The 51,260-nt window shown below is 57.4% G+C and carries 62 protein-coding genes, 1 tRNA gene and 1 pseudogene; 15 read left to right on the forward strand and 49 right to left on the reverse strand.

Features of this window, described 5'->3' with window-relative positions; genetic code table 11:
- Positions 1-382 precede the first annotated feature (382 nt).
- The 4 genes from ABWV79_RS20250 to ABWV79_RS20265 form a co-directional block, all read right to left on the reverse strand.
- Positions 383-459: transfer RNA gene (locus ABWV79_RS20250), tRNA-Arg, on the reverse strand.
- A gap of 64 nt (positions 460-523) precedes the next feature.
- Entirely contained in the window at positions 524-1,906 is a 1,383-nt protein-coding gene (locus ABWV79_RS20255; protein ID WP_353394355.1) for a sensor histidine kinase, read from the reverse strand.
- An 18-nt stretch (positions 1,907-1,924) separates the two neighbouring features.
- Positions 1,925-3,343 (reverse strand): dihydrolipoyl dehydrogenase family protein, encoded by a 1,419-nt coding sequence (locus ABWV79_RS20260; protein ID WP_353394357.1) that lies wholly within the window; start codon positions 3,341-3,343, stop codon positions 1,925-1,927.
- A gap of 4 nt (positions 3,344-3,347) precedes the next feature.
- Positions 3,348-4,079, reverse strand: coding sequence for a TVP38/TMEM64 family protein (locus ABWV79_RS20265; RefSeq protein WP_170356702.1), 732 nt, complete (start codon positions 4,077-4,079; stop codon positions 3,348-3,350).
- 296 nt (positions 4,080-4,375) lie between these two features.
- Here ABWV79_RS20265 and rpmH point away from each other — a divergent pair, with 296 nt between their 5' ends.
- From rpmH to ABWV79_RS20325, 12 genes are all read left to right on the forward strand, one after another.
- A complete protein-coding gene (gene rpmH, locus ABWV79_RS20270) occupies positions 4,376-4,510 on the forward strand; it encodes a 50S ribosomal protein L34 (protein ID WP_005980833.1) in 135 nt (44 codons plus the stop codon).
- Between the two features lie 26 nt (positions 4,511-4,536).
- Complete coding sequence (rnpA, locus tag ABWV79_RS20275) at positions 4,537-4,959, forward strand: ribonuclease P protein component (RefSeq protein WP_353394359.1); 423 nt, start codon at positions 4,537-4,539, stop codon at positions 4,957-4,959.
- Entirely contained in the window at positions 4,956-5,192 is a 237-nt protein-coding gene (gene yidD / locus ABWV79_RS20280) for a membrane protein insertion efficiency factor YidD (RefSeq protein WP_170773663.1), read from the forward strand. Before rnpA ends, yidD begins: the two co-directional genes overlap by 4 nt.
- A 42-nt stretch (positions 5,193-5,234) precedes the next feature.
- Complete coding sequence (locus ABWV79_RS20285; protein ID WP_353394361.1) at positions 5,235-6,851, forward strand: acyl-CoA dehydrogenase family protein; 1,617 nt, start codon at positions 5,235-5,237, stop codon at positions 6,849-6,851.
- Positions 6,852-6,895: 44 nt separating this feature from the next.
- Positions 6,896-7,789, forward strand: a complete 894-nt coding sequence (ttcA, locus tag ABWV79_RS20290; RefSeq protein ID WP_353394363.1) for a tRNA 2-thiocytidine(32) synthetase TtcA — start codon at positions 6,896-6,898, stop codon at positions 7,787-7,789.
- A gap of 70 nt (positions 7,790-7,859) precedes the next feature.
- Positions 7,860-9,401 (forward strand): putative bifunctional diguanylate cyclase/phosphodiesterase, encoded by a 1,542-nt coding sequence (locus ABWV79_RS20295; RefSeq protein ID WP_353394365.1) that lies wholly within the window; start codon positions 7,860-7,862, stop codon positions 9,399-9,401.
- Positions 9,402-9,524: 123 nt separating this feature from the next.
- Complete coding sequence (gene yidC / locus ABWV79_RS20300; protein ID WP_170356655.1) at positions 9,525-11,354, forward strand: membrane protein insertase YidC; 1,830 nt, start codon at positions 9,525-9,527, stop codon at positions 11,352-11,354.
- Positions 11,351-12,088 (forward strand): MOSC domain-containing protein, encoded by a 738-nt coding sequence (locus ABWV79_RS20305; RefSeq protein WP_353394367.1) that lies wholly within the window; start codon positions 11,351-11,353, stop codon positions 12,086-12,088. Before yidC ends, ABWV79_RS20305 begins: the two co-directional genes overlap by 4 nt.
- Positions 12,085-12,738, forward strand: a complete 654-nt coding sequence (yihA, locus tag ABWV79_RS20310) for a ribosome biogenesis GTP-binding protein YihA/YsxC (protein ID WP_170356657.1) — start codon at positions 12,085-12,087, stop codon at positions 12,736-12,738. The genes ABWV79_RS20305 and yihA overlap by 4 nt, the downstream gene beginning before the upstream one ends.
- Positions 12,739-12,798: 60 nt before the next feature.
- Positions 12,799-13,662 (forward strand): acetylglutamate kinase, encoded by an 864-nt coding sequence (gene argB / locus ABWV79_RS20315; RefSeq protein WP_353394370.1) that lies wholly within the window; start codon positions 12,799-12,801, stop codon positions 13,660-13,662.
- A 21-nt stretch (positions 13,663-13,683) separates the two neighbouring features.
- On the forward strand, positions 13,684-14,370 hold the full coding sequence (locus tag ABWV79_RS20320; protein WP_353394373.1) for a ferredoxin: 687 nt from the start codon (positions 13,684-13,686) through the stop codon (positions 14,368-14,370).
- A complete protein-coding gene (locus ABWV79_RS20325; protein ID WP_353394376.1) occupies positions 14,367-14,864 on the forward strand; it encodes a SixA phosphatase family protein in 498 nt (165 codons plus the stop codon). The genes ABWV79_RS20320 and ABWV79_RS20325 overlap by 4 nt, the downstream gene beginning before the upstream one ends.
- A gap of 46 nt (positions 14,865-14,910) precedes the next feature.
- Here ABWV79_RS20325 and ABWV79_RS20330 read toward each other — a convergent pair whose 3' ends face one another.
- The 32 genes from ABWV79_RS20330 to rpmC all read right to left on the reverse strand — a co-directional run bounded on the left by ABWV79_RS20330 (position 14,911) and on the right by rpmC (position 39,115).
- Entirely contained in the window at positions 14,911-15,702 is a 792-nt protein-coding gene (locus ABWV79_RS20330) for an amino acid ABC transporter ATP-binding protein (protein WP_353394379.1), read from the reverse strand.
- Positions 15,703-15,714: 12 nt separating this feature from the next.
- Positions 15,715-17,013, reverse strand: coding sequence for an amino acid ABC transporter permease (locus ABWV79_RS20335; protein ID WP_353394382.1), 1,299 nt, complete (start codon positions 17,011-17,013; stop codon positions 15,715-15,717).
- A 2-nt stretch (positions 17,014-17,015) separates the two neighbouring features.
- The gene (locus ABWV79_RS20340) at positions 17,016-18,248 is read right to left on the reverse strand and encodes an amino acid ABC transporter permease (RefSeq protein ID WP_170356662.1); all 1,233 of its coding nucleotides are present in this window, start codon (positions 18,246-18,248) and stop codon (positions 17,016-17,018) included.
- Between the two features lie 126 nt (positions 18,249-18,374).
- Complete coding sequence (locus ABWV79_RS20345; protein WP_170356663.1) at positions 18,375-19,391, reverse strand: amino acid ABC transporter substrate-binding protein; 1,017 nt, start codon at positions 19,389-19,391, stop codon at positions 18,375-18,377.
- A gap of 207 nt (positions 19,392-19,598) precedes the next feature.
- Positions 19,599-20,306 carry an ATP12 family chaperone protein gene (locus ABWV79_RS20350; protein ID WP_353394386.1) on the reverse strand — a complete coding sequence of 236 codons (708 nt, stop codon included), beginning with the start codon at positions 20,304-20,306 and terminating at the stop codon, positions 19,599-19,601.
- 4 nt (positions 20,307-20,310) lie between these two features.
- Complete coding sequence (locus ABWV79_RS20355) at positions 20,311-20,982, reverse strand: HAD-IA family hydrolase (protein WP_353394388.1); 672 nt, start codon at positions 20,980-20,982, stop codon at positions 20,311-20,313.
- Complete coding sequence (locus ABWV79_RS20360) at positions 20,979-22,022, reverse strand: RluA family pseudouridine synthase (RefSeq protein ID WP_170755586.1); 1,044 nt, start codon at positions 22,020-22,022, stop codon at positions 20,979-20,981. Before ABWV79_RS20360 ends, ABWV79_RS20355 begins: the two co-directional genes overlap by 4 nt.
- A gap of 104 nt (positions 22,023-22,126) precedes the next feature.
- Positions 22,127-22,933, reverse strand: coding sequence for a crotonase/enoyl-CoA hydratase family protein (locus ABWV79_RS20365; protein WP_353394390.1), 807 nt, complete (start codon positions 22,931-22,933; stop codon positions 22,127-22,129).
- A gap of 74 nt (positions 22,934-23,007) precedes the next feature.
- Positions 23,008-24,318 carry a replication-associated recombination protein A gene (locus ABWV79_RS20370; protein ID WP_353394392.1) on the reverse strand — a complete coding sequence of 437 codons (1,311 nt, stop codon included), beginning with the start codon at positions 24,316-24,318 and terminating at the stop codon, positions 23,008-23,010.
- The gene (locus tag ABWV79_RS20375) at positions 24,315-25,703 is read right to left on the reverse strand and encodes a trypsin-like peptidase domain-containing protein (RefSeq protein WP_353394394.1); all 1,389 of its coding nucleotides are present in this window, start codon (positions 25,701-25,703) and stop codon (positions 24,315-24,317) included. The genes ABWV79_RS20370 and ABWV79_RS20375 overlap by 4 nt, the downstream gene beginning before the upstream one ends.
- Before the next feature lie 60 nt (positions 25,704-25,763).
- On the reverse strand, positions 25,764-26,387 hold the full coding sequence (locus ABWV79_RS20380) for a YitT family protein (RefSeq protein ID WP_353394396.1): 624 nt from the start codon (positions 26,385-26,387) through the stop codon (positions 25,764-25,766).
- 112 nt (positions 26,388-26,499) lie between these two features.
- Positions 26,500-26,922, reverse strand: a complete 423-nt coding sequence (gene rplQ, locus ABWV79_RS20385; protein WP_170356670.1) for a 50S ribosomal protein L17 — start codon at positions 26,920-26,922, stop codon at positions 26,500-26,502.
- Between the two features lie 118 nt (positions 26,923-27,040).
- Positions 27,041-28,057, reverse strand: a complete 1,017-nt coding sequence (locus ABWV79_RS20390; RefSeq protein ID WP_170356671.1) for a DNA-directed RNA polymerase subunit alpha — start codon at positions 28,055-28,057, stop codon at positions 27,041-27,043.
- Positions 28,058-28,171: 114 nt separating this feature from the next.
- Complete coding sequence (gene rpsK / locus ABWV79_RS20395) at positions 28,172-28,561, reverse strand: 30S ribosomal protein S11 (protein ID WP_008757289.1); 390 nt, start codon at positions 28,559-28,561, stop codon at positions 28,172-28,174.
- A 15-nt stretch (positions 28,562-28,576) separates the two neighbouring features.
- Positions 28,577-28,945: a 30S ribosomal protein S13 gene (rpsM, locus tag ABWV79_RS20400; RefSeq protein ID WP_170332212.1), complete on the reverse strand. Its 369-nt coding sequence runs from the start codon at positions 28,943-28,945 to the stop codon at positions 28,577-28,579.
- 211 nt (positions 28,946-29,156) lie between these two features.
- Positions 29,157-29,804, reverse strand: coding sequence for an adenylate kinase (locus tag ABWV79_RS20405; protein WP_170755581.1), 648 nt, complete (start codon positions 29,802-29,804; stop codon positions 29,157-29,159).
- Entirely contained in the window at positions 29,801-31,165 is a 1,365-nt protein-coding gene (gene secY / locus ABWV79_RS20410) for a preprotein translocase subunit SecY (RefSeq protein ID WP_170356673.1), read from the reverse strand. Before secY ends, ABWV79_RS20405 begins: the two co-directional genes overlap by 4 nt.
- Positions 31,166-31,274: 109 nt before the next feature.
- Positions 31,275-31,748, reverse strand: coding sequence for a 50S ribosomal protein L15 (gene rplO / locus ABWV79_RS20415; RefSeq protein ID WP_170356674.1), 474 nt, complete (start codon positions 31,746-31,748; stop codon positions 31,275-31,277).
- A gap of 150 nt (positions 31,749-31,898) precedes the next feature.
- Complete coding sequence (locus ABWV79_RS20420) at positions 31,899-32,771, reverse strand: hypothetical protein (protein WP_353394400.1); 873 nt, start codon at positions 32,769-32,771, stop codon at positions 31,899-31,901.
- A gap of 120 nt (positions 32,772-32,891) precedes the next feature.
- Complete coding sequence (locus tag ABWV79_RS20425; protein ID WP_170356675.1) at positions 32,892-33,107, reverse strand: DUF1127 domain-containing protein; 216 nt, start codon at positions 33,105-33,107, stop codon at positions 32,892-32,894.
- Between the two features lie 238 nt (positions 33,108-33,345).
- Complete coding sequence (gntH, locus tag ABWV79_RS20430; protein WP_353394402.1) at positions 33,346-34,605, reverse strand: guanitoxin biosynthesis MBL fold metallo-hydrolase GntH; 1,260 nt, start codon at positions 34,603-34,605, stop codon at positions 33,346-33,348.
- Between the two features lie 227 nt (positions 34,606-34,832).
- The gene (gene rpmD / locus ABWV79_RS20435; RefSeq protein ID WP_074736195.1) at positions 34,833-35,021 is read right to left on the reverse strand and encodes a 50S ribosomal protein L30; all 189 of its coding nucleotides are present in this window, start codon (positions 35,019-35,021) and stop codon (positions 34,833-34,835) included.
- 13 nt (positions 35,022-35,034) lie between these two features.
- Positions 35,035-35,598 carry a 30S ribosomal protein S5 gene (gene rpsE / locus ABWV79_RS20440; protein WP_170356677.1) on the reverse strand — a complete coding sequence of 188 codons (564 nt, stop codon included), beginning with the start codon at positions 35,596-35,598 and terminating at the stop codon, positions 35,035-35,037.
- Between the two features lie 116 nt (positions 35,599-35,714).
- Positions 35,715-36,074, reverse strand: a complete 360-nt coding sequence (gene rplR, locus ABWV79_RS20445) for a 50S ribosomal protein L18 (protein WP_170356678.1) — start codon at positions 36,072-36,074, stop codon at positions 35,715-35,717.
- 11 nt (positions 36,075-36,085) lie between these two features.
- On the reverse strand, positions 36,086-36,619 hold the full coding sequence (gene rplF / locus ABWV79_RS20450) for a 50S ribosomal protein L6 (RefSeq protein WP_170531622.1): 534 nt from the start codon (positions 36,617-36,619) through the stop codon (positions 36,086-36,088).
- A gap of 11 nt (positions 36,620-36,630) precedes the next feature.
- Positions 36,631-37,023, reverse strand: a complete 393-nt coding sequence (gene rpsH / locus ABWV79_RS20455) for a 30S ribosomal protein S8 (protein ID WP_068340741.1) — start codon at positions 37,021-37,023, stop codon at positions 36,631-36,633.
- 13 nt (positions 37,024-37,036) lie between these two features.
- Positions 37,037-37,342 (reverse strand): 30S ribosomal protein S14, encoded by a 306-nt coding sequence (gene rpsN, locus ABWV79_RS20460; protein WP_068340744.1) that lies wholly within the window; start codon positions 37,340-37,342, stop codon positions 37,037-37,039.
- Between the two features lie 19 nt (positions 37,343-37,361).
- Positions 37,362-37,922: a 50S ribosomal protein L5 gene (gene rplE / locus ABWV79_RS20465; RefSeq protein ID WP_353394406.1), complete on the reverse strand. Its 561-nt coding sequence runs from the start codon at positions 37,920-37,922 to the stop codon at positions 37,362-37,364.
- Positions 37,915-38,226 carry a 50S ribosomal protein L24 gene (rplX, locus tag ABWV79_RS20470; protein ID WP_170356681.1) on the reverse strand — a complete coding sequence of 104 codons (312 nt, stop codon included), beginning with the start codon at positions 38,224-38,226 and terminating at the stop codon, positions 37,915-37,917. The genes rplE and rplX overlap by 8 nt, the downstream gene beginning before the upstream one ends.
- Before the next feature lie 2 nt (positions 38,227-38,228).
- Positions 38,229-38,597 carry a 50S ribosomal protein L14 gene (gene rplN / locus ABWV79_RS20475; protein WP_008757934.1) on the reverse strand — a complete coding sequence of 123 codons (369 nt, stop codon included), beginning with the start codon at positions 38,595-38,597 and terminating at the stop codon, positions 38,229-38,231.
- Between the two features lie 76 nt (positions 38,598-38,673).
- A complete protein-coding gene (gene rpsQ, locus ABWV79_RS20480) occupies positions 38,674-38,904 on the reverse strand; it encodes a 30S ribosomal protein S17 (RefSeq protein WP_170356682.1) in 231 nt (76 codons plus the stop codon).
- Positions 38,905-38,908: 4 nt separating this feature from the next.
- Entirely contained in the window at positions 38,909-39,115 is a 207-nt protein-coding gene (gene rpmC / locus ABWV79_RS20485; RefSeq protein ID WP_010437082.1) for a 50S ribosomal protein L29, read from the reverse strand.
- A gap of 428 nt (positions 39,116-39,543) precedes the next feature.
- On the opposite strand from rpmC, the pseudogene ABWV79_RS20490 reads away from it, so the two are divergent.
- Positions 39,544-40,560 (forward strand): annotated as a pseudogene (locus ABWV79_RS20490) (cytochrome-c peroxidase).
- Between the two features lie 377 nt (positions 40,561-40,937).
- A complete protein-coding gene (locus ABWV79_RS20495) occupies positions 40,938-41,903 on the forward strand; it encodes a response regulator (protein ID WP_353394409.1) in 966 nt (321 codons plus the stop codon).
- 24 nt (positions 41,904-41,927) lie between these two features.
- On the opposite strand, the gene ABWV79_RS20500 is transcribed toward ABWV79_RS20495, so the two are convergent.
- From ABWV79_RS20500 to rplB, 7 genes are all read right to left on the reverse strand, one after another.
- Entirely contained in the window at positions 41,928-42,548 is a 621-nt protein-coding gene (locus tag ABWV79_RS20500; RefSeq protein ID WP_353394411.1) for a 2OG-Fe(II) oxygenase family protein, read from the reverse strand.
- Positions 42,549-42,588: 40 nt separating this feature from the next.
- Positions 42,589-43,137, reverse strand: a complete 549-nt coding sequence (locus tag ABWV79_RS20505) for an amino acid synthesis family protein (RefSeq protein WP_353394413.1) — start codon at positions 43,135-43,137, stop codon at positions 42,589-42,591.
- 153 nt (positions 43,138-43,290) lie between these two features.
- The gene (gene rplP / locus ABWV79_RS20510) at positions 43,291-43,704 is read right to left on the reverse strand and encodes a 50S ribosomal protein L16 (RefSeq protein WP_058283513.1); all 414 of its coding nucleotides are present in this window, start codon (positions 43,702-43,704) and stop codon (positions 43,291-43,293) included.
- Between the two features lie 12 nt (positions 43,705-43,716).
- On the reverse strand, positions 43,717-44,427 hold the full coding sequence (rpsC, locus tag ABWV79_RS20515; protein ID WP_170356687.1) for a 30S ribosomal protein S3: 711 nt from the start codon (positions 44,425-44,427) through the stop codon (positions 43,717-43,719).
- On the reverse strand, positions 44,427-44,807 hold the full coding sequence (rplV, locus tag ABWV79_RS20520) for a 50S ribosomal protein L22 (protein ID WP_039538267.1): 381 nt from the start codon (positions 44,805-44,807) through the stop codon (positions 44,427-44,429). The genes rpsC and rplV overlap by 1 nt, the downstream gene beginning before the upstream one ends.
- Positions 44,808-44,810: 3 nt before the next feature.
- Positions 44,811-45,089 carry a 30S ribosomal protein S19 gene (gene rpsS / locus ABWV79_RS20525; protein WP_005980699.1) on the reverse strand — a complete coding sequence of 93 codons (279 nt, stop codon included), beginning with the start codon at positions 45,087-45,089 and terminating at the stop codon, positions 44,811-44,813.
- 3 nt (positions 45,090-45,092) lie between these two features.
- On the reverse strand, positions 45,093-45,935 hold the full coding sequence (gene rplB / locus ABWV79_RS20530) for a 50S ribosomal protein L2 (protein ID WP_170356688.1): 843 nt from the start codon (positions 45,933-45,935) through the stop codon (positions 45,093-45,095).
- A 364-nt stretch (positions 45,936-46,299) separates the two neighbouring features.
- On the opposite strand from rplB, the gene ABWV79_RS20535 reads away from it, so the two are divergent.
- Positions 46,300-47,040, forward strand: coding sequence for a heparin lyase I family protein (locus tag ABWV79_RS20535; RefSeq protein ID WP_170755573.1), 741 nt, complete (start codon positions 46,300-46,302; stop codon positions 47,038-47,040).
- A 300-nt stretch (positions 47,041-47,340) separates the two neighbouring features.
- On the opposite strand, the gene ABWV79_RS20540 is transcribed toward ABWV79_RS20535, so the two are convergent.
- The 6 genes from ABWV79_RS20540 to ABWV79_RS20565 all read right to left on the reverse strand — a co-directional run bounded on the left by ABWV79_RS20540 (position 47,341) and on the right by ABWV79_RS20565 (position 51,067).
- Positions 47,341-48,375, reverse strand: a complete 1,035-nt coding sequence (locus tag ABWV79_RS20540; RefSeq protein ID WP_170356690.1) for a fatty acid desaturase — start codon at positions 48,373-48,375, stop codon at positions 47,341-47,343.
- A 166-nt stretch (positions 48,376-48,541) separates the two neighbouring features.
- Positions 48,542-48,838, reverse strand: a complete 297-nt coding sequence (locus ABWV79_RS20545; protein ID WP_008757532.1) for a 50S ribosomal protein L23 — start codon at positions 48,836-48,838, stop codon at positions 48,542-48,544.
- On the reverse strand, positions 48,835-49,452 hold the full coding sequence (gene rplD / locus ABWV79_RS20550) for a 50S ribosomal protein L4 (RefSeq protein WP_008756644.1): 618 nt from the start codon (positions 49,450-49,452) through the stop codon (positions 48,835-48,837). Before rplD ends, ABWV79_RS20545 begins: the two co-directional genes overlap by 4 nt.
- A complete protein-coding gene (rplC, locus tag ABWV79_RS20555) occupies positions 49,449-50,174 on the reverse strand; it encodes a 50S ribosomal protein L3 (protein ID WP_170356691.1) in 726 nt (241 codons plus the stop codon). The genes rplD and rplC overlap by 4 nt, the downstream gene beginning before the upstream one ends.
- Before the next feature lie 18 nt (positions 50,175-50,192).
- Positions 50,193-50,507, reverse strand: coding sequence for a 30S ribosomal protein S10 (gene rpsJ / locus ABWV79_RS20560; protein ID WP_008756422.1), 315 nt, complete (start codon positions 50,505-50,507; stop codon positions 50,193-50,195).
- Between the two features lie 380 nt (positions 50,508-50,887).
- Positions 50,888-51,067, reverse strand: coding sequence for a hypothetical protein (locus tag ABWV79_RS20565; RefSeq protein WP_353394420.1), 180 nt, complete (start codon positions 51,065-51,067; stop codon positions 50,888-50,890).
- Positions 51,068-51,260 lie beyond the last annotated feature (193 nt).

Raw genomic sequence — 51,260 nt, forward strand, 5'->3', positions numbered from 1 at the left:
GTCGGACACATTGGTGTCCATTTAGGGGCGGAAGCGTTCCTCATACGCCGGTCTGGTCAAGGTCGGCTTCGTCCGCAAAGCGGTCGTTCAGACACAACGCAGCGGACGGCTGCTCTGAGCCCAAACGCGCATCCGTATGCAGCGGGCGCTGGAGCGACATGCAAACGGGCAAAGACTTGGTTCACCCTGAGTTTTCCAGCCCCACTTCGTCGAGGCATTTTTTGTGGGTAAAATCGATGCTGCGCAGGAGCAGATTGATTGCCTGTAAGAAGGGATTAAGAACTTGAGGTATTAATGTAATTTGAGATTGGCGGGTAGGTTGGCAGGCGAGTCGCGCCCCCAAAAATTTTCTTACTGCAAATCAATGATTTAATGCACCAAGTGGCGGACCGAGGAGGATTCGAACCCCCGACCCCTTGATTCGTAGTCAAGTACTCTATCCAGCTGAGCTATCGGTCCGCGTTGGTGAGGCGGTGTTTAGACCCGGCGTTAGATACGTGCAAGCCGATTCTGTAAAAAAAAATCAAAAAGTCACGTCGCCCCGCGGGAGACGGATTTCAAAGGTCGTTCCCATCGGTCCGGTTTCGGATAACAGCAGATCTCCACCGTGTCCGCGCACCAGCTCCTGCGAAATCGCCAGACCAAGCCCCGATCCTCCTTTGCGCACGCCCCCCTGAAATGGTGTAAACAGGTTTTCACGGGCCTTGGGCGGAAGACCGGGACCGGTATCTTTGACCTCGACGCACCAGCTGTTCTCATACTCACAGCCCGAAATCGTGATTTTCCCCGGCTTGCCCGACGCCACAAGTGCCTGACGGGCATTTCGGACTAGGTTCATGATAACTCGGAAAATCTGTTCTGGGTCTGCTCGCGCAACCAAATCTTCAGGCAAATCGTTTCGGATCTCAACGCAGGCGTCCGCCACAGCTAACTGTTCGCTGGCTACGACGTCATCGGCGATAGTATGCAGGGGGACCACCGTCAAAGTCGGCGCAGGTTCCTCAGCCCGGCCAAACGCGAGCGTCCCTTCACAGAGAGAGACAGCACGCGTAATCGAATTTACCAGTTTAGGAGCCATACGGCGCACAAGTGGGTCATCACTGGATTCGATCCTGTCCGTGAACAGCTGAGCCGACGTCAGGATATTCCGCAGGTCGTGGCTGACCTTGGCCACCGCACCACCAAGTTGAGCAAGGCGCTCGCGTTGCTTCAGAGCCTGGGTCAGTTCGGTCTGCAACTGTTGCAGCGCCTCTTCCGCCTCGCGCAGCTCGGTTACCTTAGAGTTGGGGGAAATGATTCCCCGCGCGTCTTCGGGCGCACCCGCGTAGCGCTGCATGTATCCGACGACGCCCTTAATCGGACGAACCAGAACCACCCGCACGGCAAGGAACAAGAAAAACGCAGTAATGATTGAGATTACAAAGGACAGGCCAAGTATCCGCAGGCCGTAATCTGTCATCGCCATGTGTAACGGCTTGCTGTCAGTGGTCACCTCGATCAACAAACCCGCCCCTTTGACAGGTTCTCCGATCACTCGGATGATCTCGTTTTCCGGCGTGAACAGGCGCGCCACGGCGTCGCGGATCAAAACCCAGGGGGTCGCGTCTCGCAGATCAAATGTCTTGATAATCTGTTGAGGGATTGGCGAGGACAGCATCAGTTGCCGCACCTCGTCGCGCCGCAATACCACGTTGTAAACACCCGCATTGGCCAACAATTCGGCCTCAAGATCATCGGCTAGCATGTCATCTGCCAGCAGCGCCAGCGACGCAATTTGGGCGCGTTCAAGCCGGTTGAGCAGAAAGTCCTCGCGAAACCGAGCAATCGAGGGGACAAAGATCAGGATCTCGGCCAACATGACGAAGACCGTGGTCAGGATCAGAAATCGGCCCGACAGCGAGTTCACTTTGCACTCTCCTCCCGGTCAGGGCATCCAGCGCTGGACGAACCTGACCACTCGTTTAACTGTCTGATTCTCAAACAGCCTTGGCGAGAAATAGGCACCTGCCACGCGTTTGTTAAGCTCTCCGATCGTCGGATAGGGCGAAACCATCGCGGCTATCTGTCCCATCTTTAGGTTATTGGCCAATGCCAGAGACCACAAGTTGATCAACTCACCCGCCTGATGGCCCACGATTGTCGCACCCACCGGGCGCCCTTTTACGACCATGACCTTAATGAAGCCTTTCGTCTTGCGCTCAGATATGGCGCGGTCGTTGTGGTGATAATCAAAGCGCGCGAATTCCACCTTGTCACCGTGCTGCGCGCGTGCCTGCGCCTCGGTCAGACCAACCTGCGCCAATTCGGGATCGGTATAGGTGGCCCATGGTATATGCGCGGTTTTCGCCTTGGAGGGCAGACTAAACAGCGCAGACCGGATGATGATGCCCGCGTGATAGCCCGCGACATGAGTGAATTGCAGCCCACCCGCGACATCGCCGATGGCATAGACTTTCTTATTTGTGGTGCGCAGCGAGTCATCCACCTTGATACCGGTGCGCGTAGGTTCGATCCCCGCCGCCTCAAGGTTCAACCGGTCAGTATTGGCTTTGCGCCCCGCGGCCAACAACAGGTGCGAGCCCGAGTAGATCTGGCCGGTCTCGGTCACAACCTCGACCTTGCCGTCCGCGCCGCGAATCTGTGCGACCATGGCTTGCTCGTGAATCTCGACACCTTCGGCGCGCAACGAGTCCAGCACGATCTCTGCCGCCTCGGGGTCGTCCTTGCCCAGCGCCTGCATCCCCTCGATCACGGTGACTTTGCAGCCCAGACGGATATGGGCCTGCGCCATCTCCATTCCGATCGGGCCGCCGCCGATGATCAGCAGATGCTCGGGTTTGTCGCGCAGATCGAAGATCGTCTCGTTGGTACAATACGGCACCTGATCCAGACCGGGGATCGGCGGCACCAACGGCGACGAGCCGGTCGCAATCACCACCCGGCGCGCGGTGATCAGATGATCGCCCGCCTGCACCTGCGTGGGCGACACGAAGTGACCATATTCGCGGATCACTTTGACGCCGAAACCTTCGAACCGTTCCTGACTGTCCATCGGCTCAATCTGCGCGATCACATCATGCACGTGATCCTTGGCGGCGGCATAGTCCACCTGCGGCACCACATCGGCCACGCCCAGCGCGGATGAATGCGCCTGCCCATAAGCCGCCTTACCGCTGGCGATCAGCGCCTTCGAAGGCACGCAACCAAAGTTCAGGCAGTCTCCACCCATCTTGTGACCCTCCAGCAGGATCACATCCGCGCCCATCTGGCTGGCCCCGGCCGCAACCGACAGGCCACCCGACCCGGCGCCGATCACCAGGATATCCGTCTTCAATTCTTGCATAAGATCAGGCGTCCTTTTTGCCGCGCACAGCTTTGATCACGATGGGCAATGCCGCCAGTACACACAAGCCAATGATAGGCCCAATCACGAACGGCTCCCACAACAAGGACACATCCGGTGTTTCGCCCCGGTCAAACACACCCCCCAGGCCAACGCCAATCCAAGTATAGACGATGCCGCCCGGAATAATGCCCAGCGCGGTAGTGAACAGGAAATTGCGGAACTTCACTCCCACCAGCGCAGGCACCAGATTTGCAACAAAGAAAGGCACCACCGGTACAAGGCGCAACAGGAACAGGACCGAGATTTCGTTCTCGCGCAGCCCGTCCTTCAGCTTTTTGACCGTTCCTTCCGAGGATTCCAGTTTCGCTGTCAGAGACTCTCCTAACCCCCAGCGCGCCGCCAGAAAGATCGCCGATGCGCCGATGGTGGCCGCGAAAACGTTGAACACGGTGCCCGCAAACAGGCCAAACAGGAACCCGCCTGTCATCGAAGCCACGGCGGCACCGGGCAATGAGAATGCGACGATCACAATATAGATTGCCACGAATGCACCTGCCATGGCCCAATAATTCGCATCCCGCCACGCCAGCAGGGATTCGCGATTGTCGCGCAGGGTCTCAAAGGTCAGGTAATCGCCCAAAGTGAAGAACCCCGCCACGGCTACGGCAAGAATCACCAACAATGGAATATGGCGCGCAAGCCCGCTGCGGGGGGCCTGAGTTGTATCGCTCATGTCTATGTCCGGTTTTGTGCGTTTCATCTACGCTCAACATGCGACGTCGCGCAGCGCTGCAACAGGGGCCTCACGCCGCCTTGATGTTTACGGTAGGGAATGTGAGGGTTTCAGGCGGCAAAACCGTCAAATTGAAACTTTTCAACTGTGGCGGTTACAGAATTGTTGCAAAAGGCAGCAAAACCCCCACCTAGGGGTTTGACTTACCCCCCGCCACCCAGTAGAGGACGGGCTTCGAACACTAGGGCAAGGCGAATCTGCGCCGCACCCGACCGCTATAGATTGGAGACGGAGCGATGAAACGCACCTATCAGCCTTCGAACCTGGTTCGCAAACGCCGCCACGGTTTCCGCGCGCGCATGGCCACCAAGGCCGGCCGCAAAATCCTGAACGCACGTCGCGCACGCGGCCGCAAGTCGTTGAGCGCGTAAGCCGCTCGACCTTTCAGGTTATGAACATGACGCCGCCGGAGGCCCCTGAGGATGGTTCACACCAACCCAGAAAGCCTCCGGCGGCGTCCGTTTGTGTGTCTGAACCTTTGATCATCCTCAAAAAGCGATCCGATTTCCTGAAGGCCGCCCGCGCGCGGCGGCAGGGGACGTCGTCGATGATGGTGCAGGCCCGCAAACGCGCCCCGGACGAAGGATCTGGGATTCGCGTCGGTTTCACCTGCTCCAAGAAGGTGGGCAATGCCGTCGCCCGCAACCGCGCCAAGCGTCGCCTGCGCGAAGCCGCACGGGCCGTTCTGCGGGTGCATGGCCACGACGGCTGGGACTATGTCCTGATTGGCCGCGCCGAGGTGACGGCGAACCGCCCCCATGACGCGCTATTGGGCGATCTGCGCTATGCCCTGCGCAAAATCCATAGTGACCGGAAATGACCCCGCTGGCGCGCGTCTTTGCCCTGCCCGTCAAGGCCTATCGCCTGATCTTCAGCCCATGGGTCGGGCACAATTGCCGCTATCAACCCACCTGCTCGGCCTATGCGCTCGAAGCGCTGGAAAAGCATGGGGCCATCAAAGGTGCATGGCTGACCGCGCGCCGTATTGGTCGATGCCATCCGTGGGGAGGCACCGGATATGACCCGGTGCCGGATGAGTCCGACCACCGCTAGGTCAGGCTTGACCAAGTGCAAACCCGGCCCGACACTCGGCCCATGACGACACGCGCCCGCGATACCCTGCCAACCCATGACGTTCTGAACCAACCGCCCGAGCTTGGCGATAGCGACCTCTGGGCCTCGGACCCGGTGCTGCAAGTCTGTATGAGCCGCGCGAACGGGCGCTATGAGCCACTGTCTGCCTATGGGCGCAGGTTGGGTGCCGCTCAAACCCAAGAGGCCGCGCGCGACGCGAACCGGAACGCTCCGGAACTGCGTCTGTTTGACCGGGGTGGGCGACGGCTGGACGAAGTTCATTTTCACCCGACCTATCACCAGATGATGCAGATCAGTCAATCTGCCGGATATGCTGCCTTGCCCTGGGATGGCGACCCCGGCGGCCATGCGACCCACGCCGCAATGGTCTATATGGCCAGCCAGATCGAGCCCGGTCATTGCTGTCCGCTGACCATGACCTATGCGGCGGTGCCTGTGTTAAAAGCCGACGCCAATATTGCCCAACGCTGGATGCCCAAACTGAGCGCGCATACTTACGATCCCACAATCCAGCCGATAGCGCAGAAACACAGCGCCACGCTGGGCATGGCGATGACCGAAAAACAGGGAGGCTCGGATGTCCGCGCCAATACCACCACCGCCACGCGGGACGGTGATCATTGGCGGTTGCGCGGGCACAAATGGTTCTGCTCGGCCCCGATGTCGGACGGGTTCCTGACGCTGGCGCAGACCCCGGGCGGGCTGACTTGTTTCCTTGTGCCACGCTGGCTGGAGGGCGAGCGCAACGCCATCCATCTGATGCGCCTGAAAGACAAGCTGGGCAATCGCGCCAACGCCTCGGCCGAGATCGAATATCACGACTCCCTAGCATATCAGTTGGGCGACGAGGGCGCGGGCATTCGCACGATCCTTGAGATGGTGCATCACACTCGGCTTGATACCGCAATGGCCCCCGCCGGGCTGATGCGCGCTGCTCTGTCTTCGGCGCATCACTGGGTCAGCCACCGCAACGCCTTTCAGCGCCGCCTGATCGACCAACCCCTGATGCGCGCCGTTCTAAGTGATCTGGTGCTGGATTGGGAGGGCGCGCTGACCCTCGGGATGCGCGTTGCGCAGGCGTTTGACGGGCAAACCTCCGAAGACCGCGCCTTTGCCCGTTTCGGTGTTGCGCTGGCCAAGTTCCTCAACAACAAACGCTGCCCCGTGGTCGTAGTCGAAGCGATGGAGGTTCTGGGCGGCATGGGGTATGTCGAGGACACGCCCCTTCCCCTACTCTACCGCGAGGCACCCCTGAATGGCATTTGGGAGGGATCGGGCAATGTGATCTGCCTTGATATCCTGCGAACGCTGGCGCGTGAGCCTTTGGCCGCCGAGGTTTTGCAGGCCGAACTGGAGACCGCGCGCGGCGCAGACCGCGCCTATGACGCGGCCTTGCAAACCTATCGTGACCAATGGCCTGGCCTGCCCTCTGAACCCGAGGCGCGCTGGTTTGCTGAACGCACCACTCTGTTGCTGACGGCTTCGCTACTGTTGCGCAACGCCCCATCCGCCGTGGCCGACGGGTTCATCGCGACGCGCCTGACAGGTGACAGCGGGCGGGTGTCCGGATCAGTACGGGGGCTGGACACAGATGCCTTGCTCGCACGGCTGGGCTAAGCGTCACCCTTGCCCGGTTGCGCCAACTATTGTAGGGGCTGCGCATGTTTGACGAAGCTGACGATATCCACCCGCTCTTTGCCGGCGCGCCCTCGACCACCGAGTTCAAGAAGCTGCGCAAGCGCATCGTGCGCCAAACCCGCGAAGCCATCGAGCAATACGGGATGGTGGACCCGTCGGCCCATGACAAAGATGGCAAACCTCCGCGTTGGTTGGTCTGCCTGTCAGGCGGCAAGGACAGTTATACCCTGCTGGCAGTGCTGTATGAGCTGAAATGGCGCGGTCTTCTGCCCGTCGATCTGCTGGCCTGCAATCTGGATCAGGGGCAACCCGGTTTTCCCGCCACTGTCCTGCCCGAGTTTCTGGAACGGATGGGCGTACCCCACCGGATCGAATATCAAGACACCTATTCTGTCGTGATGGACAAGGTTCCCCAGGGCCGCACCTATTGTGCACTTTGCTCGCGCCTGCGCCGTGGCAATCTCTATCGTATTGCGCGTGAGGAAGGCTGTTCCGCCGTCGTATTGGGGCACCACCGCGACGACATCCTCGAGACGTTCTTCATGAACCTGTTCCACGGCGGACGTCTGGCGACAATGCCGCCGAAACTGGTGAATGAAGAAGGCGACCTGTTCGTGTTCCGCCCGCTGGCCCATGTGGCCGAAGCCGATTGCGAGAAATTCGCCAACGCAATGAGCTACCCAATCATCCCCTGCGATCTGTGCGGCAGTCAGGACGGGTTGCAGCGTCAGCAGGTGAAACAGATTCTCGACCAGTGGGAAAAGAACAGCCCCGGTCGGCGACAAGTGATGTTCCGCGCTTTGACAAACGCGCGGCCGTCTCATCTTTTGGACCCAAAATTGTTTGATTTCGCAGGGCTTTCTTTAGAACCCGGCGAAAAAGGCAAAATTGCTGACGAAATTCCACATCTGCGTTAACGTCTGACTCAGATTGCTTTTCTAGGGTTGACCACAGCGTGCGACGCCCAAGAAAAAGGCCCGTAATCTGATGTGGAAAAATATCTCTGTCAGCAGAGTTCTGAATGTCCTGACAACCGTACTCAGCGGCCCTCAGGCCTTGGCTTTCATCCCTGCGATCAGCCTCGCTGCCTTCTGGATCGGCGGGGAACGCGCCCTGGTCATCGTGGCCCTGTCCCTACCGGTTCTAGTAGCAATCATCCTGACGGCTGCAGATACTGCTAAGTCACACGCAGACCGAAGCGAAGCCAACGGCCTTAAATCTATCGGCAGTTTCGCCTCGGAAATCGAGGGGTTCTATCAAACGGCGCGCAATATCCGCGAAGAATCCGCCTGCCTGATCGTCGCTTTGGACAACTTTGACGAATTTATTGATCTGCACGGGAATGCGGCGGCCAACCATATGGCAGAACAATTCTGTGCCCGCGTTTTATCTGCCATCCGTGCGCAGGATATTGCCACGCAGCTGGACCCGCACAAGATTGCCATTGGCTTGCGGCCATCAAAGCACCTTGACCTTGAGGCTTGCATTCAGATGTCCGGTCGTATCCAATCTGCCATTGAAGAGCCCTTGACCCTCAATGGTTCTGGAATCTACGTCTCATGCTCGATCGGGTTCAGCTTGCTAACCTCTTTACGCGACGGCGGATTCGAAATTTGGATCGATGCAGCCTCATCCGCGCTGGAAGAGGCGCAAAGAAATGGGCCCTCGACCATACGCGCTTATTCCAACGAAACGCGTCGTCGATCGCGCATTCGTGCAAATTTACGTAAAGAGTTCGACGCGGCTCTGGACAGCGGAGAAATCCGTCCATGGTTCCAACCGCAAGTCTCGACCGATACCGGACGCGTGACCGGATTCGAGGCGCTGGCCCGGTGGGAGCATCCGCAAAAGGGCGTGCTGGGTCCGAATATCTTCTTGCCCTTCGCTGAGCAGGCCGAGCTGATGGAGCGGTTTGGTCAGGCCATGCGCTACCACGCGTTCACAGCGATGCAAAAATGGGATCGCGCCGGGGTTATAGTGCCGCGGATCGGGATCAACTTTTCATCGGACGAGTTACGGGATCCCACACTCATTGATCGGCTAAAATGGGAATTGGATCAGAATGATCTGACCCCGGACAGATTGGCCGTAGAAGTGCTTGAGACAGTGTTTTCTCGCAGACAGGATGACGTGATCACCCGCAACGTGACAAGTATGTCAAAGCTGGGCTGTTGCATTGACCTTGACGATTTCGGTACAGGTCATGCCTCGATCGCGTCGATCAAACGTTTTGACGTCTCGCGCATCAAGATTGATCGTTCTTTTGTGACAAAGGCGGACAAGGACGCCAGCCAGCAGCAAATGGTCAGTGCCATTCTCACAATGGCGGAACGGCTGAATTTGGAAACTCTGGCTGAAGGTGTGGAAACTCCGGGAGAGCATGCATTGATGGCCCAGTTGGGATGCGATCACGTTCAGGGTTTTGGGATCGGAAAACCCATGCCATTCGAAAAAACGCTGGACTGGATCGCAGCGCATCAGAACAAGGTGAATGGAGTTCCCAAGATAGGGCGGCAAACTGGCTCTTGATCGGCCAATTCCGCATGAAAAACCCAATCCGCGACGGTTTGACGGGCGAATCCGCTTGACCTTTGGGGCTGCACTCTGTTGAACCCACCGGGTGTGTTTCACTGCTTAAGGTGGCTGTCCCAGATGGACGATCAGAATAAGAATCTCATCCTCGCAACCGCGCTCAGCTTTCTCGTGATCCTTGTTTGGTTCGTGCTGTTCCCACCGCCGGAACAAACCGCGCTGCCCGATCAGGCTGAAATCAGCGCCACCGACGCGACCGAGGTTCAGACGCCCAGCGCCACAAACGCGGGCACGACTGGTGAGGCGACAGCTGCTGCAGAAGAAACGCTGCCCGATGCCGAAGCACCACGCATTGTGATCGACACACCTCGTCTGGAGGGCAGCCTCTCCCTGTCAGGTGGCCGCATCGATGAGCTATTCCTGAAGGACTACAAAGTCTCGATCGAAGAAGGCGCGCCGATTGTGGAACTGCTGTCCCCGGTCGGATCGGAATCGGCCTATTATGCGCTGTACGGCTGGGCACCTGGCGCAGGTGTTGCGGGCACCGATGTCCCGGGCCCTAACACGTTGTGGACTTTGGAAAGCGGTGAGACGTTGGGCGTCGACACGCCGGTCACGCTGAAATGGGACAATGGCAACGGCCTGACCTTCCGCCGCACAATCTCGGTGGACGAAAACTATATGTTCGACGTCACCCAATCGGTGGAAAACAACACGCAGGCCGAGGTGGGCATGGCCCCCTATGGCATTCTGGCCCGCCACGGCATCGGTGAAGACGGTGACCTGCCCGACCTGAAGAATTTCTTCATCCTCCACGAAGGGGTCATGGTTATGGCCGACGGCGTGCTGGACGAGATCGACTATGGCGACGTCCGCGACTTTGACATCGACCCGAACGAGCGCGCGCAAGCCGAGGTCTTCCAGGTCAAGGAAGGCGGCTGGGTCGGCTTCACTGATCATTACTGGATGACCACTCTGATCCCCGAAGAAGGTGCGACCTTCAAGGCTGCTGCGAAATACGACGCCCGCCGCAAGATTTATCAGACCGAGACAGTCCTGCCCACACTGACCGTCGCCCCCGGCGCGACAGAAGAAGTGACCACCCAACTGTTCGCAGGCGCGAAGGAATGGGAAACCATCCGTGAGTATCAAGCCGAAGGCGTACAGAAGTTTATCGACAGCATCGACTGGGGCTGGTTCTATTTTCTGACCAAGCCGATCTTCTGGCTGCTGCACAACATCAACGTTCTGATCGGCAACATGGGCTGGTCTATTATCGGCCTGACCCTGATCATCAAGGCGATCCTCTTCCCGCTGGCATTCAAATCCTACGTCTCGATGGCGAAGATGAAGGAACTGCAGCCGCAGATGGAAGCCCTGAAGGAGGCCGCAGGCGACGACCGCCAGAAGATGCAGCAAGGCATGATGGAGCTGTACAAGAAGGAAAAGGTGAACCCCGCCGCAGGTTGTTTGCCGATCCTGATGCAGATTCCGATCTTCTTCTCGCTGTACAAGGTGATCTTTGTCACGATCGAACTGCGTCAGGCCCCATGGTTTGGACCATTCCAGGACCTCAGCGCGCCAGACCCAACCTCGATACTGAACTTCTTTGGCTGGCTACCGTGGGCCGGTCCGCAGCCCGATACACTGATGGCGCTGATCTTCATCGGTATTCTGCCGCTGTTGCTGGGTGTTTCAATGTGGCTGCAGCAAAAGCTGAACCCGGCACCAACTGACGCGACTCAGGCGATGATCTTTGCGTGGATGCCGTGGGTCTTTATGTTCATGCTTGGCAGCTTTGCCAGTGGCCTGGTGGTCTACTGGATTGCGAACAACACGATTACATTTACCCAGCAATACCTGATCATGCGTAGCCAAGGCTACAAGCCGGACGTGTTCGGAAACATCAAATCAAGCTTCAAACGAACACCGAAGACGGATGACAAATGACAGGTGAAGTAACCAACCTCTGGCGACATCCGATCAAAAGCCATGGCCGCGAGGCCGTGCAGACCGTCACTTTGAGCCCCGGGCAAACCATGCCCGGGGATCGTGTTTGGGCCGTCGCGCATGAAGCGTCGAAAACGGATGGAACCGAATGGGCACCTTGTGCCAATTTCAGCCGCGGTGCCAAAGCACCGTCGCTGATGGCAATCTCGGCCCGTACCGAAGGTGATACCGTCACACTGACCCATCCCGAACGACCCGAGCTGCACTTTCAGCCCGACACGCAACAAGATGCCTTTCTGGATTGGGTCAAGCCGCTGATGCCTGCGGATCGTGCGGCCTCGGCCCGAATCGTCCGAGTGCCTGGACGAGGGATGACGGACAGCGATTTCCCGTCGATTAGCCTGTGCAACTTGGCCACACATCGCGCGGTCGAGCAGAAGTTGGGGCAAGAACTTTCCCCGATACGCTGGCGCGGTAATATCTGGTTCGACGGGCTGCCCCTGTGGGAAGAATTCGAATGGCTCGGCCGCGAAGTACAGATCGGGCAGGCTGTGTTGCATGTCCGCGAGCGTATCACCCGATGCCTTGCGACGACTGCCAACCCCGATACAGGTGCACGTGATGCCGATACTTTGGCGGCGCTCAATACCTGGGATCATCAGGATTTCGGTGTTTACGCCGAGGTGATAAGGGGTGGCGAGGTCAAAACCGGTGACAAGGTTCAACTGCTATGACCACCCTGCCCTTTCCCTTAGCCGAAACACCGGATGAGTTCGCGCAAGAGCGTGGCCGCAAACTGTTTGCCGGCGAGTCCGAGTTTGTCAAAGGCGTGGTCGCCATGAACGGCTTGCCCGCGCCAGACCGGCTAGAGGTGTGTTTTGCCGGGCGTTCGAATGTGGGCAAGTCCAGCCTGATCAACGCGCTGACCGGCACCAAGGGATTGGCGCGTGCCTCGAACACGCCAGGCCGCACACAAGAGATCAACTTTTTCACCCAAGGCCCCGAGCTGTATCTGGTCGACCTGCCCGGCTATGGCTATGCCAATGCGCCGGTCAAGGTTGTCGAAAAATGGCAGCGTCTGCTGAAACAATACCTGAGCGGACGTCAAACGCTGCGCAGGGCCTTTGTTCTGATCGACTCGCGCCATGGGGTGAAACCGGTGGATGCCGAGATCATGAAGCTGCTGGATACCAGCGCCGTGACCTTTCAATGCGTGATGACCAAGGCCGACAAGGTCAAAGCCAACGAGCGCGAAAAGGTTCTGGATCAGGTACGCGGAGCGCTGTCGAAACACCCTGCCGCCTTCCCTGAAATCGTGCTGACCTCGTCCGAAAAGGGCGACGGGATTCCCACGCTGCGCTCTATCATTGCGCATCTGGAATAGCTTGCCCCTTGGCAGCACCGGGCAAAGGCCCTAACACGGAATGCCAGAGGGACAGCAGCCATGAAGACAAGAGATATGAACCGGGACTGGATCGCCACCGCCGCCACTTTGAACAGCGCTTTGCCGTATCTGCAGCGTTATGACGATGCCATTGTCGTCATCAAGCTGGGCGGACACGCCATGGGCAGCGACGAGGCGATGGAAAGCTTTGCCCGCGACGTCGTACTGATGCGTCAGGTCGGTGTGAACCCGGTGGTCGTCCACGGTGGCGGCCCGATGATCAACGCAATGCTAGGCAAGTTGGACATCCAGTCCGAATTTGTAGGCGGCAAACGCGTGACCGATAAAGCCACCGTCGAAGTGGTCGAGATGGTCCTGTCTGGCCTTGTGAACAAGCGCATCGTCCAGGCGATCAACGATCAGGGCGGCTCGGCTGTGGGCCTGTCGGGCAAAGATGCCAACCTGATGGTCTGCGATCAAGCCGATCCGGCCCTTGGCTTTGTCGGCTCTCCGGCGGACATGAACCCGAAAATCCTGCACGACTTGTTTTCGCATGATGTGATCCCGGTGATCGCGCCACTGGGTGCAGGCCGGAACGGAGAGACGCTGAACATCAATGGCGATACCGCCGCAGGCGCGATTGCCTCGGCACTGAAAGCGGATCGCCTGTTGCTGCTGACCGATGTTTCGGGCGTCAAGAACGCTGCGGGCGAAGTCGTAACCGAACTGAAGGCCGGTCAGATCCGCGAGATGACCATGGAAGGTACGATCGCAGGCGGTATGATCCCCAAGACTGAAACGGCGCTGGATGCTTTGCACAGCGGCGTAAGGGCGGTGGTCATTCTCGACGGTCGCGCGCCCAACGCGGTGCTTTTGGAACTGTTTACCGAACACGGCGCAGGGTCACTGATCCGCCCCGACTGACCCCCCCACAGCGGAGAAGAGATGACGCGACAAGCCCCCGCCTCAGCCTATAAAGCGGCTATCAGCTATGGCTGGGTGGGACGTGTCGCGCATCAGGCCGGGTTAATCACCATGGGCGCGACCCATCCCCGTACCAGCGGAGCCAAGGGGCTGGACGGTGGCACTCTGGTTCTGTTGGGCGCGGGGCCAGGCTTTTGGCCGGTCCTGAAAGCGGCCCCGGAATGGAACGGCCCCGATCCTGTCGACCGCTGGTCAACCCGCGTGATTGGACAAATGGCGCTTGATCTGGGGGCTGATGCGCATTTCCCTTTCGGCGGCCCACCTTATGCACCTTTCATCGACTGGGCGCTGAAATCCGGGCGAACCTTCAGCAGCCCGGTGGGCGCGCTGGTGCATGACACCGTGGGTATGATGATCTCATACCGGGGTGCGCTGCATTTCGCGCAGGAGTTCGAGATACCCGAGGCGGTAGCACCCTCGCCGTGCACCACCTGTGCCGCGCCCTGCACCTCGACCTGCCCCGTGGGCGCGTTGAACGATCAGGAATTCTATGACGTGGGCGCATGCCATGCGCACCTCTCCACAGACGAGGGCCAAACCTGCATGACCGGAGGCTGCCTTGCACGTCTGTCCTGCCCTGTCAGCGCCGGCGCCAATCGCGACCCCGAGCAGTCCGCCCATCATATGAAAGCGTTCCACCCATCATGAGCCTGACTCTGATCCTTACCCGCCACGCAAAATCCAGTTGGGGCGATACAACGCTCGAGGATCATGACCGCCCCCTGAACAAACGCGGCCGGAAATCTGCACGCGCCATTGGCAGGTGGTTGAATGAACACGGATGGACGCCGGACGAAGTACTCAGCTCTACGGCAATCCGGACGCGTGAAACATGGGATCGCATGGGGCTGAATGCCGACAGGATTTGCTTTCACCGCGCGCTATATTTGGCCGAACCCGAAGACATGCTGATTGAACTGTCGGGCGCGACGCAGCCAACGGTCATGATGCTAGGCCACAACTCGGGCATATGCGAGTTCGCCCGCCGGATCGTTCGTCGTCCCCCAGATCACCCACGTTTCTTGGATTATCCGACATGTGCGACTACCGTGATCCAGTTTAGCATCAAGGATTGGGCAGATATCGACTGGCGAAGTGGGGATGTTATGGGCTTCACCACACCGCGCGAATTGCTGGAATAGAAAAAGGCGAGGCCGAAGCCCCGCCCTTTCCTGGATTTTCGCCGGATCAGTGACCCAAAATCTGACTGAGGAACAGCTTGGTCCGTTCGCTCTGCGGGTTGTTGAAGAACTCTTCGGGTTCGTTCTGTTCCACGATCTGACCGGCATCCATAAAGATCACACGGTTGGCGACCTGACGGGCAAACCCCATCTCGTGCGTGACGCACAGCATGGTCATGCCTTCCTCGGCCAGTTCGATCATGGTGTCGAGCACCTCTTTGATCATCTCGGGGTCCAGCGCCGATGTGGGCTCATCGAACAACATGATCCGCGGCATCATGCAAAGCGATCGCGCAATCGCCACACGCTGCTGCTGACCACCCGACAACTGGCCGGGGTATTTCAGCGCCTGATCGGGGATTTTCACCTTTTCAAGGAAATGCATCGCGCGCTCTTCGGCTTCTTTCTTGGGCGTCTTGCGCACCCAGATCGGGGCCAGCGTGCAGTTTTCCAGAATGGTCAGGTGCGGGAACAGGTTGAAGTGCTGGAACACCATACCAACCTCGGACCGGATCTTGTCGATGTTTTTCAGGTCATTCGACAGCTCGGTCCCGTCCACGATGATCGTGCCCTGCTGATGTTCCTCCAGCGCGTTCAGGCAGCGGATCAGCGTGGATTTGCCCGACCCTGATGGCCCCGCGATCACGATCCGCTCGCCCTGATTGACGGTCAGATTGATGTCGCGCAGCACGTGGAAAGACCCGTACCACTTGTTCATGCCGTTGATTTCGATGGCGACCTCGTCGCTCACCTGCATCTTCGAGCGGTCGATTTCGCGTTCAATTGCAAGTTCAGACATGTGTTGAACTCCTTAACGATGGTCCGTGGCAAGGCGACGCTCGAGCCACTGGGAATATTGAGAAATGCCGTAGCAGACGACGAAGAACAGAAGCGCGGCAAAGCCCAGAAGCTCCCAATAGACGCCGTTCCATTCGGTTGACGCTAGGATGGGTCCCCGGATCATGCCCACCAGATCGAACATCGAAATGACCGAAACCAGTGTGGTATCTTTAAACAGGCCCACGGCCACGTTCACGATACCAGGGATCGAGATCTTCAGAGCCTGCGGCAGGATGATCAGGCGCATCGCCTGCGGGTAATCCAAACCAAGGCTATCTGCTGCCTCGTACTGCCCACGTGGAAGCGCTGCCAGACCGCCCCGGATCACCTCGGCGATATAGGCGGCCGAGAACATGGTGATCATGATCACAACACGCAGGAACAGGTCGACCGTGCTGTCAGGCGGGAAGAAGTAGGCCAGCATCACCGAAGCCACGAACAGCAGCGTGATCAAAGGCACGCCACGGATGAATTCGATGAAGATGACACAGACCCATTTGATCAGCGGCATCGACGACTGACGACCCAGCGCCAGAGCGATCCCAAGCGGCACTGAAAGCGATACGCAGGTCAAACCCAGCATCATGTTCAGCATAAAGCCACCCAGATCACGGCTTGGAACGGCGGTGAGCATAGCACCTTCGTTTGCACCTTCCGGGATCAGAGCCCCACCGATATTCCAAACGATCAGAGCCACCACTATCGCGCCAAAGAACCCAGCGGCAAAGCTGTTACGGCCAAGTTTCTGGAAAACGACACCCGCGGCAACAAAACCAAGCAGCGCCACGATTGGAACCAGAATGCTGCCACCCCATATCAGCCAGAAGGCGATGAAGGGATACAGCGCCGTGAACACCAGAAGTTTGCGCGGTAGGTCAAAAAACAGAACCGGCGCCAGCGCCACCAACATAAGCACAAAGGCCAGATTTGGACGCCAATAAGCTTCTGCAGGGTATTTGAACCCATAGATCAACTGATGCCAGCGTTCGGTCAGAACTGCAAAGCACGCACCGGTTTTTCCATCCAGAATCTCGCGGCATTGAGCAAGCGAGTCCGCGTTCCACACGCCGTTCAAAATCCATGGCAACGTGTTCTTGAGAAGCACATAGATTAGCAAGATGGATAGAACTGTCAGTATCGTGTTTGTGACACCCGAGAACAAGTTCTCGCGCAGCCATTTGACAATACCCGTCTGGTTTGCCGGCGGTGGAGAAGGAGGAATAGTTCCTTCAGCCACAAAGGCGATCGGGTTTGTTGTTTGATCAGCCATGCTCAGCGCTCCTTCAACTTGACGGATGCGTTGTAGATATTCATCACCATCGAGATCATCAGAGAGGCTGTCAGATAGAACAGCATCAGCAGCAAGACGCATTCAATCGCACGACCCGTTTGGTTCAACGTGATACCGCCCAGCGTCGCAGTGATGTCCGCGTAACCCACCGCAATCGCCAGAGACGAGTTTTTGGTGATGTTGAGATACTGCGAAATCAGCGGCGGGATGATGACCCGCAAAGCCTGAGGCAAGATGACCAGATTCATGATCCGACCCTGACGCAGACCCAATGCGGCGGCTGCCTCTGTCTGACCTTTCGATATCGCTTGGATACCCGCCCGGACGTTTTCCGCGATGAAGGCACCGGTGTAGATCGACAATGCGAACCAAAGCGCAATGAGCGGACCACCGACCTTAATTCCACCGCTGAAGTTAAAGCCTTTCAGCGCCGGGACATCCCAAGTCAATCCCATCAAAACCATCAACAGAGCAAACGGTACCAGCCAAACTGCCAGCTTGACGACCAGAGTTTTGGGCCGTTCGCCGGTTTGCTCTTGCTTCAAAGTGGCACGTTTCTCGATTTCACGAGATCCGAACCAGGATCCGATCAGAACCACGACAACCAGCAGCCAATTCAAGACCGTCGCGCCAAACAAGCCGTTTGTAAATTCTGGGCGGGGAATATAGACGCCACGGTTGGTGAAGGCGAACAAATCAAACAGCATGCTTGAAGTCGGGTTGTCGCCTCGGAAAGCCCGCGGCCCCGGCAAAACTGCCGTCATGATGGTGAAAATGATGATGATCCAGATGAGAACCGGAATATTCCGGAAAATCTCAACATACACAGCCATCAGCTTGGAAACGAGCCAGTTGTTCGACAAACGCAGCACACCTGCGATTACGCCAAACACTGTGGCCGTAATACATGCCAAAAACGCAACCAAAAGGGTGTTCAGAATACCGACAACAGCCGCTCTTCCGTGCGAAGACTGGCTGTCATACTCGATCAGTCGCTGGTTGATGTCATACCCGGCAGGGTCGCCCAGGAATGTGTAGGAGATATTGAGCCCCGCGGCCCGAAGGTTCTGGATCAGGTTATTACCCAGATACCAAATACAAAGCGCAATGACGATTGCCGCAATCACCTGGAAAGTAAGTGAGCGATAGCGGGTATCGTTTATGAGCATAGACAACCGAAAGTCAGCTTTCGGTGGGTCAGTCATAGTCGACATATTATGGGATCCCCGTGCTTTTCGGACGCTTCCTTCCCGGCAGGGTTTTCCCCGCTCCCGAGCAGTCCGTAGCATTCTGTTTTGGAAAAAGGGCGCAGGTTAACCCCGCGCCCTTTTCAATGGATTTTAGCGGAACGGCGGCGAGTACAGCAGGCCGCCATCGGTCCACTGTGCGTTCAGACCGCGTGCCAGACCGATTGGAGTTTCTTCGCCGATGTTCTGCGCGAAGACTTCGCCATAGTTGCCGCCCGATTTGATCGCTTTCATAGCCCAGTCAGCATCCAGACCCAGCATCTCGCCCAGAGTACCTTCGGTACCCAGCAGACGGTTCACTTCCGGGTTGTTGGTGCCAGCGGCCATCTCGTCGATGTTGGCTGAGGTCACGCCCAGCTCTTCAGCCGAGATCAGCGCGTTCAGAGTCCAGCGGACAACGTCGCCCCACTCGTGATCGCCGTGACGGACCAGCGGGCCCAGCGGCTCTTTCGAGATGATTTCGGGCAGCAGGACGTGCGCCGACGGATCTTCGAATGTGGCGCGGGTTGCGGCCAGACCAGATGCGTCGGTGGTGTAAACGTCACATGCGCCAGCCAGATACTGCTGCTGCGCTTCAGCGTTGGTTTCGATCGGAACCGGCTCGTAGCTGATGTTGTTCGAGCGGAAGAAGTCCGCCAGGTTCAGCTCGGTGGTGGTGCCGGTCTGGATGCAGACGGTTGCGCCGTCCAGTTCCTTGGCCGAGCTGACGCCCAGCGCCTTGGGAACCATGAAGCCCTGACCGTCGTAGTAGTTTACGCCTACGAATTCGAACTTCAGGTCCACGTCGCGGCTGAACGTCCACGTGGTGTTACGGGCCAGCATGTCGATCTCACCCGAGGCCAGCGCAGTAAAGCGGGTTTTACCAGTTGTCGGAACAAACTCGACGGCGCTTGCATCGCCCAGAACGGCTGCTGCGACAGCACGGCAGACCGCAACGTCAAAGCCTTTCCATTCACCATTTGCATCGGGTGCAGCAAAGCCAACCAGACCGGTGGTCACACCGCAGTTCAGCTTACCGCGCGCTTTGACATCATCGACAGTCCCCGCTGTCGCTGCGCCTGCAGCCAGGCCGGCAACTGTCGCCACGCCCAAAATTACGGATTTTTTCATTTTTACCTCTTCCTGATTTTCCGCCCCTGTCCAGAGACGGTTCTGTCCGGCACCTTTGGCACCGGAAAGGTTTCCCCAAAGGTGTCTCCCCTTTAGTGGGCTTGAGTTTGGTCGCATTCATAAACAAACGTCAAGGGTCGGATCAGCGAAAACGATGGATCACCTTGCAGATGTCCGCGTCTTTGGCGGAATTTCAGGCGTCAGGGCTCAAACCGAGAGATCAAAGAACCGTTTGGCGTGTAGGAACGCGGCGCGTTTGACTTCGGACGCAGCATGCGCTTCGTCGTCATGGCCCCATTGTTCAATTTGCCAAAGTTCGTCCAGCCGCGAAATTTCCCAGATGTCTTCCACCGCGCGCCAATTGGCCGAAACGGCGAACCCAAGGATCAGCGACCCGGACAGGCTGACCAGATCGTGGAAGGCTGCAAGCTGGAAGTCATTGAAATCATGGACACGCTGCCTCAAGCTCTGCAGGGTCGACGTGTCCTGAGGTCTGTGCAACACACCAGCAACGGGGACCAAACGCGCAGCGAGTGTCTCTGCCGCCCAATCCAGCGCCGGGTCCCATTGCTCGGCTTGCCGCTGCTGCAACTCTTGCGGGTGCGTCGCACGGTAACATAACAAGTCCGAATCGCCGTAATCAGCCAACATGTCTGCAACTTCGGCGTGCTGATAGTGCACCTTGTCGATGGCCGCATTGGCAGAGCGGGTGAAGGGCATGGTGGTCGGGTCGACTTCTTTTTCCTGCGCGTCCCACTCGGCGGCAATTTCCTGCGCCATGGTCTGCGTAGGCACGATCAAACCCGCCTTGGCGGGCGTTTTCACCCGGCGGCCATCCAGCTCGACGGTAAAGCCGCCTTCAGCCTCGACCACTGCGCTTTGGGTCCAGAATCGTTTGGGTTTCCAGTCGCTCATCGTCTCAGGTCCAGATTTGTTCCAGCGCATTGGGCAACTGGTCAAAGGTTTCAATGATGGTTGTCGCGGCCTCTAGCGCGGGGCGCGCGTGATAACCCCAGGTGACGCCAACGCTGGGCACGCCCGCAGCGGTGGCCATGTCCATGTCAAACCGGGTGTCGCCGATCATTACGGTATCGATTGCCTCAACCCCAGTCTCGGCCCGCGCGGTGTCAATCATCGACGGGTGCGGTTTCGAGGGGTGATGATCCGCCACCTGCCGCGTGACAAAATAACCCTGCAGCCCGTGCCCTTCGATCAACGCATCCAATCCGCGCTGAGACTTCCCGGTGGCCACGCCCAGCAGAACTTCGGGGATGGCGTGCAACGCCTCAATCACCTCGCGGGCACCGGGATAGAGCGGCGATCCCGCCATACCCTGTTCCAGCCGATGTGCGTGGTACGCCTGTTTATACCCCTCGACCAGCCGCACCTGATCCGCATCCGAATGCTGCGGCGCAAGCTGCGCCATCGCCTTGGGCAGCGACAGGCCAACAATGGACAGGATCGCCGAGCGATCCGGCACCGGCAAGGACAGCGCGTCGAAACTGGCCGTCATCGCGGCAACGATGCTGCCCTGACTGTCAACCAGAGTGCCATCCACGTCGAACAGCACCAGACGCAGCGGTGTGCTCATTGCAGTTCCTCGAACGGGTCGTCAGCGGCCAGGTCCTCGGTCCAGCCGAAGGTATCCCAGCTGTGTTTCATGTGATCCGGCAAGGGGGCTTTCACGGTAATCGTCTTGCGCGTCACCGGATGTTCGAACGAGGCCTGCCGCGCGTGTAGGTGCAGCTTTTTGCTGATGATCCCGCCCAGCTGCGCGCCCCAGCCATCGCCGAGGTTTTCCTGACCCGAGCCGCCATATTTGCCGTCCCCGATGATCGGATGACCAATCGCCGCCATATGCGCCCGTAGTTGATGGGTACGGCCGGTGATCGGCTCCATCGCGACCCAGGCAGCGCGCCCGGCCACACGGTAGAGCGTGGCATAATGCGTATGCGCCCGTTTCGCGCCGGGGGTGTCATTCACCTCGTTCAGATGGACGGGGATCATTTTCTCACCCTCGCCGTGCTTGCCGTGACCAGCAGCCTTGACCAGTCCAGTCTTGATCTCACCCAGATAAGGGGTCGGCACACCGGCGACCAAAGCCCAGTAAATCTTGCGCGTATCGCGATGCCGGAAGGCCGCCGTCAGCCCCTTGGCCGCCTCGCGCGTGCGGGCCAGCAGCAGCACCCCGGAGGTGTCCTTGTCCAACCGATGCACAAGACGCGGGTTCTCGTCATAGCCAAAGCGCAGCGCCTCGGACAGGCTGTCCACATGGCGCGTCTGGCCGCTGCCGCCCTGCACCGGCAGGCCATGCGGTTTGTTAAGCGCCAGCACGTGATCGTCGCGGTAGATGACACAGGACTGGATCATTTTGGCATCCGCATCCGAAATGCGTCGCTTGACCTCGGCCGGTTTGTGATCGGCATCGGGCAGCGGCGGCACCCGCACGACCTGTCCGACCTCAAGCCGGGTCGCAGCTTTCACCCGCCCGCCGTCCACGCGGAGCTCACCCTTGCGGCACATCTTTTCGATGCGGCCCTGGCTGACATGTGGAAACAGGCGGCGCAGCCACCGATCGACCCGCTGGTCGCCATCGCCTTCTGCCACGGTGATCATCTGTACGCCGCTCATGCCGATATCCCTTTCGCGCGCCGGATCCGCGCGGGTTGTGTGCCATTCAGTGCCATTGAAAACATGCGCGTCTGTGGCGTGACTTACCGGCAGAGTCAACCCGGTCAGATATTGGTAAAGTCACCCCCGCGCCCGGCCCCATCCCGGAACCTGCCCGCCCCGGTGGTGCCTTCGCGGCGGATCGCTTCCAGCCCGTTGGCCCATTCGACCTTAAGCGCTTCGCGCACCGGCATCCCCCGCGTTTCGATGATCGAGCGGCGATCGGCTCGCACCGCCTCTTGCGGAAAGCGGGCGATTTCATGCGCTATGGCCTCGGCTGCGGCACGGGCCTGTCCATGGGGCACGATCTTTTCGGCCAATCCGATATTGTAGCACTCCTGCGCCTCAACCTTGCGACCGGTCAGAGCGATTTCCAAAGCTTTGCCCTGCCCGACTAGGCGCGGCAACCGGACTGAACCCCCATCCATGAGCGTGATCCCCCAGCGGCGGCAATAGACACCCAGGTATGCGGTTTCCGCCATCACGCGGATATCGCACCACAGCGCCAGCTCCATCCCGCCAGCCACAGCCGCGCCCTCAACCGCGCCAATCACGGGTTTGGACAACTCCAGCCTTGATGGCCCCAATGGCCCGACCATCGAGGGCGCCGAGCCGATGGGAAAGGACAGACGGTCAAAATATGCCTCACGCAATTCCGGGTCAGAGAGCGTAGCTGCCAGTTTCAGATCCCATCCAGCGCAGAAATTTCCGCCCTTGCCCCAAAACACAGCCACCTTGGCCGGGCTGCCTTCAAATTCCAGAAACGCATCGACCAGCGCCTCGGCATGGATAGTGTCCACGGCATTCCGGGCCTCGGGGCGGTCGTGGATGATAGTCCAGACGTCATCGGTTTTGTCTATGGATACGGTCATGAGCTTCCTCCCTGAACTCTCATGACCCAAGCCAAGCGCGATTTTACCGCCCTGTCGCCCTTGACGCAGCGGCACTAACGATTGCGTTGGGCCCGTAGCTTGGCGAAATACTCCAGACGTTTCTTCAACTCTCGCTCGAACCCGCGCTCGACCGGCTGGTACAGGTCCGGGCGGTCCATGCCATCGGGAAAATAGTTCTGGCCCGAAAATCCATCCTCGGCGTCGTGATCATAGGCATAGCCCGCACCATAGCCCTGATCTTTCATCAACGAAGTAGGTGCGTTCAGGATATGTTTGGGTGGAGGTTCGCTACCCGATTTTCGCGCCAGTTCGCGAGCAGCCTTGTAGCCCGCATAGGCCCCGTTCGATTTGGGTGCCAAGGCCAAATAGACCACCGCCTGCGCCAGCGCCAATTCGCCTTCGGGACTGCCAATCCGTTCATAGACTTCCCACGCATGAAGCGCCAAAGCCTGTGCCTGCGGATCGGCCAGGCTGATATCCTCGACCGCCATGATGGTCAGACGCCGCGCGATATAGCGAGGGTCTTCACCCCCTTCCAGCATTCGGGCAAACCAATACAACGCCGCATCCGGGTCTGAGCCACGCACCGATTTGTGCAGAGCCGAGATCAGGTTGTAGTGCTCGTCCCCCGACTTGTCGTATTTCGTCGCGCGCCGCATCAGGCGGGTTGCCAGCACCTCGCGATCCAGCGGAGTATCGACTTTCCACGCCGCAATCTGTTCGATCAGGTTCAACAACGCCCGCCCGTCGCCATCAGCCATCTCGTGCAACGCCTCACGTGCAGAGCCGGTCAAAGGTAGAGCCTTGCCCAGCTCCTTTTCAGCGCGCTGGGTCAGACGTTCCAGGTCGGCCAAATCAAGGCGTTCCAGCACCAACACTTGCGCGCGGCTCAACACAGCGGCGTTCAACTCGAACGAGGGGTTCTCGGTTGTCGCCCCCACCAGTAGGATCGTGCCGTCCTCCATATGGGGCAGGAAGCCATCCTGCTGGGCCTTGTTGAAACGATGAATCTCATCCACGAACAGCAGCGTGCCCCGCCCGTTCTGATGCCGGATTTTCGCGGCCTCGAACACCTTTCGCAGATCGGGAACGCCCGTAAAAATAGCACTGATCTGAACGAAATGCAGATCGGTTTCCTGCGCCAAAAGCCGCGCGATGGTGGTCTTGCCCACCCCCGGCGGCCCCCAGAACACCAGACTGGACAAGCTGCCCGAGGCCAGCATCACCCCCAAAGGCGCATCAGGGCCCAACACATGTTCCTGCCCGATCACCTCGGCCAGTGTCTGCGGGCGCAGCCGGTCGGCAAGAGGGCGATGCGCGGGCGGCGCAGACCGGTCGCCCCCGGTGTTGAACAGATCGCTCATAGCCGGAACCGCAGCGAGACCGATCGCCCACCGCGCAGCAATTCAAACTGAACCCGGCGGCCCGGATCGGTCAGCGCGCGGGTAACGTCATTGGGATGCGCAATCGCGTTGCCGTTGATGCTGTTAAGAACATCCCCAACGCGCAACCCCGAGCGCCCGCCATACCGCCCAGCATCCAACACAACCACGCCGGTTTCCGTCAACCGCAGGCCCATCTTGGCGATCACCGCCGGGTTGATACGCGAGATCACCAGCCCCGGCATCACCGTCCGATCATCCAGCGTGGTTTCATCCGCCGAGGGCGTATCAGGGGCCGGGATCAGGGCAACCTCGACCTCATCCTGCGTCCCACCACGCAACAAGGTCAAAACCGACGTGCCACCGACGCCGGCAACAGACATGCGGAAATTCATCTCGGCGGGGGAATTGACTTCATCCCCGTCCACATGCGTCACCACATCGCCTACACGCAACCCGCCCTCAGCCAAGGGGCTGAGCGGGTGGAGGTTGGAAATCACCACGCCCTGTGGGATCGCCATACCCAGAGATTCCGCGATATCTGCGCTCATGTGTTGACCCGAGATCCCAGCCCAAGGGCTGACGAACTGGTCATTACCTGCCTGCGCCTGCCGCAGGAATTCGGCCACCAGATTGGCCGGGATCGCAAAGCCGACGCCGTTCGATCCGCCCGAACGCGTCAGGATCGAGGTATTGATCCCGATCAGATCGCCATTCACATCAATCAGCGCCCCACCTGAATTGCCCGGATTGATCGCCGCATCGGTCTGAATGAAATAACCCCGCGCGTTACCGGTGGCCGTGCCCGTCCGCGCCAGACCCGAGATGATGCCCGAAGACACCGTCTGCCCCACACCAAACGGGTTGCCGATGGCGAGCGCAAGCTCACCCACCTCAACCTGATCGGAATCGCGCAGCGGCAAGTAAGGCAGCCGCTCAGCGTCCTCCAACCGCAAAATGGCGATGTCGCTTTCCTTATCGCCCAGCACCACCTGCGCCGAGAACTCGCGCCGGTCGGTGGTGACAACACGGATTTCTGTCGCCGTGCCGACCACGTGGTAATTTGACACCACATAGCCGTCGTCAGACAGGATCACCCCCGATCCCAGCGAGTTCTGTACCCGCTGTCGCGGCTCATTGAACCCGCCGCCAAAAAAATCCTGAAAGAACGGGTCCGAGAAAAACGGGTTCGCCCGCCCCTGCCGCACGATCTTGGCATAGATATTGACCACCGCGGGCGCGGCCTCTTTGACTACAGGCGCAAAGCCTAAGCTGATCTCGGCCTGCGATTGCGGCACCTTGGTTTCAGCATGGGCGGGGGTTTGCAACAGGGCAAAAGGCAGACAAAGCAAAAGCGCGCGGAGCATGTGACCCTCATGGATGTTTACGGATTGATATGTCCGCAACACCGACCGTTTGCAAGATCGCTATGAGTTTGCAGACCGACCATAACCGGGACGCCCGGTGCCGCTTTGGGCCACGTCGAAGTTCCATACGATTGCCATATTGGTGATCACAGCCCCAAGGAAGGAATACAGCAGTTGCGACGGGCTAAGCACAAAGGCCGAGGCCAAAAATACCATGACATCGACCGAAAGTTGGAACCACCCAGCCTTCAGGCCGGTCTTATGTTCCAGAATGATCCCCAGAATAGTCATCCCGCCCGCCGAGGCATTGTGGCGGAAGATAGCAATCAATCCCATGCCGCTACACGCACCCCCAAGAACAGCGGCGACCAGCGGGTCAAGCCGTTCGAAGATGACTATCTTTCCCAACAGTTGTGAAAGCGTCGAAATCCCGATCACCACGACAATCGTCCGAATAGCAAAAACTGGGCCGCGTTTTACCCAAGCCAGTATCAGAAACGGGATACCGATTAAGAAGAACAAAGGGCCAAATCCAATCGGCAAGACATAGGAAAGCAAAAGCGCAAGACCCGCAGTTTGCCCTGTCACCAAACCAGCCGCTTTAAGAAAAACGACGCTAAGGCTTGTCATGACGATACCAAAGGCAAGGCCCTGAACATCAAATACGGACATGCGAACGGACACGAAAAGCTCCGGTTTTAGCGCAGGAAGCAAACCTGCTAGGTTTATCGCACAATTAAAAAGAAAAACCCCCGCGTCTGGGACGCAGGGGCCAAAGTCAGAAAGCGAAGCTTTCTTATTCTTCGTCTGCGGCCTCTTCGGCGGCAACGCGAGCCTTGTCGGCTGCGCCTTTGGCGTCGACGTCGCGATCCACGAATTCGATGATCGCCATCGGAGCCATGTCACCATAGCGGAAACCGGCTTTCAGGATGCGGACATAACCGCCCGGACGCTCGGCGTAGCGGGGGCCCAGAACTTCGAACAGCTTGGCGACGTCTTTGTCTTCTTTCAGCTGAGCTGCGGCCTGACGACGGGCGTGCAGGTCGCCGCGCTTGCCCAGAGTGACCAGCTTTTCGATGATCGGGCGCAGTTCTTTTGCCTTGGGCAGAGTTGTTTTGATTTGCTCATGCTCGATGAGCGAGCCAGCCATGTTTGCAAACAGAGCCTTACGGTGCTCATGAGTACGGTTCAGGCGGCGGTAACCACGTGCGTGACGCATTGTTCAATTCCTATCTTGCGTTTTTGCTTTGTCTGGCCGGCGATGCGTGTCACCGGCTCTCCTTGGGGCATCATCGCCCATACAGTCCCCGGCAGCCCGGGCATTGGGGAAGACGCGCTTAGAACGCGTCTTCGAATTTCTTCGCCAGATCTTCGATATTGTCGGGCGGCCAGTCCTCGACATCCATGCCGAGGTGCAGACCCATGCCGGACAGCACTTCTTTGATCTCGTTCAGCGATTTGCGGCCGAAGTTCGGGGTGCGCAGCATCTCGGCTTCGGTCTTCTGGATCAGGTCGCCGATATAAACGATGTTGTCGTTCTTCAGGCAGTTTGCCGAACGGACCGACAGTTCCAGCTCGTCCACTTTCTTCAGCAGCAGCGGGTTGAACTCCAGACCATCGTCCTCGTCCTGGCGGCCAGCCGATTCCGGCTCGTCGAAGTTGACGAAAATCGACAGTTGATCCTGCAGGATACGAGCCGCATAGGCCAGCGCGTCCTCGGGTGTGATCGAACCGTCGGTTTCGATCTTCAGGGTCAGCTTGTCATAGTCCAGAACCTGACCTTCACGGGTCGGTTGAACGTCATAGGCAACCTTCTTGACCGGCGAATAGATCGCGTCGATCGGGATCAGGCCGATGGGTGCATCTTCGGGCTTATTCTTCTCAGCCGAGACGTAACCCTTACCGGTGTTGACAGTCAGTTCCATGAACAGGTCGGCGCCATCATCTAGGTGGCAGATGACGTGATCGCGGTTCAGAACCTCGATACCGGCGCTTTCGCTGATGTCACCTGCGGTGACAACGGCTGGGCCTTTGGCATTGATCGACAGGCGCTTGGGGCCTTCGACTTCCATGCGCAGCGACACGCCTTTAAGGTTCAGGATGATGTCGGTGACGTCTTCGCGGACACCTGCGACCGACGAAAACTCATGCAGAACGTTGTCGATCTGGACGCTGGTGATGGCCGCACCTTGCAGCGAGCTCATCAGAACGCGGCGCAGCGCGTTACCCAGAGTCAAACCAAAGCCACGCTCCAGCGGCTCAGCAATCAGCGTTGCCTGACGCGCAGGATCGTTTCCCGGCTTGGCGTCCAGCTGGGTTGGCTTGATCAATTCTGCCCAATTCTTGTGGATCATGTAATCCCTCCATTCCTGTCCGCGCCCCATGACCAACAAGGTGCAGACGCCCGAGGTTCAAAATGACGTGCTGGGGCCGTGCAAAAACACAGCCCCAGCTCAATTCAAAATCGCTTAGACGCGGCGACGTTTCGGCGGGCGGCAGCCGTTGTGAGCGATCGGCGTCACGTCGCGGATCGACGTGATGTTGAAGCCCACAGCAGCCAGCGCCCGCAGAGCCGATTCACGACCCGAACCGGGGCCCTGAACTTCGACTTCCAGCGTCTTGACGCCATGTTCCTGCGCCTTTTTGCCTGCATCTTCTGCAGCCATCTGAGCGGCGTAGGGTGTCGATTTCCGCGACCCTTTGAAGCCCATGGTACCGGCAGACGACCACGAGATGGCGTTGCCTTGTACGTCCGAGATCAGGATCTTGGTGTTGTTGAAGGTCGAATTCACATGGGCAACGCCCGATGCGATGTTCTTACGCTCTTTGCGCTTAACGCGAGTCTTATCACGTGCCATCAGTCAGACCCTCCCTTATTTCTTCTTACCAGCAATGGCCTTTGCCGGGCCTTTGCGAGTACGAGCGTTGGTGTGGGTACGCTGACCGCGAACCGGCAGGTTGCGGCGGTGACGCAGACCGCGATAGCAGCCCAGGTCCATCAGGCGCTTGACGTTCATCTGAACTTCGCGGCGCAGGTCGCCTTCGACGGTGAAGTTTTCGTCGATATATTCGCGAATTTTCAGAACTTCGGCGTCGGACAGTTCGTTGACGCGACGGGTCGCTTCAATGCCAACGGCTTCGCAGATCGCTTTGGCCGAGGTGTTGCCGATTCCGGTGATATATGTGAGGGCGATAGGTACCCGCTTTGCAGTCGGGATGTTTACGCCGGCAATACGTGCCACGTGTCACTTTCCTTTTCGTTGCGGTTCCGTAACTCCAGAACCTTTTTTCACAACGCTTTACCGTGGCAGTGTCGCCAGAGGGTTCAGCATTATTCGAGGTGGTCGGGGCGGTTGGGACGAATCCCGCACGCGGTCTTGATTCCCCTTGGGGATGGGGGTCGATATGGGCTTTTGGCGGTGCCGTCAAGCCCATATTCAAATGCGGGTCAGGTCAGGCGTCCAATGCGGCTGCAATCGCGCCCTGAACCTCGTCAATCTCGCCCAGACCATCGACCCAGGACAGGTTGCCCTTGGCGTGGTAATAGCCGATCAGCATCGAGGTCTTTTTGTAGTACTCCATCAGGCGGGTCTTGAGGCTTTCCTCATTGTCGTCCGCGCGGCGCTTGAAGTCACCTTCCTTGCCGCAGTTCGAGCATTTGCCATCCGCCGGGATCGGTTTGGTGATGTCGTTATAGACTTCACCGCAACCGCCGCAGGTTGACCGAGCCGTGATACGCGCGACCAGCGCGTCGTCATTCACTTCCATCGCGATGACTGCGTCCAACGTCTCGCCGGTGCTGTCCAGCAGCTCACCCAGCGCATCGGCTTGGGCCAGAGTGCGCGGGAAACCGTCAAAGATGAACCCGCCTTCAGCGCCTTGCTCCAACTTTTCGCGGATCAGGCCGATCACGATCTCATCGGTCACAAGCTGGCCCTTAGCCATCACCTCGGCCACGCGGTTGCCCATTTCGGTGCCGCTGTCCTTGGCCTCGCGCAACATGTCGCCAGTGCTCAGCTGGACCATGCCGCGGGTTTCAACCAGGTGACGCGCTTGCGTTCCTTTACCTGCCCCCGGGGGGCCGAGAAGAATGATGTTCATCGACGAGCGGGTCCCTTCCTGCCGCGTTTCTTACCTTTGCCACGCAGTTGGGACTTTTCAATAAGCCCTTCGTATTGATGCGCCAGCAGGTGGCTCTGGACCTGTTGGATCGTGTCCATAGTCACAGAGACGATAATCAGAACCGAGGTACCGCCGAAATAGAACGGGATGGCAAACTGGCCCCGAAGAATTTCAGGCAACAGACAGACCGCCGCCAGATAGGCCGAACCCAGAACCAGCACGCGGTTGACCACGTATTCCAGATACTCGGCGGTTTTCTTGCCTGGTCGAATACCCGGCACAAAACCGTTCTGCTTTTTCAGATTGTCCGCCACATCGTCCGGTTTGAACGACACGTTGAACGTGTAGAAATATGCAAAGAACACAATCATCGAGGCGAAGAACAGCAGGTACAGCGGCTGACCGGGGCCAAAGTTGGCCAGCAGCCACGACATCACCGGCCCGTTGGTTGCGCCCGAAGAGAAGGTCGAAATCGTCACCGGCAGCAGCAGCAGCGAGCTGGCAAAGATCGCCGGGATCACGCCCGCAGGGTTCACTTTGACCGGCAGGTGGCTCGAGCCGCCCTCATAGATCTTCATACCGGCCTGACGGCGCGGGTATTGGATATGGATCTTGCGCAAAGCGCGTTCCATGAAGACCACAAAGGTAATCACGGCAATCACCATCACGATCACACCGATGATCACAGCAGGGCTGATCGCGCCCGAGCGGCCCGAAGCAAAGAACTGTGCCAGAGCAGCCGGAACTTCGGCGATGATGCCCACGAAAATGATCAGAGAGATACCGTTGCCGATGCCGCGTGCGGTGATCTGCTCACCCAGCCACATCAGGAACATGGTGCCACCAACCAAAGTGATCATGGTCGACAGGCGGAAGAACAGGCCCGGATCGGTCGCCAGATCGCCCGATTCCAGCGACACCGCCAGACCATAAGCCTGAACGGTGGCCAGCGCCACGGTGCCGAAACGGGTATATTGGTTGATTTTCTTGCGGCCCTGCTCGCCCTCTTTCTTGAGCTGTTCGAGCGCGGGAACCATAGATGTCAGCAGCTGCACGATGATCGAGGCTGAAATGTAGGGCATGATGCCAAGGGCAAAAATCCCCATCCGCCCCAGCGCCCCGCCAGTAAACATCGAAACCATACCGCCGATGCCCTGCCCCGCTTGCTCCATGAACTCGCGCAGTGCTTGGCCGTCGATGCCTGGGACCGGAATGAAGGTGCCCAGACGGTAGACGATCAGCAATGCAAGCGTGAACAGGATGCGGTTGCGCAGATCGGTGGCTTTCCCAAGGGCAGACCAGCTTGTGTTGGCTGCCATTTGTTCTGCTGCTGATACCATAAATCGGTCTCTCTTATGAAAACACCGCCCGGAACCGTTTTCCGGCTCGGGCGGCGTCTTGGAAAACTCTGAGGTCTATGTAAGCGGGTCTTTGCCCGCTCACAAGCGCTTACTCTGCCGCAGCGGCTTTTGTGACCGTCAGTGAGCCGCCCGCTTTCTCGACTGCCGCAACGGCAGATTTCGAAGCACCGGTTACTTCCAGGTTCACTTTGGCGCTGATTTCGCCTTTGGCCAGTACGCGGATGCCGTCCAGCTTGCGACGAACCAGACCGGATGCGACCAACGCATCCTCGGTGATCGCAGCCGATGCGTCCAGCTTGCCGGCGTCAACGAATTTCTGGATCAGGCCCAGGTTGATAACGGCGAATTCCTTACGGTTCGGCTTGTTGAAGCCACGCTTGGGCAGACGCTGATACAAAGGCATCTGGCCGCCTTCGTAGCCGTTGATGGCCACACCCGAGCGGGATTTCTGGCCTTTGATACCACGGCCACCCATTTTACCTTTGCCGGAACCCGGACCACGGCCAACGCGGGTCCGTTTCGGTGCGGCGCCGGGATTGTCGCGCAATTCATTCAGTTTCATTTCGCTTCTCCTTAGCCGGATGTGACCCCCGAAGCGTGATGGGCCAAACGCGGCGTTTCTTGGTTTTGATTCTCATGGCCACAAGGCCACCGCAGCCCGATACAGCGTTGCGCCGATCTATGCAAGTTTGTTGTCAGGGCAACCCGAATTTCACGTGTCTAAAATGGGCGCTGCTGCCGGGTCGATACCGTGTTTTTCAACCAACTGCCCGACTAAACTGTTCGGATCAGGCACTCCTCCGAAACGGTTGCGCAAAATCGACCTCATGCGCCTGCCGTAAAAATGGATCGATACCGTATCGCCTTTGAGATAGGGTGACAGATCAACATCTGGTCGGGCAAGAGCCCGCCTCCGGGTAAAATTGACCGGGTAAAAGACATGCTCTGGCAGTGCGTACCGGATTTCTCCGGAGGTGTGCAGCGCCCATAAAACAGCACCCGGCCCCCAAGCGCCCCAATATTCCTCGGGTACATTTATTGGAGAGCCACTGTCCAGTGCGGCCTGCAACGTTTGTCTGTGTCGTTTTGGCAACCAGGGCGGGATGCGAAACGGATCCTGAGTGAATTCGTTCAGCAACGCCAGCGCCTCGCTGTCTGGCGGTAATTTGAGGACGCCAATTCCCATCGTTCCTTCAAGATACGCGTAGTAATGCCCGGTCTCTGTTTCGAAGGGTTTGATGCAATACGCATCCGTGTCAGCCCAAATCAGGTCCGGTTCCTGCGCCAGCATTCTGTAGCGAAATTTGTCAGCGTGAGGTGCAGGACTGCCGGTTCGACCATGGGTAACGAATTCGCTATCCTGCAGAACTTCTCGCGCATCACGTTGCTCGACCCCGTCAGGGACATTTGAAACTGTCCCGTAGGTGTAAAGACGGACGGGTTGCCCAACATCCAAGAAAGACTTGATGCAGAGCTGCTCGAGGTAGCTTAGCGGGCCATCGACCCACAGCATGCCAATCTGGAATTCTGTCACCCTGTCCAGCCCTTCATTCGTCCCTAATTCGCAACGTGTTTGGCGGATCATTGCGCGGGCTGCAACGCAGGAAGTCCGATTTCAACGCCATCGTGTCAAACTAATCACCCAAACGCAAAGAGGCGCCTGCCGGCGCCTCCTGATCAAAGCCTTCGCGTGTTCGCGTTTTGGTTAGGAGCAATACGCGTGTTCGCGTGCGATGTCCTTGATGTCACAACGACGCACACCGATGTCGTTCAATTCACGGTCGCTCAGACCCTGAAGCTCGGAATAGGTGCGGTTGTACTCGGCGCGCAGGGCATATGCCTCTTTAACGCGGGCGACGAGCGTTGCGATGCGGGCGCTCAGGCCAAAGCCCTCGCGAGTAAATGTTGCTGTGTTAGCCATGGTTCGATTCCTTTCTGAGCCCAAGGCGAATTCCTCGGGATACTGTTTGCGTTCCTGTTTGGGACAGCGTTCAGATAAGGAGGACGGGTATCGCTAACAACGGATGTTTCGGTCTATCCGGTATGCGTTGGGGGAATGGCCCATAATTGGGTGCTTGGCACTACTTAAGGCCCGATCCGCTTTGCGGACAAAGCCGACCTTGGAACTTGCAATTCTTTGGGGTGCTCCGACGCCTTATTCACTCTTGGAAGGGAATGCTTGTATAAGCTCCGACCTCGTCATTTCCTGTGCGTTCGTTGAATGCCCTGATCATTTCGTTTGTAGCTTCTGCTGCCCCGAGGTCCATGCTCTCGAGATCAAATTCGGAGAACGGGAACTCTGCAGCTGAGTCAGGCGGTTGCTTGGGCATTTGTACTGGTGCCGGGAAAGACTCTTCATTGGGCACTCCTTGACGAGTACGAATACTATCTTTGGTTACATTCCAGGTCATGAAATCAGCCGCCAAGTCCAATGGCCCATCATATGTCTCTCGGATTGCTGAATAGACGGCCAGCGCGATGTCATGATCGTTTTGGAAGTGGTAGCAAACCGCCAATCTTGGTTCCGTTTCGGACATAATCTTGCCGAATGCTTGCGCGGAAGTGTGCCCTTGAGAACCAACAAAAATTGCTTCGGAAGGGGCAAACCCATATTTCTCTATCATGAAATCTGGAGGGGTGAAGCACTCATGAATTGCAAGGTCCGCACCTACCGCATGCTCTCTCCACCATCGCGTAGGTAGCGTGTCGGATGAAAAAGCAAACTTCAGACCGTTCCATTCAAGTAGAAAACTAACTGATTGTTCACCATGTATGGCCGGCAGGGTTCTGACCTGAACACCGTTTTCGTCAAAAATGACGTTATTCACGATTTTCCAATCGAATTCGTTAACCTCAAGTTGCAGCCCTCTGGGGTCGACCGCCGCCCCACGAGTCGCTTCTTCCCATGCCCACATTTTCTTCATGTGATCTGCCCAAGACTTTGTTCCCCACTCAGGCTTGATGCCTTCGGGCCCCCAAAGGCGAACAGGCGTTAGACGGTTGTTTACGGGACCGGTGAAATAAAAGGCTGGAAAATCGCCAGCATGATCTAGGTGCAGGTGACCCAAGAAGACTTTATCCAGCTGATCCAGTGGAATCCCAAGCGCCATGATCCTTTCATAGGATCCCTCTCCCATATCGAAGATAAACTTTTCGCCATTTCCCAATTCAACCAAGAAACATGCCGCAGCTTGTTTCAGACGCGGCTGTGGCATACCGGTGCCACAGGCGACAACTCGCATTTCGTCAGGACCCAGAGCCTCGGTTCCTGGATAATAAACAGTTTGGTTAGGAAACGGCTCCGTCCTAGACCATTCGGCTGGATCATTACTTTGCGCGCCTACAGTATTCGCCGAAGCCAAAAAAAACGTAGATATTAACGCCAAAATACAGTTTCTGTTTTGGGCGGAAAAAGCCATTGCAATTGCCTCCGATTAGGACCACCGGGAATTTTCAATAGTGTGAAGCCGACTCATAATAGGATCGCAGATTTTGAATACGTCTGGCAAGGCCTCAAGAAATCGGCGGGTCTAAGGTAGGGCTTTCTTTAAACTTCTGTTGCCGCATTGGGCTCAAAGCAGACATATATTACAAAAAAAACGCCCCCAAAAATCGGAGGCGTTTCTTTGTTCGATAGAACTCGCGCTTAGCCGCGCTCTTCGATGATCTCAACCAGATGCGGGATCTTGTTGACCATGCCGCGGACCGAAGGCGTATCTTCCAGTTCACGGGTGCGGTGCATCTTATTCAGGCCCAGACCGATCAGGGTTGCGCGCTGTTCGGCGGGGCGGCGGATCGGAGAACCGATCTGCTTGACGACGATGGTTTTTGCCATGGTACGCTACTCCTTACGCTTCGGCTTCAGCCGGTGCTTCGTCCCGCTTGGGCAGGATGTCAGCAACTTTTTTGCCACGACGTGCGGCGACCGAACGCGGGCTCTGCTCTTTCTGCAGGCCGTTGATGGTGGCGCGGATCATGTTGTACGGGTTCTGCGAGCCCAGCGACTTGGACACAACGTCCTTAACGCCCAGCATTTCGAACACGGCACGCATCGGACCACCGGCGATGATACCAGTACCTTCAGGTGCGGTGCGCATAACCACTTTACCAGCGCCGTGACGGCCTTCGATGTCGTGGTGCAGAGTACGACCTTCGCGCAGTTGCACGCGGATCATCTGACGCTTGGCTTGCTCAGTCGCCTTACGGATGGCCTCAGGTACTTCTTTCGCTTTACCTTTGCCAAAGCCGACGCGGCCTTTCTGATCGCCGACAACCACCAGAGCGGCGAAGCCAAAGCGCTTACCACCTTTTACGGTTTTCGACACGCGGTTGATTGCGACCAGACGATCTGCAAATTCCGGAGCTTCTTCACGGTCGCGACCACGGCCCCGACGGTTTTCACGTTCTGCCATTTGGCATCCCTTTTCTCATGTGGCGCATACGGCGCCGTTTTCTTCAATCCAAGTGAGCTCCGACTAACGTCAGGGCCCCCGGATCATCGGGGCAGCCGCCAAGCTGCCCGCAAGTCTTAGATCTTCAGACCACCTTCACGCGCGGCGTCGGCAACTGCCTTCACCTTGCCGTGGAACAGGAAGCCACCACGATCGAAATAGGCCTCTTCGACGCCTGCCTTCTTGGCACGCTCGGCGATGGCCGCGCCCACTTTGGTGGCCGCTTCGACGTTGTTCTTGCCAACAACACCCAGATCTTTTTCCAGGGTCGAGGCTGCGGCCAGGGTCACGCCACGAACGTCGTCGATCAGCTGAACGCTGATGTTCTTGTTCGAACGGTGAACCGACAGGCGTACGCGGCCGGCGTTGACTTTGCGAAGTTTGTTCCGAACGCGCAGGCGGCGCTTCAGAAACAGGGTTCTTTTGCTGTTTGCCATTGTCTGCGTCCTTACTTCTTCTTGCCTTCCTTGCGGAAGATGAACTCGCCCTTATACCGGATGCCCTTGCCTTTATACGGCTCGGGACGGCGCCATTCGCGGATTTTGGCCGCGACTTCGCCCACCTGCTGCTGGTCGATACCTTCCACAACGATCTCGGTCTGCTTAGGCGCGGTGATGGTGACACCTTCCGGAGCAGTGAAATCAACATCGTGGCTGTAACCCAGGTTCAGCTTCAGGGTGTTGCCCTGCATCTGAGCCCGGTAACCAACACCCTGGATCTCCAGCTCTTTTTTGAAGCCTTGGGTCACACCGGTTACCAGGTTGGCAACCATGGTGCGGCTCATGCCCCACTGCTGGCGGGCACGCTTGGACATGCCACGGGGGTCGATCTTGACCACGTTGTCTTCAACCGACAGCGTGACGTCGTCGGTGGCGGTGAAGCTGCGGGTGCCTTTCGGACCTTTCACTTCGATGGTCTGGCCGGACACAGAGGCGGTAACGCCGCTGGGCAGCTCGACCGGTTTTTTACCAATACGAGACATTGCAGACCTCCTTAGAAGACGGTGCAGAGCACTTCGCCGCCAACATTGTTGGAGCGAGCGTTTGCGTCCGACATCACACCTTTCGGAGTGCTGACAATCGACACGCCCAGACCCTGACGGACCTGCGGGATGTCATTGACGCCCATGTAGACACGACGACCGGGTTTCGAAACCCGCTTCAGTTCGCGAATAACAGGGGTGCCTTCGTAGTACTTCAGGCTGATTTCGATGGCCGGATGACCGTTTTCACCGGTCGTCTTTTCATAGCCACGGATGTAGCCTTCGTCCGCCAGCACGTCCAGAACCCAACCGCGCAGCTTGGAAGCCGGGGTGGAAACGGTGGACTTGCCGCGCATTTGCGCGTTGCGGATACGGGTGAGCATATCGCCGATAGGATCATTCATATCTATGTCTCCCTTACCAGCTCGATTTCACCATGCCGGGGATCTGACCAGCAGAACCCAGCTCGCGCAGCGCGATACGGCTGACCTTCAGCTTACGGTAGTAAGCGTGGGGACGACCGGTCAGCTGACAACGGTTGTGCAGACGGGTAGCCGAGCTGTTGCGCGGCAGTTTCGCCAGTTTCAGACGCGCTTTGAAGCGCTCTTCCATCGGGCGGCTCTCGTCATTCGCGATTTCTTTCAGCTCGGCACGCTTTGCGGCATATTTGGCCACCAGGCGTTCGCGCTTCTTTTCGCGTTCGATCATTGCTTTTTTAGCCATGTCTCAATCCTCGCAGCACTTAAGCGTTGAAGGGCATGTTGAAAGCTTTCAACAGGCTCTTTGCTTCAGCGTCGGTATTCGCTGTGGTGGCAATTACGATATCCAGGCCCCAGACCTCGTCGACCTTGTCGAAGTCGATTTCCGGGAACACGATGTGCTCTTTCATGCCCATGGCAAAGTTGCCCTGACCATCGAAAGAAGGCTTAACACCGCGGAAGTCACGAACGCGCGGCAGCGCGATGGTGATCAGGCGATCCAGGAATTCGTACATCCGGTCACCGCGCAGGGTCACTTTCGCGCCCAGCGGCATGTCTTCACGGACGCGGAAACCCGCGATCGACTTCTTCGCCTTGGTTGCAACGGCCTTTTGACCAGCAATCGCAGTCAGATCTTCGACAGCAGCTTTCGCTTTCTTCGAGTCTTTGACCGCCTCAGCACCACAACCGATGTTCAGAACGATTTTCTCCAGCTTGGGCAGCTGCATGTCGTTCTTATAGCCGAACTCTTCTTTCAGAGCGGCACGGATGGTTTCAACGTACTGAGCTTTCAGACGCGGGGTGTAGGTTGCGGAATCAAGCATCGATCACGTCCCCTGTGGTCTTGGCGAAGCGCACCTTCTTGTCACCTTCCATGCGGAAGCCAACGCGGGTTGCTTTGCCGTTTTTGTCCAGCAGCGCCAGGTTCGACAGTTGGATCGGGTTTGCCTGAGGCAGACGACCACCTTGCGAAGTTTGCGACTGACGGGTGTGACGGATGGCAATGTTGATGCCTTCGACAACAGCTTTACCGGCTTTGGGGTCAACCGAGGAAATGGTTCCCTCTTTGCCCTTGTCCTTACCGGCCAGCACGACGACCTTGTCGCCTTTGCGGAGTTTAGCAGCCATGATTAAAGCACCTCCGGAGCCAGCGAGATGATTTTCATGAAGTTCTTGCCGCGCAGTTCGCGAACAACGGGGCCAAAGATACGGGTACCTACGGGCTCGTTGTTGTTGTTCAGAATGACGGCGGCGTTGCGATCAAAGCGGATCGCGGTGCCGTCTTCGCGACGGACTTCCTTGGCGGTGCGTACGACGACGGCCTTGCGGACGTCACCTTTCTTTACGCGGCCGCGCGGGATGGCTTCCTTCACCGAGACGACAATGATGTCGCCAACGGAGGCGTATTTACGCTTGGAACCACCCAGGACCTTGATGCACTGAACTCGGCGTGCGCCGGAGTTGTCAGCGACATCCAGATTGGTCTGCATCTGGATCATGTGGTTTCTCCCGACCTGTGGGGGCTGGTCTCATTAGATCCCCCAGGGTTTCGACAAATGGAAAAATCCCGGAGGCTTACGCTTCCAGAACTTCCCAACGTTTCGTCTTCGATTTCGGCGCGCATTCGATGATGCGTACGGTGTCGCCGACCTTGAAGGCGTTCTTTTCATCGTGAGCCCGGTATTTTTTGGACTTACGGATGGTTTTCTTCAGAACCGGATGTGTAAAGCGGCGCTCTACCTGAACGGTTACGGTCTGTTCGTTGGCGTCGCTGGTCACGGTGCCTTGCAGGATACGCTTGGGCATCTGATTACTCCTCGGATGCCGCTGCAGCGGCCTTTTCGTTCAGAATGGTTTTGACACGGGCGGCATTGCGGCGGGCCGCTTTGATGCCGGCAGTGTTTTCCAGCTGACCGGTTGCCTGTTGAAAGCGCAGGTTAAAGCTTTCTTTCTTCAGGTTGGCCAGTTCCTCGCGGAGCTGGTCCGGGGTCTTGTCACGCAGTTCTTGGGCGTTCATCGCCTTTTTCCTTTGCTCAAAACACCAGAAGGCCCCCTGACAGGGTCACCTTGGACCTGGTGGATGAATGATAGACATACGAATCGCCCGACAACGCCGGGAGATCGCAGGATGCCGCCGTATAAGGGTTTAGGGGATAGGTGGCAAGAGGAAGTTTGAGCTATCGACAGTTGTCAGACTTCGGCGAGTCCTTAACCCAACTAACACGTCCGGGCTACCCGAATACCGGCGGACATGACACCGGTATTTACCCGTTCCTAAGAAAACACCAGAGCAAATTAGAAGAAGTCTAAAATTGTGCCGCGCAGCCAGTTTAGAATTGATCTAAATCAAAGTGCCTGACTCAAAGTAAACTAAATAGTTCAGCAGGGAGATTACAGTTATTGGAGCAAACAATGAAACTGAAATCCAGTCTCACTCATGCAGCAATGATCACGGTCTTGGCTACAGGTGCTCAGGCGAATGACTTGCGCAACGAAGCGCTTGATATTTTTGAACCCCTGCCCTCGACCATACCTGCGGTGAATGATAACCCGATCACTGTCGAAAAGATCGAGTTGGGCAAAGCCTTGTTTTTCGATCCGCGCATGTCCGCATCGGGTGTGTTCTCGTGCAACTCATGCCACAATCTGGCGACTGGCGGGGACGACAACCTTGAAACCTCGATCGGGCACGGCTGGCAACGTGGCCCGCGCAACTCCCCCACGGCCCTGAACTCGGTTTTCAACGAAGCGCAGTTCTGAGATGGGCGCGCCGAAGACTTGGCCGCGCAGGCGAAAGGCCCGGTTCAGGCCGGTGTCGAAATGGCCAACACACCGGATAATCTGGTGCAAACGCTAAATTCGATGCCGCAATATGTGGAGTGGTTCTCTGAATCATTCGAAGGTGAAGAAGACCCGGTAAACTTTGACAATTTTGCCAAGGCCATCGAAGCATTCGAAGCCACCCTTATCACTCCTGCCCCGTTCGACGCCTGGTTGAACGGTGACGACAACGCCATGACCCAAGAGCAGCTGGCCGGTCTGTCCCAATTCATGGACATGGGCTGCGCCGCCTGCCACTCGGGCGTCAATGTCGGCGGTAGCGGGTACTACCCCTTCGGTCTGATCGAAAAACCCGGCGCGGATGTTCTGCCCGTCGGCGATAAAGGCCGCTTTGCCGTGACTGAGACCGTGGACGACGAATATGTGTTCCGCGCGGCACCTTTGCGGAACGTCGCATTGACTGCACCCTATTTCCACTCAGGCAAAGTATGGGACCTGAAAGTCGCGGTTCAGATCATGGCCGAGTCGCAACTGGGTGAGGAACTGGGCGACAACGAAGCCAACCAGATCGTTGCCTTTCTGGAAAGCCTGACCGGCACTTTGCCTGAAGTAACTTATCCGGTGCTGCCGGCCGAGACGGCGACGACCCCCCGCCCTTCGGGCGAGATCATCGCCGAATAAACACCTAAGGCAGGCCTAACGGCCTGCCTTTTAACCTTAAAGACCAGACGACCCCTGAGCATGCCACCTTGGACATAGCGGATGCATGATAACACCAAGAGACCGCAGTATGCTGCCGCGCAAGGTATTAGCGGATAGCTTGCAAGGGAAAGCTCATTCTCCCACTCACCCAGTCTGTCGCGATGGCGATATGCATGGCCTTTTCACCCGATAGTGATAAGAAAATCCGCAATGGCAGGCGCTATGCCTAAAATACATCTTTTCAGTCCGGCAATTTTGACGGTACCATCTAGAAGCAATAACACTTTAAGTTGCACCAACTTTCAAAACAGCATTCAGCGTCGCATCCATTTGTGACCACATAGAACTAGCAAAATTTGAGTTCAGCCAAAGACCGCCAACCATACAGGAGGTTTGCAATGAGAGTTCTTTTAGTCGACGACGATATGGACATCTTGAAGGTGCTTTCGCTTGGGCTGGCCTCGAATGGAAGTTTCACTGTAGAGACAGCATCGTCCGCGATTCAGGGCTTGGAAAAAATCGCTCACGCTGACCGTCCGTTTGATTTGTTCCTTCTAGACATTCAAATGCCCAAAATGACCGGGGTCGAGCTATGCCGCCGGATTCGATCTTTGCCTGACTATCGTTACGCGCCGATCATCATGGTCACTGCGATGTCGGACAAGAAACATGTTGACGATGCCTTTGCCGCAGGGGCGACAGATTATGTAAACAAGCCGGTGGACTTCGATGACCTGCGACTACGCATCAAGCAAGCATTGCAGTCATCGGCGCGTGTTGAACAACTTGACACGACTTCGCAAAACATGACCAAAGCCGTTGCCCTCAGCGACGCAATAACAATCGACGATGTAGATGGGGTTCTAAAAGTACATTCTTTTGAAAACTACCTGACGCATCTTGGCAGGCTGAAGTTCCGGGCGACCAAGCTGCAAATCCTGACAGTTACAAATATCGCGTCCATCTACGAAAGATGCACATCACAGGAATTTATTGACGAAGTGACCGATATCGCTGAGTGCATCTCAGACGCACTTTGCGATCATGCGCCGATGATCACCTATTTCGGACGGGGAATCTTCGGTATCGCCACTCATGGTCATTACGTTGATTCCATCGTCAACGTTTCAGACAATATCCGCCGTCAGATTTTGGAAACCGGGTTGGTGTTCCGGGACGGCAGCCCCGTGCAAGTTGAATTTGACGTCATCGGAATTGGCCGCAAAACCTTTTTGTCGCCCCACACCCAAGTGGCCTTCGTCGACCGTATGATCGGAGAACTGAAGACAGCCGCTCAATCAGATGAGCCCCTTTTTCAATAAGCGTGGGATGTCACGCTTTCGACGTTATTCCCACTTGTAGTTGAAGCTGACGCTGATGCGTTCTTCTTCGGCCATGTTCATTGGCACTTCGTGGCGCAGCCAGCTTTCCCAAAGCAGCACGTCCCCGACTTGCGGCTTCATATAGATGAACGGCTGCAAATCACGCCGCCCGCCTTTGACCCGCGTTGGCGCGGCCATCATGCGGCCCGAGCGAGGGTCTTCCAGTTTCAGTGCGCTCGCGCCTTCGGGCATAGCCACATAGGTCGTGCCCGAGATCACGCTGTGCGGGTGCAGGTGGCTGGAGTGCATTCCGCCCTCGGGCAGGATGTTGATCCACAGGTCTTCCAGCTTCAGCGCGCCCTCGCCCAGATCGAACTCAAGATCCTTGGCAAAGGCGGCGACGTGCTGGTCCAGCGCAGCGACCACATCGGCAAAGATCGGAAACCGCCACGGCAAATCGGTCAGCGAGGCGTAACTGGTGTAGCCGGGATAGCCGTTTTCTTCACACCATTCCTGTCCGGCCTCATCATCCTCGACGATGACAAGGCATGAGCTTTCCAATTCCTGGGCGTCGATCTTCGGATCGAACTCGGAGAGGGACGCGCGGTAGAGACGGGTTACGAAGAGTGATTCAATCTGTGCCATGGGCCGGGCATACCCCAGTGTTTTCGGCAAGGCCAGTCGATTAGCTTTTGACGGGCCCTTTGCCACAGCGTGGGATCGGGCGACCGCCATCGGCATAGGCAAGGCACAGAACGATCTCATCCGGTTTAGGTGCGTCCGGGATGTTCAACGTCATCGTGTCGAAATGGTCGAACGACCAAGGGTTGTCCTTGTGCCCCAGCGGCAGATCAATCGCGCAACCCGGCGCGCCCAGCTTGGCGTTCGAAGGGATCACGGCCTCTCCTCCGCCAGCTGCCGCGCGCATGGGCGCGCCAAGCTTGGGATGGATCACCGCCCCGCCCTGTTCAAGATCGCCGTTTATGCCGATGATCGCTGCCTTGCCGTAGGATACCGGCGCACCGTCCAGTTGGAATATCGCTTCGGAAGCGAGGTCCGGGCCAAGAAGCGCACCAATCTCAAACAACTCTGAAAGATCATCCGAGAACCGTCTAGCCACAGGGTTCGTGAACACCGCCAGCGCAGCAACCCGGCTGATCAGATCGCAGGGCTGGCCCAACTGATCGGTGGTTATGATTTCCTTGACGAACATTTTTTTGCGCAACTGAACCATAGGGCCCTCCCATTTCTACCGGGCAGCCTAGGGGCGCAGTGAGACGAGGTCGACGGTTTTTGCGGCCCTTAATTTCACAAGCGCAACAGAAAACCCCCGCCGGTTTCCCGACGGGGGTCAATCTTGTAACGAACGGGGTTGCCCCCGGATCGCTTACCAGTCTTCGCGAACCACGACGCGGGTCTTGATCGGCAGCTTCATCGCAGCCAGGCGCAGGGCCTCGCGGGCGATGTCGTCATTGACGCCGTCGATCTCGAACATCACGCGGCCAGGCTTGACTTTGCATGCCCAGCGGTCGACCGAACCTTTACCTTTACCCATACGAACTTCGATCGGCTTGGCCGTGACCGGAGTGTCGGGGAAGATGCGGATCCAAACACGTCCCTGACGCTTCATGTGACGCGTCATGGCACGACGTGCAGCTTCGATCTGGCGTGCAGTTACACGCTCAGGCTCAAGAGCTTTCAGGCCGTAGGTGCCAAAGTTCAGATCAGAGCCGCCTTTGGCGAGACCCTTGATCCGGCCTTTGTGCATCTTGCGGAATTTAGTACGCTTTGGTTGAAGCATATCTTTCCCTCCTTAGCGACGACCGCCACCAGCACCACGAGGTGCAGGGCCGTCCTGGAGTTCCTGTGCTTTACGGTCACGTGCCTGCGGATCGTGCTCCATGATCTCACCTTTGAAGATCCAGACCTTGATCCCGATGATCCCATAGGGGGTCATCGCTTCGGCATGTGCGTAATCGATGTCGGCACGCAGAGTGTGCAGAGGCACGCGACCTTCGCGGTACCACTCGGTCCGTGCGATTTCGGCGCCGCCCAGACGACCAGCGACGTTCACCCGGATACCCAGGGCGCCCATGCGCATGGCGTTCTGAACCGAGCGCTTCATAGCGCGACGGAACGAAACACGACGTTCCAGCTGCTGAGCGATGGACTCGGCAACCAGCTGCGCGTCAAGCTCGGGCTTGCGCACTTCGACGATGTTCAGGTGCAGTTCGCTGTCTGTCATCAGGGCGATCTTCTTGCGCAGAACTTCAATGTCCGCGCCTTTCTTGCCGATGATGACACCCGGACGTGCTGTGTGGATCGTAACGCGGCACTTTTTGTGCGGACGTTCGATGATCACACGGGCGATACCGGCCTGCTTGCACTCTTTGTTGATGAACTCACGGATCTTGAGGTCTTCCAGCAGAAGATCACCGTAGTCCTTGGTGTCGGCGTACCAGCGGCTGTCCCAGGTGCGGTTGACCTGCAGGCGCATGCCGATCGGATTTACTTTATGACCCATTAGGCTTGCTCCTCAACTTGACGCACCTTGATGGTGATCTCCGAGAACGGCTTCATGATCTTGCCGAAACGACCACGGGCACGCGGACGACCGCGCTTCATGACCAGGTTCTTGCCAACCCATGCTTCGGCGACGATCAGCTCGTCAACGTCCAGGTTGTGGTTGTTTTCGGCATTCGCGATTGCGGACTGCAGGCACTTCTTGACGTCCTGCGCGACACGCTTGTTGCTGAAAGTCAGGTCGGTCAGAGCCTTCTCAACTTTCTTGCCGCGGATCATTTGCGCAACCAGGTTCAGTTTCTGCGGGCTGGTGCGAAGCATGCGGGTTTTCGCCATTGCTTCGTTTTCAGCCACGCGGCGGGGGTTCTTTTCCTTGCCCATGACTTACTTCCGCTTCGCTTTTTTGTCTGCGGCGTGGCCATAATAGGTACGGGTCGGCGAGTATTCACCGAACTTCTGACCGATCATGTCTTCCGAGACGTTGACGGGGATATGTTTCTGACCGTTGTACACACCAAATGTCAGACCCACGAACTGGGGCAGAATGGTGGAACGACGCGACCAGATTTTGATGACTTCGTTGCGGCCCGACTCGCGCGCTGCTTCGGCTTTTTTCAGCACGTAAGCATCGACGAAAGGACCCTTCCAAACAGAGCGAGACATGGATTAACGTCCCTTCTTCTTGGCGTGCCGCGAGCGGATGATCAGCTTCTGGGACGCTTTGTTCTTGTTGCGGGTACGCTTACCCTTGGTGTCCTTACCCCAAGGTGTAACCGGTGTACGGCCACCCGAGGTACGACCTTCACCACCACCGTGCGGGTGATCGATCGGGTTCATTGCAACACCACGAACCGACGGACGCACGCCTTTGTGGCGCATACGACCGGCTTTACCGAGGTTTTGGTTGCTGTTGTCGGGGTTGGACACGGCACCAACGGTGGCCATGCATTCCTGACGGACCATGCGCAGCTCGCCCGAGCTCAGACGGATCTGAGCGTAGCCGCCATCGCGACCAACGAACTGAGCGTAAGTACCGGCCGCACGTGCGATCTGACCGCCTTTGCCGGGCTTCATCTCGATGTTGTGGACGATGGTACCGATCGGCATGCCCGAGAACGGCATTGCGTTGCCCGGCTTGATGTCGGCTTTTGCCGACGCGATGACTTTGTCACCAACAGCCAGACGCTGCGGAGCCAGGATATATGCCTGCTCGCCGTCTTCGTATTTTACCAATGCGATGAATGCGGTCCGGTTCGGGTCATATTCGATCCGCTCGACGGTTGCCGCGACATCAAATTTATTCCGTTTGAAGTCAACGATCCGGTAGAGACGCTTTGCGCCACCGCCGCGGCGGCGTGAAGTGATCCGTCCGGTGTTGTTCCGGCCGCCCGATTTGGTCAAACCCTCTGTGAGAGACTTGACCGGACGTCCTTTCCAAAGCTCCGAACGGTCGATCAGCACCAGCCCGCGCTGGCCCGGCGTCGTCGGCTTGTACGACTTGAGTGCCATGCTTTCTGTCTTCCGTTTAGCAAGTGCAGGGGGTTTCCCTGCTATGTGATAGGCCCCCGTAGGTGCCAAGGGTATAGGGCCCCGAAGGTCCCCGGTTACAAATATCAGAGGCCCCGGAACGAATCCGAGGCCGCAAGATTGGGAGCATTTAGCAGTGTTGGGGGTGGGTGTCTATAGGGGAATCTTGTTCAAGTCTTAAGCTGCAGGCACAGATCGCAATGTGGACGAAAGCGCGCCTAAGTTTCTCTGTTTAGTCATGCCCTAAAGAATCGGGCTGAAGAGGGAGCACCTTCAAGGAATAGGTTGCCAGATCTGATTTTGGGTTTCTAAATGACGAATTGATATTTTTCAGGAGGAATTATTTATGGATCGCAGGGTTTTCATTAAGGCGGTTTGTTTAGGCGCAGTTGGTTTGGCTGGACAGTTTCCACTTTTTGCTTCTGCCCAAGAAATCCGCCAAAAGATTAAGCGAGTATCCAATTCCGTTGGAAAAAGCCGCCGTGTTCGAATCGAGGGTGAGAAAGCGTGGCATTTCACATTGACCCCGAATGGTAGAGAAAGCGAAATCGCCGCGGAAGCTTCTGGTCGCCAGCGCGAAGAGCTTAGAGATTACTCTAGTAGCGCACGCGGAACTGTAATTTATAAACTTCAATTCATGCTTCCAAACATAGATGATCCAAATGGGCAGCTCGAAGCCAAGTTTATTTTTTTTCAACTCAAACCCCGTGACAAGCGAGGGGTTGGGTTCAATCCTTACCTCACTGTCGAGATACCAAAAAACTATCGGAGCCAGGGTCCAAAAGTAGATTTCGAATTTCAGGATGGAAAGGTTCGCGAAGTTCGCTCAGGCAAACCAGTAAGCCCGAACAGATGGCACGCTCTGGAAGTAATCGTTAAGTGGAGTGCCCAGCGTGACGGTTTTGCAGACGTTAAACTGGATGGCAGGACCATTGCACGTCACGATGGCTTCACTGGTCCTGATATCGGCGACCCATTACCTAACTTTGGCATCTACCGGTCACATCTTAACAACGTCGATCCTTCACGATTAGAAACTATCAACTTATATGTTCGTAGATATAGTGTGGAGCGCATAGCCAACTAGTACCCTCGGCGGCAGTCTGTACCACCGGGGCCAAAATAGAAGTAGCATCCGATACCGCTGCAACATTTTGGCTGAAAAAATTTGTTTAACCAAGCGCGGAACACGGCAGAAGGTCGCCGCGCCAGCGACTGCCCGTCCCGGCGGGCTAGCGCTTTGGGGACATTTGCGCCTCGCTAAAAGTTCGGATGTATTTGGCACCATAAAGCGCCCTGATCGACCGTTGCAGTGCCATCCCACGGGCAGTCTTCAGCGCGTGTCATAGCTTTGTATGGGTAAGTCAGGTCAGAAGCGACATGCCCCTTACCCATAAAGCGCCCGCGCCTCGGCGAAGGACAACAGGCGACGGCTCTTTTCGTCCCACAAGTGCAACCGCGCATTGGCGAGGCTTTCGCGGATGGTCATCCGGTTGCTGTTGGCCAGCTCATCATGATCGCGCAACACTTCGGTCAAGCGATAGAATGGAATGCGACTGTACAGATGGTGCACATGGTGGATGCCGATATTGGCGCTGAACCACTGCAATACGGTTGGCAGAATGTAGTGCGAACTGCCGTGCAGGGCGGCCTCGTGCAATTGCCAGTCCTTATCGGGATCCCATTGCGTCTCTTCGAACTGGTGCTGCACGTAAAACAGCCAGACACCCGCTGTCGCGGCCAGCAGGGTCGATGGCAGGAAGATCAGCAGCAACGGCATCACACCGCCGAAATAGTATATGGCCAGCAGAGCCAGAAGGATTGCCAGATTGGTGGCCATAGCACTGATCCAGAATTTCAGGAGACCCGTTAGGCCAAGCGGTAGGCGGTTCTGCAGCAGAAACAGGTAGCCGGGCCCTAAGCCAAACAAGGTGACCGGGTGGCGGTAGACCCGATACCAAAACCGGTTTAGAGGCGTCAAAGCCAGATACTCTGCAACGGTCAGAGTGTGGATATCGCCCATCCCGCGCTTGTCCAGATTACCCGCGCTGTTGTGATGGGTAGAATGCGTACGACGCCAGACATCATAAGGCGTCAGGGTCAGTACACCGATCACCCGACCGGTCCAGTCGCTGAGCATCCGGTTGCTGAAGAACGCCCCGTGCCCACAATCATGCTGGATCGCAAACAGACGCAGCAGAAAGGCTGCGTTGAGAACTGCAATGGCAAAAGCCAGCCAGTAGCTGATCGACAGTGACATCCACGACAGCGCCCATAAGGCAATAAATGGCACGATACTGACGCCAAGCTCGAACGCGCTACGCAACTGGTTCGGCTCTCGGTATTTGGCCAGTGTCGACACCCAATCCCGCGCTGCGGTCACTTGCGGATTGCCCGGGTTCGGTTTGATGGAATGTGTCATGCGCCTGCCGTGTTTTCTATCTTCAACCGGATAACCTTCTGACCCGGCGTCGCAAGCGATTTATGCAATTGGCCTTTTAATCCGAGGTCAAATTTATGTGTCGCCGCCATACAAAAAAACCCCCGCTTTCGCGGGGGTCTTCCATTCTTTCCATAGACCGTTCCGATCAGAGACCGGTAGATACGTCGATGGTGTTACCCTCTTCCAGGGTCACATATGCTTTTTTGACGTCTTTCCGACGACCCAGCTGGCCGCGGAACCGCTTGACCTTGCCTTTGGTCACGGTGGTGTTCACCGCTTTGACCTTCACACCAAACAGCGCCTCAACGGCCTCTTTGATCTGCGGCTTGTTGCTGTCGATCGCCACTTCAAAGACAACCGCGCCGTTCTCGGACGCCATGGTCGACTTCTCAGTAATGATCGGCTTGCGGATCACGTCGTAGTGTTCTGCCTTCGCGCTCATTTCAGACGAGCCTCCAGTGCTTCGACAGCCGCTTTGGTGAGCACCAGAGTGTCACGCTTGAGGATGTCATAGACGTTTGCGCCCATCGACGGCAGGATATCCAGACCTTCGATGTTCTTGGACGCTTTCAGGAACCCTTCGTTCACGGTCGCGCCGTCGATGACCAGAGCACGTTTCCAGCCCAGGTTTGCAACCTGTTTGGCCAGAGCGGCGGTCTTGCCTTCGGCTTCGGCGTTCTCGATCACAACCAGTTCACCTGCTTTGGCTTTGGCCGACAGAGCATGGCGCAGGCCAAGCTTGCGGAACTTCTTGGGCAGGTCGTGGCCGTGCGAGCGTACGACGGGGCCTTTGTAGATACCACCACCACGGAAGATCGGCGCGTTGCGGTCACCATGGCGTGCGCCACCGGTGCCCTTTTGGCGATAGATCTTCTTGGTCGAGTAGCTGGTTTCCGAGCGGGTCTTGACCTTGTGGGTGCCGGCCTGCGCGTTGTTGCGCTGCCAACGGACCACACGGTGCAGAATGTCCGCGCGCGGCTCGAGACCGAACAGATCGGCGTTCAGCTCGATGTCGCCGGCTTTGCCGCCGTCCAGTTTGATTACATCAAGTTTCATGCTTCACCACCTTCCGCGGGAGCTTCTTCCGCAGGTGCTTCGGTTGCAGCCGATTTCACAGCAGCCGGGAAAGGCAGGCCTTCCGGTGCTTTCTTCTTCACGGCGTCCTTGACGGTAACCCAGCCCGATTTCGGTCCGGGAACGGCGCCTTTGATGAAGACCAGGTTCCGGTCGGCGTCGGTTTTGACGACCTCCAGGTTCTGGGTGGTAACACGGGCAGCACCCATGTGACCGGCCATCTTCTTACCTTTGAAAACCTTGCCCGGATCCTGACACTGACCGGTCGAACCGTGCGAACGGTGGCTAATCGAAACACCGTGCGAGGCGCGCAGACCACCAAAGTTCCAACGCTTCATCGCACCGGCAAAGCCTTTACCGATCGAGGTGCCCGAAACGTCAACTTTCTGACCTTCCAGGAAGTGTTCTGCCGAAATCTCGGCACCCACTTCGATCAGGCCATCTTCCGACACACGGAACTCGGCCAGCTTACGCTTGGGCTCGACCTTTGCAGCAGCATAGTGACCGCGCATAGCTTTCGAGGTGCGTTTTGCTTTGGCTGCACCAGCACCCAGCTGAACGGCGGTGTAGCCGTCTTTGTCAGCGGTACGCTGTGCAACAACCTGCAAGTTGTCCAGGTGAAGAACGGTCACAGGGATCTGCTTGCCGTCTTCCATGAACAGGCGGGTCATGCCAACTTTTTTTGCGATAATACCAGAGCGCATAATCTATACCCTCCGATCTTACGACTGCAGCTTGATCTCGACGTCCACACCAGCAGCGAGGTCGAGCTTCATCAGCGCGTCAACGGTCTGGGGGGTCGGATCAACGATGTCGAGCAGACGCTTGTGCGTACGGATCTCGAACTGGTCGCGGGATTTCTTGTCAACGTGAGGGCCACGGAGAACCGTGAACTTCTCAATCTTGTTCGGCAGCGGGATCGGGCCGCGCACGTTCGCGCCGGTCCGCTTGGCAGTGTTGACGATCTCTTGCGTGCTGGCATCCAGAACGCGATAGTCAAATGCCTTCAGCCGAATACGGATGTTTTGGCTTTGCATAGATACAGCCTTTTTTCAGGCGTTGAGGTTGAGAGGAGGACAGACGCGCATCGCCAACCCTCTTCGAACCCAAAAGGCGGGAATCACCCCGCCTTGACGTTCTTATCGAGAACTCGCGCGTATTAGTTGGGTTGGTGGGGTTTGGCAAGGGGTTTGTTGGCCTTGTTGGACCTAAAAGGGCGACAGGAGCCGGCGCCAAAAACCAGTCTTTAGATTGAACTTCGCAACGATAGTGCGCAGCAGGACTACGAATGAGCTAAACAGCCTGCGCGCGACAATCATTGAGCCTAAGAAAACCAAAATGACACTTGATGGATTTCACCCCACGCAACGACTAGCACGAAGCTTGACGGTAGTTATTTTAGCCGCGCGTTTACGCGTCAGGCTCTGTTAGGCAACTCCGCAAGCGTGACTTTGAACCGCTTACGCTCGCGGCAAAAGTCGCTGTTGTCACGTTCGATTTCCTGATCGTCGCCTCCAAGTATGGCGGCGCGCATGTCCTCCAAATCCTTGCTGTGAAGGATTTGCGTTCCATAGTTCAAGAATTCAAAACCAAACATGATTTCCTCCTGCTTACTTCAGCGGTTCGCTAGATACGCGCCCCACTTTTTGTTTCATTTCACATGTGGGTTTCTTGTCTTTCCGTTAGGTGGACGTAGGATTAAGAAGCCTCAATCCGTTTCAGTTCTTGGGCGACGGCGGGCATTCTAAGCGTTTGCTCCCTTCGAACACATTCAGATTCACCTCGGAAAT

Origin of the sequence: Ruegeria sp. HU-ET01832 (genome assembly GCF_040371315.1) — a bacterium.
GTDB lineage: Bacteria > Pseudomonadota > Alphaproteobacteria > Rhodobacterales > Rhodobacteraceae > Ruegeria > Ruegeria lacuscaerulensis_A.

Coding starts and splice junctions, on each gene's coding strand:
- ABWV79_RS20260 (WP_353394357.1), bottom strand. CDS start 3,343: ATGCAAGAATTGAAGACGGATATCCTGGTGATCGGCGCCGGGTCGGGT.
- ABWV79_RS20265 (WP_170356702.1), bottom strand. CDS start 4,079: ATGAGCGATACAACTCAGGCCCCCCGCAGCGGGCTTGCGCGCCATATT.
- rpmH (WP_005980833.1), top strand. CDS start 4,376: ATGAAACGCACCTATCAGCCTTCGAACCTGGTTCGCAAACGCCGCCAC.
- rnpA (WP_353394359.1), top strand. CDS start 4,537: ATGACGCCGCCGGAGGCCCCTGAGGATGGTTCACACCAACCCAGAAAG.
- yidD (WP_170773663.1), top strand. CDS start 4,956: ATGACCCCGCTGGCGCGCGTCTTTGCCCTGCCCGTCAAGGCCTATCGC.
- ABWV79_RS20285 (WP_353394361.1), top strand. CDS start 5,235: ATGACGACACGCGCCCGCGATACCCTGCCAACCCATGACGTTCTGAAC.
- ttcA (WP_353394363.1), top strand. CDS start 6,896: ATGTTTGACGAAGCTGACGATATCCACCCGCTCTTTGCCGGCGCGCCC.
- ABWV79_RS20295 (WP_353394365.1), top strand. CDS start 7,860: ATGTGGAAAAATATCTCTGTCAGCAGAGTTCTGAATGTCCTGACAACC.
- yidC (WP_170356655.1), top strand. CDS start 9,525: ATGGACGATCAGAATAAGAATCTCATCCTCGCAACCGCGCTCAGCTTT.
- ABWV79_RS20305 (WP_353394367.1), top strand. CDS start 11,351: ATGACAGGTGAAGTAACCAACCTCTGGCGACATCCGATCAAAAGCCAT.
- yihA (WP_170356657.1), top strand. CDS start 12,085: ATGACCACCCTGCCCTTTCCCTTAGCCGAAACACCGGATGAGTTCGCG.
- argB (WP_353394370.1), top strand. CDS start 12,799: ATGAAGACAAGAGATATGAACCGGGACTGGATCGCCACCGCCGCCACT.
- ABWV79_RS20320 (WP_353394373.1), top strand. CDS start 13,684: ATGACGCGACAAGCCCCCGCCTCAGCCTATAAAGCGGCTATCAGCTAT.
- ABWV79_RS20325 (WP_353394376.1), top strand. CDS start 14,367: ATGAGCCTGACTCTGATCCTTACCCGCCACGCAAAATCCAGTTGGGGC.
- ABWV79_RS20330 (WP_353394379.1), bottom strand. CDS start 15,702: ATGTCTGAACTTGCAATTGAACGCGAAATCGACCGCTCGAAGATGCAG.
- ABWV79_RS20335 (WP_353394382.1), bottom strand. CDS start 17,013: ATGGCTGATCAAACAACAAACCCGATCGCCTTTGTGGCTGAAGGAACT.
- ABWV79_RS20340 (WP_170356662.1), bottom strand. CDS start 18,248: ATGTCGACTATGACTGACCCACCGAAAGCTGACTTTCGGTTGTCTATG.
- ABWV79_RS20345 (WP_170356663.1), bottom strand. CDS start 19,391: ATGAAAAAATCCGTAATTTTGGGCGTGGCGACAGTTGCCGGCCTGGCT.
- ABWV79_RS20350 (WP_353394386.1), bottom strand. CDS start 20,306: ATGAGCGACTGGAAACCCAAACGATTCTGGACCCAAAGCGCAGTGGTC.
- ABWV79_RS20355 (WP_353394388.1), bottom strand. CDS start 20,982: ATGAGCACACCGCTGCGTCTGGTGCTGTTCGACGTGGATGGCACTCTG.
- ABWV79_RS20360 (WP_170755586.1), bottom strand. CDS start 22,022: ATGAGCGGCGTACAGATGATCACCGTGGCAGAAGGCGATGGCGACCAG.
- ABWV79_RS20365 (WP_353394390.1), bottom strand. CDS start 22,933: ATGACCGTATCCATAGACAAAACCGATGACGTCTGGACTATCATCCAC.
- ABWV79_RS20370 (WP_353394392.1), bottom strand. CDS start 24,318: ATGAGCGATCTGTTCAACACCGGGGGCGACCGGTCTGCGCCGCCCGCG.
- ABWV79_RS20375 (WP_353394394.1), bottom strand. CDS start 25,703: ATGCTCCGCGCGCTTTTGCTTTGTCTGCCTTTTGCCCTGTTGCAAACC.
- rplQ (WP_170356670.1), bottom strand. CDS start 26,922: ATGCGTCACGCACGTGGTTACCGCCGCCTGAACCGTACTCATGAGCAC.
- ABWV79_RS20390 (WP_170356671.1), bottom strand. CDS start 28,057: ATGATCCACAAGAATTGGGCAGAATTGATCAAGCCAACCCAGCTGGAC.
- rpsK (WP_008757289.1), bottom strand. CDS start 28,561: ATGGCACGTGATAAGACTCGCGTTAAGCGCAAAGAGCGTAAGAACATC.
- ABWV79_RS20405 (WP_170755581.1), bottom strand. CDS start 29,804: ATGAACATCATTCTTCTCGGCCCCCCGGGGGCAGGTAAAGGAACGCAA.
- secY (WP_170356673.1), bottom strand. CDS start 31,165: ATGGTATCAGCAGCAGAACAAATGGCAGCCAACACAAGCTGGTCTGCC.
- rplO (WP_170356674.1), bottom strand. CDS start 31,748: ATGAAACTGAATGAATTGCGCGACAATCCCGGCGCCGCACCGAAACGG.
- ABWV79_RS20420 (WP_353394400.1), bottom strand. CDS start 32,771: ATGATCCGCCAAACACGTTGCGAATTAGGGACGAATGAAGGGCTGGAC.
- ABWV79_RS20425 (WP_170356675.1), bottom strand. CDS start 33,107: ATGGCTAACACAGCAACATTTACTCGCGAGGGCTTTGGCCTGAGCGCC.
- gntH (WP_353394402.1), bottom strand. CDS start 34,605: ATGGCTTTTTCCGCCCAAAACAGAAACTGTATTTTGGCGTTAATATCT.
- rpmD (WP_074736195.1), bottom strand. CDS start 35,021: ATGGCAAAAACCATCGTCGTCAAGCAGATCGGTTCTCCGATCCGCCGC.
- rpsE (WP_170356677.1), bottom strand. CDS start 35,598: ATGGCAGAACGTGAAAACCGTCGGGGCCGTGGTCGCGACCGTGAAGAA.
- rplR (WP_170356678.1), bottom strand. CDS start 36,074: ATGGCAAACAGCAAAAGAACCCTGTTTCTGAAGCGCCGCCTGCGCGTT.
- rplF (WP_170531622.1), bottom strand. CDS start 36,619: ATGTCTCGTATTGGTAAAAAACCGGTCGAGCTGCCCAGCGGCGTTACC.
- rpsH (WP_068340741.1), bottom strand. CDS start 37,023: ATGAATGATCCTATCGGCGATATGCTCACCCGTATCCGCAACGCGCAA.
- rpsN (WP_068340744.1), bottom strand. CDS start 37,342: ATGGCTAAAAAAGCAATGATCGAACGCGAAAAGAAGCGCGAACGCCTG.
- rplE (WP_353394406.1), bottom strand. CDS start 37,922: ATGCTTGATTCCGCAACCTACACCCCGCGTCTGAAAGCTCAGTACGTT.
- rplX (WP_170356681.1), bottom strand. CDS start 38,226: ATGGCTGCTAAACTCCGCAAAGGCGACAAGGTCGTCGTGCTGGCCGGT.
- rplN (WP_008757934.1), bottom strand. CDS start 38,597: ATGATCCAGATGCAGACCAATCTGGATGTCGCTGACAACTCCGGCGCA.
- rpsQ (WP_170356682.1), bottom strand. CDS start 38,904: ATGCCCAAGCGTATCCTGCAAGGCACCGTGACCAGCGACGCCAACGAA.
- rpmC (WP_010437082.1), bottom strand. CDS start 39,115: ATGAACGCCCAAGAACTGCGTGACAAGACCCCGGACCAGCTCCGCGAG.
- ABWV79_RS20500 (WP_353394411.1), bottom strand. CDS start 42,548: ATGGCACAGATTGAATCACTCTTCGTAACCCGTCTCTACCGCGCGTCC.
- ABWV79_RS20505 (WP_353394413.1), bottom strand. CDS start 43,137: ATGGTTCAGTTGCGCAAAAAAATGTTCGTCAAGGAAATCATAACCACC.
- rplP (WP_058283513.1), bottom strand. CDS start 43,704: ATGCTTCAACCAAAGCGTACTAAATTCCGCAAGATGCACAAAGGCCGG.
- rpsC (WP_170356687.1), bottom strand. CDS start 44,427: ATGGGTCATAAAGTAAATCCGATCGGCATGCGCCTGCAGGTCAACCGC.
- rplV (WP_039538267.1), bottom strand. CDS start 44,807: ATGGGCAAGGAAAAGAACCCCCGCCGCGTGGCTGAAAACGAAGCAATG.
- rpsS (WP_005980699.1), bottom strand. CDS start 45,089: ATGTCTCGCTCTGTTTGGAAGGGTCCTTTCGTCGATGCTTACGTGCTG.
- rplB (WP_170356688.1), bottom strand. CDS start 45,935: ATGGCACTCAAGTCGTACAAGCCGACGACGCCGGGCCAGCGCGGGCTG.
- ABWV79_RS20535 (WP_170755573.1), top strand. CDS start 46,300: ATGGATCGCAGGGTTTTCATTAAGGCGGTTTGTTTAGGCGCAGTTGGT.
- ABWV79_RS20540 (WP_170356690.1), bottom strand. CDS start 48,375: ATGACACATTCCATCAAACCGAACCCGGGCAATCCGCAAGTGACCGCA.
- ABWV79_RS20545 (WP_008757532.1), bottom strand. CDS start 48,838: ATGAGCGCGAAGGCAGAACACTACGACGTGATCCGCAAGCCGATCATT.
- rplD (WP_008756644.1), bottom strand. CDS start 49,452: ATGAAACTTGATGTAATCAAACTGGACGGCGGCAAAGCCGGCGACATC.
- rplC (WP_170356691.1), bottom strand. CDS start 50,174: ATGCGCTCTGGTATTATCGCAAAAAAAGTTGGCATGACCCGCCTGTTC.
- rpsJ (WP_008756422.1), bottom strand. CDS start 50,507: ATGCAAAGCCAAAACATCCGTATTCGGCTGAAGGCATTTGACTATCGC.
- ABWV79_RS20565 (WP_353394420.1), bottom strand. CDS start 51,067: ATGTTTGGTTTTGAATTCTTGAACTATGGAACGCAAATCCTTCACAGC.